Below are 56604 nucleotides of genomic sequence, written 5' to 3'. Positions count from 1 at the left end.
CGTGAGTAGGGTGCGTTATAACGCACCATTTGGGACAACAAGATTTGTCCATTTGAATGGTGCGGATGTTGTGGGTGGTGCGTTATAACGCACCCTACGAGGCCGTCGAATTGGAAGCGTATGCCTGGCCTCACTTATAATGTCAAAAACTTTGAAAGTACCCATGCAATTCCGCAAACTGCTCTTGCTCACTCTGTTCCTGCTACCCATCGCCAGCCATGCGCAGGCACCCAAAGAACTGCTACTCAATAAAGAGCAACTGGCCAAGTACGCACTGTCCTATAAAACCGATGAGGTTAAACACCTGCGCCGGTTTCTGAATACCTATGCGAATAAGCGTGATGATGTTTCACCCGTCGATGAAAGGGCCGCCCAGGTTCTTGATACCTTGAAGATAGACAAGAAAATTCTGAAAGGCAAATTCATGGTCTATCAGTATTCCGGCATCATAGGCGGCGGCAAAGGCGTGTCCATCGTCTCGCAAGATCATCCAGAAGTGATACTCGATTTCTGGGTTTATAAAACTGAAGGCAATGCTTGCGAGGTACGCGATTTGCTTCTACAAGAAGATAAACACGATCTGGACGAGTTTCAAATTGTTTACCGCAATTATTTGCACCATAAGACCCTGGCTATGTGATGAAGATTTGAAACCACAGCAGGCAGCCGCAGCGATGTTTGCCGTTGTAGGAGCGGCTTTAGCCGCGAACATCTGCCTGCGCAAGTGTGGTGAGGTGGGAGAGCAATGCGGATTGTTGTTTGCTGTTCGCGGCTGAAGCCGCTCCTACACAGGGCATGCTCAGACATCGTCAGGACGGGCTGATCTCTATGTTACCCCGGCATCCCCAAATACAACTCTTCCACCTTGGCCCGCGCCCATGGCGTCTTGCGCAAGAACTTCAGGCTGGATTTGATGCTGGGGTCGCTGGTGAAACAGTTGATGTCTATCATCTTGCCCATGGCATCCCAGCCATAATGGGCCACCAGTTGTTCCAGGATGGCTTCCAGGGTGATGCCGTTGAGGCTGCGTGGTGGCTGTGCTTGGTTCATGTCTTCCTCGTTTGTTATCCTTGCAGATGCGCATCATATCAGCTTGTGATGATGGTGCGATGGTGCGACTCAGGGTCACTACACATCCCAGCGCGCCACGATGTGCACCGGCCAATCGACGCTGGCGCGCTTGCCTTGCATGAGCAAGTTATATTCTTCATCGGTGATAAGGCAGGGCAGGCGTTCAGTGCGGCGGCCATAGCTGACTTCAGTCTCCATCACCGGGCGCTCAAGATAAGCTTGCAGGCGTGCTGCATCCTCAGCGGGCAAGTAAGTGCTTAGCCTGCGGATATCGGCCAGCAGGCATGACCGGGCTTTATCCGTGCCGGATAAGTCATCCACCAGGTGACTGATATCCGTCATCGCCGTGACCAGCCTGGAATACATAAAATCAGCAAATGAAAATGCCTCTATCGTATGCCGGTCTGAGTCATGCCAGATATACACCACCACACACTCGCCTTCATGCGCTGTCAGGCAAAAGACATCACCTGCGCCAGACTGTGCAAAAGGGAAGAAGCTGCGGCCGTTCTGACTTTCAGGCTTGAGCCAGCCGTTGATGGTTTGCGCAATCGCCTCCGCATCCAGCCATTCAAAATCATAGCTGCTGATCAGCGCAGGCGGCGCTTCCTGCATATAGTGTTCCCAGTTGGCTTGCCAGTCTGCCCGGTCTTTGCCGTAGCTGCTCAAGCCATCGCGGTAGAGTGCCTGCAACAGCGCTGGCAATTCGATTTGGGCAGCCATGGCAAGGGTGGAGGCTTCTTTCAATATATTGTTCATGCGCTTGTCGCTCTAAAAAATATGGCTGACAGGAAAATATGTCAGCGTGAACAGGATAAGTTTTTTGGTGAGGGATGTTTTTTCTTTGGTCACTCTATTTTTTTTCCAAGGCAATAGCTTCGTCTTCCCTATTCGTCTTGCGGTACAGGTCAGCAAGTTTTTTACGGTCTATGACTACTGCGTGATGATCTGGATCATGTACTTTCAGCCAAATTTCAAGTGCCCGCTTGTATAAGGCCTCTGCCTCAGCGTATTTGTTTTTCTCCACATAAAATGAGGCAAGATTGTCCATACATTCTGCTACATATGGATGATCAGGGCCGAGGGCCTTTTCTCGAATTGCCAGCGCGCGTTTGTAGAGTGCTTCAACGTCAGCAGAGTCTCCTTGCTCATTATGGATCAAGGCAAGATTATTGAGTACGCTTGCGACTTGGGGATGATATGGGCCGAGCGCATCTTCAAAGATAGCAAGGGCACGTAGTATTAAGCGCTCTGCGTTTGCGAGTTTGCGTTGTTTTCTGTAAAGCATTCCAAGGTTAACCAGCGCTGCTGCCACATCGGGATGCCTTGGACCCAGGGCTTTCTCCAAGTTGGCCAAGCTACTTGCTTGCAAGGTTTCAGCTTCTGCATATTTCCCTTGATGCACAAGTAACTCTGCAAGATTAATGAGAACGGTGGACTTCAGAGTTACAGGCGGATCACTCGATTTTTCAAGGATGAGCAGTGCTCCCCGGTAGAGAGATTCGGCTTCAGTGTATTTTTCTTGCGCGCTCAAGGTGCGCGCGAGATTACCCATAGTTAACGCCAGATTTGGATCATTTGGATGAAGTGCCTTTTCATCGTTCGCCAATGCACGTCTGAATAAAGCCTCGGCTTCAAAGTATTTTCCCTGATCTTCGAATATTGCGGCAAGGTTGTTCAGGCTGACTGAGACTGCAGTAGCATCTGACCCATAGGCTTTTACCCGGATCGTCAATGCACGCATATTCAAGGATTCAGCCTCTGCATACCTGGCTTGTGCATGGTAGTTTTGAGCGAGATTGTTCAGCAACGTCGCTACTAAAGGATGATTTTTTCCCAGCAGCTTTTCCCTGATCGCCAGTGCGCGTCGGTACAGTCGTTCAGCGGCTGTGTAATTGCCTTGCCGTTCATCAATCAGGGCGAGTTTGTTGAGCACATTTGCCATATCAAGATGATATTCTCCACGTTTCCTGGCAAGTTCCAGCAATTTTTTCGCAGTGATGGCGGCATCTGTATAGTTTTCTTGATCGTAAAGCAGGAAAAACTTTTCGTTCAAGGCTTTCACTTCTTTGGTTTGCGCATGCACAGGTAAACCGGTCGCCATGAAAAGAAAAAACAGCACTGTGCTTAAGTATTTTTTCATAGGTATAGTGGAAAATTTGTCCAGATGAATTTGCACATGCTCACGCACAATCCGTATTTAATGCAGTAGGGTGCGCCGTGTGCACCTCTTTTTCTGGACACATGGTCATGGTGCCTTACAACGCACCCTGCAAATTTTTTATGCACACGGTGATGGTGCGCATGGCGCACCCTACTGTCTATAACCTGGGGTAATGGCACTATGCTCACTCAGCATTGAGGCGCTTCAAGCGTTGCCCCAATATCCCCCAGATGCAATCCTCGCCATCGACAGTGCCGCACATGGCCCAGCCTGTGCCTATCTTTTGCACGGTGACCTCACAGTCGAGTTCTGCGGCGAGTTTTTTCGCCCAGTTTTCTGCAGCGCTCTTGCCTTTGAAAAGTTCCTTGCCTTCAAAAATCACGGTAGTGTCAAATACGGGGGCGGCGAATACGGTGTTCATGCGGGTTCCTGGATGTGGTCGTGGGTGTGGTGTGCAAGCGGCATTGTAACTTAGCGCTCGCTAGACAGTAATAAATGCCATCTTAGCGTATGGTCGTTCAGAACTTTCATCTGAGATTTTTTTAGCGCGGTTTGGGATCCAGCAATTCTGCCAATGTTTGAAATCGTAAATCAGATATTGGTTGATCGCATGACATGGACGTGGTCCGCTTATTTTTTACGATACGAACCCCTTCAAAATAACCATCGGCTTCTGGCGACGATGAGCTTTCTATGATGTATGTTGTTCCCGATTTTTGTACACGGTAGGGTGCGTTATAACGCACCGCCTTTCACCTTGCATCATCCATCATTCGCATCGGAACTTGATGAACATGGCGCACCCTGCTTTTTTTTTGCGGCGATGGCGCAACACCCTTCATCAAAATACTTTCTTTTTTCAAGCAGCTATTGCTACAATCCGTTCATCGTCACACTACCGCACATGCACTTTATGTGATCAATACCCACGTCGAGTAACGCTGGGTAAGTTTGCCAGATCAAAAACAAGAAGTAAAAAAACTGGCATAACATCGAATGCTCAGCGCGATGCCGCATGTCTGGAACGATAGTACATGGGCAGACTTGGCCAGCTTGCACTGTCTATGGATCAATTCCGGCTTTAGTACGGCATCAGTACACGATACGCATTTGTTCATCAACAGGCGCCAGGGCTTAGCCACTGTCGCTGCTGCGAGTTTGCGTCTACAGAAAAAATTAAAAAAATAAGAAAATAAAACATGAAAAAAATAAAAAACTACCTCGTCATCGACTTTGAAGCCACCTGCTGTGATCAGGGCAGCGTGCCGCGTGAGCATATGGAAATCATAGAGTTTGGTTGTGTCATGGTGGATGCGAGCGACTTTGTTATCGTCAGTGAATTCCAGAGTTTTGTGCGGCCTGCCAGACATGCACAACTGACGGCCTTTTGTCGCAGCCTGACCTCTATCTCACAACAGGAAGTAGATGCAGCGCCCGGCTTCAAGGAAGTGGTGACGCAATTCAAGCATTGGCTGTATCAATACCAGGATTTTGTATTTTGTTCCTGGGGGGATTATGACCGCAAGCAATTGCAGCAGGATTGTGGATTTCACCGCGTCCCCAATCCCATAGGTGCAGCACATATCAACCTTAAACCATTGATGTCAGAACGATTTAATCTGAATAAAAAACTGGGCCTGGGGCAGGCCATACGTCATGCCGGACTGGAGTTTTCTGGCACAGCCCACCGTGGCATAGACGATGCGCGCAATATTGCACGTTTGCTGCCGTTTTTGTTTGAGGCCAGTGCTGGGCAATGATGAAAAGCAAGGGCAAAAAAATATCCCCCGTCAGCGACAGGGGATATCATAAACGACTAGCTAGAAATCAGTATATTACTTGCTGACTTCTACTACGCGGCCATTCAGAGGCTGCACTGGACGTGCATTCATCTTGTACATTTTTTTGAATGCAGCCAACTGGGCTTTGGACAATTCTACAGGTTGTTTCAAGACTTGCCAGCGCACGCCATCGCTGCAAGGTGGGGTCGTCAAAGAGCCCATGAAGCGGTAATAGGCACGTTCTGCCGGCAAGACTGCAGCTGGATCAAAGCTGGCTAAAGGATTAGGTTTGCCTTCTGCTGGCAGGGCAGCGAAAACGGGTGCCAGGGCTGCGTTTTCTTTACCGGTTTTGAACAGTACGGCGACGACGAACAATTTACCATCAGCGCTTTTGTGGACAAAGTGCGCTACCAGGGGGAAGTTGGCACCGTTGATTTTTTCTTCGCTGGGTGTGTGGAAGTGGAATTGCAGCAAAGCTGCTTCATCACTGCCTACCTTCAGTGTACTACCGGCTGGCAGGTTCACTTGTATGGTGTGGCCATTGTTGATCACTTCAGCACTACCGGCTTTGTAGCCAAAATCCAGGGCTGGCAAGTCGGCTTTTTTAGCGTCTTTAGAGACGATATCGATAGGTGATTGTTCTTTGCTGATTTTGCAAGCCTGGTTGGCAGCATCCAGCTCTGCCCACTTGGCAGGGGCACCTTTGCCTTCATAGCCCCAATGTGCGGGGCCCGCTTTGTCATCGGCGTGGGCAGTGGCAAAAGACAGGGCAAAAAGGCTGCCCAAGATGGAAGCGAGTAACTTGTTCTTCATTCTATTTTCTCCGTTGTAAAAGATCTTGCGGTTGGCACTACTGACTACGTGGGCTGGCGATACTTGATGAAAGAGGCTGGCAAATCTTTAAAGACGGCGACCTGCCCTATGCGGTAGCACAGGCTGCGCATGTTCATGTATTGCTATTCCTGCAAGATGGGCGCATTTTACTGGAAATGTTTCCAAAAATGAAGCATGTCCTTCATTATTTTTAAATCAACAATGCCTGAGGTTTATGTAAAGCAATTTCTTTAAAAAAAATGCATTCTAGACATGCATCTACCATGGCACTATAGAACAGCCAGACGTGAAATCAAGCGATTGTGGTGAAAAAATAACAATTACTTTTTGGCTGCAGTAAACGTACGATGAAGGCACGAAGTTGGGGAAATCTGGTGGAATAAGGCGCTGGCAGAGACTGACTCTATGAATAGCTGGAAGCAGCCATTCTTGATGCTTGTCTGCAATTTTTAAAGTGGTTTGAATTGTGCAACACGCACACTATCACCCTGGAACATGCCATCTTCATATTGTGATGAGAGGAAAATTTTCTCTTCCCCTGTGCTGAGCAAGAGTATCTGATGCTGTGCATCTTCGAATTGCCAATGAATAAAGTGACTGATGAATCTCGCCCAGTAAGGATGTTTGTCCATGCTCACCATATGCAGTAGTTCCTGATGGAAGAATGTAGTTTCTCTTACTTCCATGCTGTATTGTAGTGGCCCCTGGCCCCAAGAAATGTAGAGGGCCGTACCAGCCTCCATGCTCAATTTGATTTGTCCATCAAGCTGGTGCCACTGGCTGACATCTTCGCTAAAGTCTTGTGCTGACTCATGGGCGAAGACGTGGTAATCAACATGCTCGAGTCGCATAGATGTCATGCCAATATGGTTTTCAATTGTGTATCAAGCATGAAAGTTCTTGGTTTGCCCAGTCAGGGCTACGTCATAATTTACAAAGAATAGCACTGCATTATAAAATCGCCGGTTACACACGCAGTTAAAAATGAAGGAATCGTTTGCATGCTGACACGCATATTCTGGAGATGTTTTGTTGTTTTAGGCCTGGTTTATGCCCTACATGAAGCCGTGACGGGTTATATAGAAAACCGCGCATTCAAAGCGCATGGTCTGGTGGCAGAGACAGATCAGATTTACAAATACGATCAAACCGTACATACCCGCAAGCAGCGTGGACATAGTCCTGACGTCTCGATCACCAATGAAGCCGCAATCAGTTTCATGACAGCAGAAAATGCCAAGATCACTGTCAAAAAAAGGCTGCCAGATGATGTGCTGGAAAAGTATAAAAGATATGAGCAAGTCAATATTGAATACCTCAGCAATGAACCAAATACTACCCGCTGGCGCGGTGAGAAAAGGGATGTGCGCGGCTCTATCATGTTCAGCCTGTTCATGCTGGTATTGACGATTATTATGATAGTCACCTGGCGTAGTGAAACTGAGTGAGCCTGGCTGTGCTGGCGACATCCAGGTTCTGGCCATCATTTCAGTAGGGTACGTTGTAACGCACCATGCCAAAGCCACATATTCTTTTCATATTGCATGATCCACGAAACGGTGCGTTATAACGCACCCTACTCTGTAGGGTTTCTTTCGTCATGAGAATACGATTCCTCCGGGCCTCTGTGGCGAGATTTTTGGTCTTGACTTCAATCTTGTCGAGTGCGATGAATGGAATTAAGTTGGTACTCAAGCTGGCAAGACTCTCAATACGTCCCCTGTATCTGATACGGTGCGACCAGCCATTCATAGCCCCCTGCTGGGCTATTGCCTATGTGACCCAGACCAGGGAAGGACATATGGGCGCTGCCAACCAGGTAACCCTTGCCTGCGGCCAGCTGCAATAAATATTCACGCGACTTGATGGCTGCTGCTGCATCAGAATCATAGGCGATGGTGATGCTGGGGTCTTTGAATTGCGCATTGCCTACATGGATCACATCACCCCATAACAGCAAGTTTTTGCCCTGGCTGGCGATGACATAAGCCGTGTGACCTGGTGTATGACCATAAGAAGGCAGACTGCTGATGCCCGGGAAAATCTCTTGCGCACCATTGAAGGTTTTCAAATGACCGGCATCTGCATACGGGTTCACCGTGGCGCGCGACTGGGTGAAGGTCAAACGCCTGGCGGCAGGGGCTGCATCGGCCTGTGTCTGGCTCAGCCAGTAGTCAGCATCTTTTTTATCGACATACACATCAGCATTCGGGAATACCCGTTTGCCAGCAATGCTCAAGCCACCAGAATGGTCACCGTGTATATGCGTCAGCAAGACCGCATCGACTTGCTCAGGCTGGTAACCGGCGGCACGCAGGTTGCTGACCAGGCGGCCACTGCTGCTGTCTTTGCCACTGCCAAACAATTCACCCGCCCCAGTATCCACCAGCACCAGTTTGCTGCCAGTGTTGATGAGGTAAGTATTGATGGACAACTCGGCCGGTAAGTCTTCATGGTGATGGGCAAAGGCGGCGCGCACTTGCTCAGGTTTGCTCATGATCTCATCGACATGGCGGGTGGCCGTGCCATCAGACAGCACCGTCACTTCAAAACTGCCCAGCATCATGCGATAAAAACCGGGGGCCTGGAATTTTGCCATGGGCACGCCTGCTGTTTTTGCGGATTCTGCATGGGCCTGGCTTGGGGCACTGATGGAGAGGGCGATGGTCGCCGCGACTGCACCTGCCAGCAGTGTGATGGCCCTGGCGATGTGATTCATTGGCAGTTTGATGGTGGTTTTCATGATTAAGCCCTTATACCTGTGATGTTATGCGTTTTTTTTTGCGCTTTTGCGCTGAACAGGGCTTCAGTATAAAGAGGAATTGTGTTTCAATAATGCACTATTTATTCAATATATTGTGTAGTCAGGCTAACTAATGCGCGCCAGCGAATTTGCAGAATTCAGAGCCTTCGTGGCCATTGCAGAGCGACAAAGCTTTGTCAGGGCCGCTGCTTTTCTGGAAGTCACTCCATCGGCCCTGAGCCAGTCCATGCGCCAGCTGGAAACCCGTCTGGATGTGCGGCTCTTGCACCGCACCACACGCAGCGTGTCGCTGACCCAGGCTGGCCAGCAATTGCTGGATCACTTGCGCCCCGTGCTGGAAGGGCTGGAGCACGCTGCCGATGTCGTCAATGATTTTCGCGAAACACCTACAGGGACGGTGCGCCTGACCGCACCAAGGGTGGCCACAGAATTGCTGCTGGCACCCAGGCTGGCAGAATTTCGCCAGACATACCCCCACATCGTGCTCGACATTTCGGTAGAAGATAAAACCATAGACCTGGTCAAGGGCCGCTTTGATGCAGGCATACGCCAGGGCGAATTGCTGGCACAGGACATGATCGCCACCAGCATAGGCCCGCAGCGCCGCTTTGTCTGCGTCGCCTCGAAAGCATATATCGCCAGACACGGCATGCCGCATACCCCGCTTGATTTGCAAACACATGAATGCTTACGCATCAAACGCCCCAGCACCGAACTCAAACTGCCCTGGGCCTTCATGGACAAAGGCCAGCCACTCGACATCACCGTCGAAGGACACCTGATCGTCAATGACGCCGGCCTGGCCCTGGCCGCCGCCCTCAACGGCGCAGGCATCGCCGCCCTGGCAGAAGACTATGTCCGCCCTTACCTGCAAAGCGGCCGCCTGCAAGAAGTGCTGCCAGACTTTGCCAGCACGCGCGCGGGGTTTTATTTGTATTATTCCAGCAGACGACATATGACGGCTGCCCTGCAGGCATTGATTGCCTTTTTGCGAGTGGGGTGAAGGGGGGTCATGTGATTTTTTGAGCATGCAGATGGCAGTGAAAGACCAAAAGACTCACCACAGAGATGACACAGAGATGGTGCAGAGTTTATTGGAGGAATATCGCGTGATCTATTGCTGATTTTTTTAAGAGGAAACGGTGCGCATGGCGCACCCTACCAGCTTATTCAAACGCCGCTTAGTAGGAGCGGCTTTAGCCGCGAATGCCTTGCCGTGCCCATCAATTCGCGGCTAAAGCCGCTCCTGGAAATGCTGGACCAAGATGTGACGCAAGCTAGTAGGGTGCGTTGTAACGCACCGTTTTGCAAGTGAGGGCAGGCATGTCAGAGTGGTGCGTTATAACGCACCCTACCGGGCTAATTATTTATGAGCTCTAACGTGGAAGTAACTGGTGTTGCGCCGCATTATCGCGCAACGTCCGGTTGACTATAGGGCTGGGCGTCATTTCGCGGCCACCTCGTCCGCGGTCAATGGAGCGCTACCGCCCATTTCAAAATCCAAGTATCTGTGAAGGATGACCGAATGACCATCAGTGAAATGAATTTCAGCAGAGCATAATGTCGGGCCATATGCGCACAGGCGTACCGGAAATCCCGCATACCGGTTGGTAGACGTGAAAATGGTGTTTTTCCAGAAACGGCCGAAAAAGTAATCGACTTTACTGATAGCGGCCAGTGTTCCTTTGTCCTCGTGGGGAATTACATAAACGAGAATGTCAAATTCTTGCCCTTCGGTCCTGGATTTCGCAATTCGATGAACGAGTAGTACGTTCCTACAGTTTTGATAATAGCCGTCTCGGTCTGTCATTCGGCGACCGTCGTCTTTTCGCGACTCTGAGCTTGGGTTTGCAAGATCAATGTGATTGATGTTTACTGCTCCGACCTCGAATGCGCCCATTTTTACCGCAGCGCCAGACCTTAGGCGGTCACTTAGCGTTCGGAGGAGTACCCGAAGCTCCCTTCGAATTAGGAACAAGAGAAAGAGCGCGAATAAAGGCCATGCCACCGCACCAAGTATGTCTGCCACCACTGAGTGCGGTTGCTCCTTGGTATCTTTGACGGTAAGTGCAGTATTCGTGGAAGTATCAGCCATTTAGAATTCTCCTTGACGCTCAACTTCAAATAGGTTGAAAAAATATCCAGCCTAACCTGGCGGTCCGTCCGCCTTTCCTGGCGAGGCAATTCCTTTATTACCGTAGATCTGTGAAGCATTCCGAAATATACCGTATTTGGCCAGTAGGGTGCGTTGCAACGCGCCGTTTTGCAAGTGAGAATTGGCATTGCAGAGTGGTGCGTTATAACGCACCCTACCGGGCTGCTTGCGAAATGCGCTTGGCAAGCCGTTGTATCAAAGGTAGTGACTTGTAACGCACCTACCAGACTTATCCAAACGCTGGTTTCGTAGGAGCGGCTTTAGCCGCGAATGCCTTGCCGTGTCTGCCAATTCGCGGCTGAAGTCGCTCCAACCAATGTTGAATCAAGATGGAAAGTAGGGTGCGTCGTAACGCACCGTTTTACAAGTGAGAATGGACATTTCAGAGTGGTGCATTGGAAAGTACGCTACGCACCCTACCAGTGTGACAGGCAAGTGCAGAGCGGTCCTGAGCTTGGCAAAACATGCCGACTAACACCACTTGACATCATATCCACCATATTGGATAATAAATCCAGTATGAAAGAAATTACATCTACCCATCAGCAGCCAGATATCAACCAGCGTCTTGCCAACAGGATTACCTCCCTGCGTGCTGAGCGTGGTTTGTCGCTGGATGCACTGGCCAGGAAATGTGATGTCAGTCGTTCCATGATTTCACTGATTGAGCGTTGTGAGACCAGCCCCACCGCCGTGGTGCTGGACAAGCTGGCATTTGGCCTGGGTGTCACGCTGGCGTCCTTGTTTGAGGAGCCACGCGCTGACGCCAGTCCCTTGGTAAGGCGGGCAGAGCAGTTGCAGTGGACTGATCCGCAGTCTGGTTACACGCGGCGCAATATTTCGCTGCCACATTTTCGCTCGACGTTGCAGATAGTTCAGATCGATTTTCCAGCAGGGGCAATAGTGAGCTATGCGGCGGGGTTGCGCGAGTTTGGCATTCACCAGCAAGTCTGGATTCTGGAAGGCAGCATGGAAATTATTAATGATGGCAAGCACCATGTCTTGCAAGTGGGCGATTGTCTGGCCATGCAAGAAAATCAGAGCATTGTTTTTCAGAACACCAGCAAGCGCCCTGCGCGCTATGTCGTGGTTGTCAATACCGGATCACTCACTACCTGAAGGTGCAGTATGCAAATTTCTTTTGAATCACCCAGTCAGGCCGATGCCATTGCCCTGATCACCGAGCTTGATGCCTATCAAGGCGCGCTCTATCCTCCAGAAAGTCATCATGCGCTGGACCTGTCCTCGGTCGATGAGCAAGGGCTGCTGTTTGTGATAGCGCGGGACGAGGCCGGGCAAGCCGTCGCCTGTGGTGCCGTGGTCTTGTCTGCCGGATACGGCGAACTTAAACGCATGTATGTGCGCCCCCAGCAACGTGGTCGTGGGCTGGCGAAAAAAATATTGCAAACGCTGGAGGCGGCCACCATGGCATCGGGGTGCATGGAGTTGAAACTGGAAAGCGGCCCTTACCAGCCAGAAGCACTGGCCCTGTATGCGCGTTGCGGCTATGAACCTTGCGAGCGTTTCGGTGGATATGCCGATGATCCTCTCAGCGTGTTCATGCAGAAAAAACTCACGGCGCCTCAGGATTGAGAATTGGAAATTTGACTTATTGATGTAAACATCAGCACCAAATATGGCTAAACTTGGCGTTGCTACACTTCATGAAAATCGTCTACAAGGAGAAAGACCATGCAGCATCTGCCCGAACTGCTTGGGATAGCCACAGCGATGATCATAGGGGCGGCTAGCCCAGGGCCCAGCTTTGTGATGGTCGCTGCGTACCGCAGCAAGCGTGGGGCGATTCAATGGCCTGTTGGCTGCCCTTGGTATCAAGCTGGTGACTTCTTACGATAGTGTTTGAGTGCCAGCGATATAGGCTAAGGCCATATTCGCTATTTCACATCCGCCTATTCATCCATCTATTTGATGGTGGCAGTGAGATTGCTTCGATCACCCCATTTTTTAATGAGGGCGGCAAATGTGACGACGCTGCTGGTCACGCCCCGGCCATTTGGCACGATATCGGTAATTTCTTTGCCTACAGCGACGCAACCCTGCACCTGGAAAGGCCAGTTGGCATTGTGGATTTCGCACAGGCTGCGGCCTTGCTTGCCAGCCGGTATCATCGCTGGCGTGCCATAGATGTTCAACTGGGGATTATGGAAGACGACAGTATGACCATGGGCAGGTGAGTCGTAGGGCAGGAGTTGATATTCGCCCACAGGGATGCAGGACTTGTTTGCCGTATTATTGTTCCATGGTTGTTCGCAGGTGAAGCAAAAAGACTTGCCATCAATGAAGAGTTCGCCAAAAGTGCCATTCTGCCCCGACAGTGCTGCGTTGCGTGCAATGAGTATGTGCATCTTTGTCTCCTTAAAATAGTTGATGTGTCAAATGTATGTTGAACTTGTTCAGTTGAATCATGCTGGTTCTGCAACAGTTTTCTGTTCAGGATATTTTTTAGCTTCCTCCGTTATGACAGTCTCTGCAGGGTGATCATTTGCAATTTTTTCCTTGTCTGGCTGATTTTCGTTTTTTTTCGAAACAAATACGCCATCTAATTTCAGAGTGGAGGAAATCCAGGATGCGAGAGGGTAGGAAAAAAGGCCTATTACTATTCCACCGCTGAAATCTGTCACGGTCAGGGAAATGGGGGAACCTGTGCTCTGGGTGGTTTTTCCGATGATAAGCGCAATCATTGCCATGATCCCGCCACGTAATCCCAACAGGACGGTGAATAGGAAACTTTTTATCCATTCTTGTCGTGTGAGCGGTTGCTTGATCATTGTTTCTACCCACACGAATATCGCCAGTAAAAGTGCGCCTATGAGGCCACCAACGAAGATACTGGACTCAGGTGCCTTTATGTTGATGGATGGATAGTAATTGAGATCCTCTTGAGTTTTGGTATTCACAGTAACAGCGAAGCGGATATCTGCGGATAGTAAGGTATTTTGCCAAGAACTCAGGTTCCAGGAAATATTGTTGTCCTTCATTTCAAAGCGGCAGCTTAATTCAATTGAGCGGCCATTGCGAATGGTAATATCACCAGTCTGCTGGGGAATGCAGGCGCGGATATTTTTAAATTTTTCTGCGGATGCGAGATCAATTGTTGTCGTCAGATTGTCGAAAGAAATATCTTCGTTCGACACGTTTTTTAAATTGATGACGACAAAAAGAGGGTGCCCCACTCGATTCATGGGGTCACTATTTGCGGTAACGATCAAAGGATCTGATGCAGTCTTGGTCGTATCAATTTTTGTTTCAGAAGTTTTCGCTGGCGATGTATTTTCTGAATGAGCTGTAGCACTGCAAAAGAGCAGAAGGATGAATAAGTGTATGTACAGGCGCAATGAGCGTTTTCGTGTCACTTCAAGCACCCCTGGCTTGAAGTGAGCTGCCTGAGTTCATCAATGTTCCTTTTTGTCCCAGGTGGAAAAATGAGATTTTTCATCTGCTCTACTGAACTCAAGAAAATTTTGACTTTTTCTTTACAGATTTCCTGATTGTTACGTTCGCACAGATTCGTCTTATTTCCATCAAACTTCACGCAAGACCATACTGCTTGCAACCATACCTTAAAAGCTTCAGGGTGTATGGATTTTGGTTCTTTGTCTCCCAGAGTTTCATCTACGACCTCATACTTTTTCCGTAAAGCCAATGCACTGACCAAGTAGTTTAAATGTATCTGTATCTCTGTGTCTTTGTTGGCTCTTGGCGTATCACGCTCTGGATTGTTTTCTATTCCCTCCAGGATTTGTTTACGGAGACTTATTTCGTTATCCATATATCTATCGCCATCTTTTGCATATTGTGGATCGGCATAACGCTTTTCTGCTGCTCGCCTTTGTACATCGCTTGCTATGCGAAAGAAGTTAAGCACTTCATTGTCCAATTTGGAAGATTCGATGGAATAGTTACTTAACCACCTGTATGCGCAGTCGGCACCAAAAGGTGCTCGGTCATTTTTTTGAAGGTCGCTTATCGCATCACTGACACTTTTCAGGGGGGAACCTGGTGGTGGACACTGCTGAGCAGAGGCAAATGCAGCATAAAACCAAAGAAGAAAAAGCACCAGGCAAGGACTGAGCGTAATAGGTGCTTGGAATGAAAGGCGATTCTTCATGGATCCCTCCGAATGATTCGAGTAGACAGCTACCAAGAGCTACTCAGTCTTGTATATGCTGCCAGGCAGCATCACGGTGTTGTAGCATTGCCAGAAATTATTGAGTCTGTTATTGCGATGATCGTGGCCTGACTGGAATCAGTCAGATGCCCATTTGCAACGTCAATGATGAGTGTTCTCATAGCCTGAGCAGTAGCGGGAAGCCGTTTGAGTCCATCCAAAAATGAAGATGTTCCCCGGCAATTTTCTGATCTGCGATTTCATTTATCCACTTAAGGCAGCTGGACAGAGTGGATTATGTCGGGAAAACGTAACAATTTGTAAATGACAATTTACCATGCTTATTTGATAATTGGCGAATTAAATCAATGTCACTTGAGTTTATGTGTTTTTTACAACAATTCTTTGGGCTGATATTGAAATTAAAGTTTGACGGGCAATGAAAATAAATCGAGTTAGTGCTAGTGGTGCACTGCGCAGTCAACCTTGCCCTGTTCAAAATACGACATACTCGCTTAGTGCAAGCAAGACAGGCCAGTATCGAGATGCTTTTTTTTGGGGGGATGGCACGATGGGGCTGTAACGCATACTCTAGGCATTGTTTTTGGACGCAAATTAAGGCCGTAACCATAGCTTGCGAAAATCCATCCATCCGCAGCGGGCCAGGGTGACGCCGCCGAGTTGCGGGCCATAGTCTATGCCGTGGCGGGTGTGGCGCATGGGCAATTTTGTAGGGTGCGTTATAACGCACCATGCGCGTGATGATAAATAATTTTGCGTCATTCTACGAAGATTATGTACACTTGTGCACAAGCTGTTGTTGAAGTTTCCGGTGTATTTGAACATGCGTCGTGGTGCGTTATAACGCACCCTACAGTTTGTTTTTAAGATGCACATCAAGGCCGCAACCATAGCTTGCGAAAATCCATCCAGCCGCAGCGGGCCAGGGTGACGCCGCCGAGTTGTGGGCCATAGTCTATGCCGTGGCGGGTGTGGCGCATGGGCAGTATCCAGGCTTGCTCTACGATGCGGGCGAAACAGGCTTCGATGAGCGGCGCACGGCATGCGGCATCGGCTTGTGCCGCGATTTCTGTACTGGCTTGCACCAGCCATGTACGCGCCGCTTTGTCCATCATCTGGTTAATCAGTGACTCTCCTGCCAGCCAGCTATACAGACCAAATTCCATGTCGTTGTCGAGTACATCTCCGGCGATGACGACATCGGCCCAGTGCCGCCAGTGGTAGGGCCCAAATTCCGGGAAGGGCAGGATGTGGATGCTGACATCTGCTCCGGCCTCGCGCAGTCTGCCTGCCACGCAATGGGTCAGGGCGATGTGGCTGTCGAGTTCATAAGTCACGACGTCGAGGTGGGCTGGCAGGGTGGGTGCTGCTGTTGTCGTCTGTTCAGGCAGGTGCTGCCATTGCGGCAGCATGCCAAAGGCCATGGGGCGGGTTTCTTTGGCGGCCAATTCCGCCGCTGCAGGGCGCAGCCATGTGCCGATTGCCAGACGTGCGGTTGCGCTAGAAAATTCTGCGCGTGCCGGGTTCAGCATGACCAGGTCACAGCCTTGTTCCAGCGCCCGTATCTGCGACCAGCTATTATCGCGTGCAGGCACTTGATCAGGCGAGGCATGGGCCAGGTGCAGGTCAACTTCAGGCAGGGGGCTGCCATGCGGCACCACCCATAAATCAATCTCATCAAGCAGGGCACGTTCACGGAAATAGCCATCAAACGCTGCCAGCGTGGCCCGGTGTTCATTATTGCGCAGCAGCCGGAAAGGCCCGGCACCTATGGGTAGCGTGGCAAAATCTGTGCGCCTGGCATCATCCACCGGCACGATGACGGCGGCATGGTGGGCCAGCAGATGCAGCAGCAGATGATCGGGCTTGCTGAGTTGCAGCCTCACGCTGCGCTCTGTGCCGCTGATGCTGGTGAGGTGGGCAAACATGGCGCGGTAAGGGCCATCTGCATCACGGGCACGTTGCAGGGTATAGACCACGTCCTCGGCGCGCACCGGGCGACCATCATGGAATTGCAGGCCGGGTCGCAAGACAAATTCCCAGTGGCTGCCATCTGCACTGGCATCCCATCTATGCGCCAGTGCCGGGATAATCTGTTCGCTGGCGCGGTCGTATTCTGTCAACCCTGCGCAAATCTGCATGATGATGTGCTGCTCGGTGCGACGGTTGATGTGGATAGGGTCCAGCGCATGCAGGGGGCGGTAGAAGGGCATGCGCAAGCTACCGGCGCGGCCACCGCCCAGGTAACCGGGCAGCGATTGCTTCAGGCGTTCACGCCCGGCACTGGGCAAGCCATCAAAGGCGGCTTCGAGTTTGCCATCTGCCAGCAGGTGATGCAGTCTTTGCAGGCGCAGGCTTTCATGGTCTTGAAGCAGACTGAGTTGTGAGCGATGACCGCGGCCATTGCCTGGCTGCCAGTCTATCCAGCCTTGCTGCTGCATGCGCTTGAGCAGCAGGCGCGCATTGCGTTCGCTACAGCACAAGGCGGTAGCGATCTGGGCCAGGTCAGGCGCATGGGTGCTGGGATACCATTCGGCCAGGTGCTGGAAGTGATCTAGCAGTCGCATCTTTAGGTATTAATAAAGGAGGAAAGAAATACCAGATTCTATCCGTTTTTGTCTTTCCGCCTTTGATATACGCTAGTGGCATTGTTCAACCCTGCTTGCATATCCATGACCACTCACTCGCTTTGGCAAAACGCCAGCTTTCGCCGCCTGTATGCATCGACCATCAGCTTTTCGTTAGGCACGCAAATCTACCAGCTCGCCATGCCGCTGATACTCTATCAGTTGACACAATCAGCCGGGGTCATGACAGGCATGCGGGCGGTTGAATTGCTGCCCAATCTGCTGCTGGCAATGTTTATCGGTGTCTGGGTAGACCGCATAGATCGTGGCCGCTGGGCGCGCTTTGCCATCGTTGGCATCGTCGTGCTGACCGGCATGCAGGCCGTGTTGCTGGAGAATGGTGCGCGGGCTTTGTCGTTTTTCTTTATCACGGCCTTCCTGTTGATGACTCTGCATTACCTGTATGCGATTTGCCGCATGGGCATGTTGAAGGAAATGCTGCCAGAACAATTGCTGCTGCCCGCCACCGGGCATCTGACGGTGCTAAGCCAGGTCTTCAGCATACTCGGCCCGGCGCTGGCTGGTGCCGTGATTTCCATACGCATGGACCTGGGCCTGTGGCTGCCCATGCTGGCCATGCTGCTGGCCGCCTGGCTGCTCAGGGATTTGCAACTGCCGGTGCGCAAGCCGGATGCCGATGGCTACTGGAATGAATGGCGCGATGGCTGGCGCGTGTTGATCGCCAACAAACCCCTGTGGCACCTGGCCTGGCTGGTGGTCATCATCAATGGCAGCGCGGGCGTGGTGGATGTATTGTTTTTGTTCCGTGCCCGTGATCAGTTGCAACTGGGCGCAGCCGAAGTCGGCCTGATGTATGGCGTCGCAGGCATAGGCGGCGTCATCGGCGGCCTGGTCGCCAGCCGCCTGCGCCAGCGCTTTGGCCTGGGCCGCCTGCTGGCGCTGGAGCTGGGCGTCGAAGCCTGTTCCATGCTCTTGCTGGCCTGGGGCAGCAGCATCCCCTTGCTGCTGCTGGCACTGGCCATCAACAGCTTTTGCACCGTCATCGGCAATGTCTGCATCTGGGGCTACCGCCAGGAAAGCACAGACAGCCGCTACATAGGTCGCATATCCGGCCTCACAGGTTCGCTGTTCAAACTGCTGATGCCGGTGAGCCTGGTATTGTCTGGTGCGCTGGTGGGCGACCTGCCGCTGGCCTGGATATTGAGTGCCTGTGCGCTCACGCATTTTTTGCTGGTGGTGGGGACGCGGGTGTCGGCGGTGTATGGGGTGGAGTAGGGGGTTTGCATATCCGTTTCATGAAGTGCTGATGAAACTTGCTTTCATGTACCGTTGTAGGAGCGGCTTCAGCCGCGAATAATTGCGAAGACTGTTCGCGGCTAAAGCCGCTCCTACAGGCAAGGACGTAGGTACGATTAGTGCAACGTAATCGTACGCATGGTTGACTGTAACTCTTTATGCTACATGATAATCATGGGAGCTTTATGTGACCCCATCAAGCATGCATTTTACTCACGCTGAGATGAATAAGTGACAGCCACGGAACTTGCCATAAGCTTTCGTTATTTACGGCGTGGCATGCGTACGATTACGTTGCACTAATCGTACCTACACGTTCTACACGCTGGACAGGATAACAGGGGCGCAGCAGTACCCAGCACTCATTTTAAAAACGGCCCAAACTTCCCCCCAGCTTGAAATGTAAAACCAGAAATCCTAAGTTTTTTTACCAAATCACGAAATGGTTTCAAGGCAAGATCACAGTCTATATCATACTTCCATTGAGGAACACGGAATAAATAAGTGGAATCAATTTTATTTAGATGAAATACTGCACGAAATGGTCTTTTTCTTTCAGGTGAAAGTTCATCTTCACCAAGTCGCGAACGTTCCTCATCAACCGCGTCACAAATATGATGAACCCACATAATGTAATACCGTTGCGGAACACCTGCAATTTCAACAGGGACAAATGTACATTCGTTCTTGAGGTAAGGAAGTAATTTATCTCTTGCGAACTCTGATACTAGATATTCAAATCCCAACAAAATTCCACCATTTGGAGTAAATGGGTTTACTGCAATTACATCAAGAAATTTCGCCTTTATACAATGATCGTCCAGTTGCCTACTCTGGAATTTCAGGGTATTGATTGCAGATGGAACGATTTTGCGGGCATCCAATGCTTTAATACGTCTATCTACAGAAATGGGATAACCAAGTTTGTGTTCGTTGTGAGCGAAAACTAAATTTATTTCCATGTAATTTGAATCGCCTATCACCCTGGCGGCAGCCGGGTCAAAACCAGCTTCTAACGCTTCTTGGTCACTACAAATTTCCATGAAAATATCCTTTTGAACTGCAAAAATAATCTATAAATGCATGACTAAACTGGGTAAGCCTCTTCCCGAATTAATTCAAAACATATGCAATCAATAGCAGAAAAATCTAAATAAGGATGGAACTTTTGAAGAGTCAGGCAGACTTAAAATTGCATTTTTCCGGCCAAGGGCCAGTCAAGTCTATATCCATACCGGTTGAACGCGCGCCGGAGTTTGATCAAGGTTTTTCTTGGCATGTTGGAGCCAAGATTTATTTGTGCTCTACAGGACGCCATATCTGGGATAACGCCAATTCCCAATAGCAGGTAGATCATGTCCACATGCCCCAGGCTGCATGCTTCTGTTAATGCATAATCAGATACCATGCCACCGCAAGAGCTGAGTAGTTCAACAATTTCGATATCGTTTTCTACGACAAACCAGTGCATGACCGTTTCGCCTGAATAATTCTTGCAGTTTAATACGTCTGGTTCGCTGTTAATCATTTGCTGCACCAGATGTGGGGTATAGCGTACTGCTTCCATCAGGCGGTCGTAGCCATGATCTTTTCCTGAGTGTCCTGTCATATGGTTTTAGGTCATGATTGGATTCATGCTTGCTGGTTTGTGATTTTTCTTTTTGGCAAAAAAGTGCGTAGGGTGCTTTAAAACGCAGCCTATGTGCATAGCTGGAAATTAGTCTAGCTCTGCTATTTCTTCTGGCCTTGTTTTCGGATAGTCAATGACAATGATTTTTTCACGCTCTGCTCTTTTGAGAAACGTGTGAGCTGCTTTCCAACTAACAGGGTTCCATGCATCGTAAATACACTCACCATTACTATCGACAGTCAGTGCAACAGGGTACTGCTTATCTTTTTGTGGATGGGCATCTTCACATACTTTAGCAAATTGACTTAACAATGTGAATCTTTCTGAGGTTTTTACAGAAAAAGAAAACATGAAAGTTGCTCGGCTAGAATACATAGCGTTCCTTTTTTTACAATTATCATTCAAGGCCACGCCTGCGCACTATGTAAAACCCTAAGTATGCTAATGGCGTCGCCCTCAATCGCATACACCATGATGTAGTTAGGATGAACGACAGCTTCACGGGTTTTCTTGACACGGCCAGGCTTGTACATGCGTGGGTTAAACAAAAGTTGATCTGCCATGTGCTCGAACGATTCATCAAGATCAATCGCAGCTTGTGGTTTGTCTTCTGCGATGTAGTCCATGATGCGTTCGCGATCTGCCAGCGCGAGTGGTTTCCAGATTAGCTTCAAGCTTTGTTACCCACGATGCGCTGCTTCAATGCTGCGCGCTTGGCGGCAAACTTTTGTTTGACATCTTCATTTGCGATGCCAGGGGCAGGGTCATCCAGCGAAGCTTGCACCTGCTCGCGAAACCACTTATCGTGAGCGGCTGCAGCATGTGCCTTGCGCATGCGTTCTGAGGTGTCTGTGCGAACGGTGGTTTTATCTGATACGTCGCTGTGTTTGCTGGCATCGAGCAAATCGACGCGGGTGATATGCAGTTCGGTTTTCAGATAATCCATGCAGCGGTCAAGTGAGCGCCACACGCGTGGCTGGTCAGTTCTTTGCGCACCCAGCGGTTTTTCCGTGACACCGAATTTCAGCATCACACCCCAGCCACCTGGCTGTCCTATGATGGACGCACCCTGTATGGCAGAGGCATCAACCATACGTTTGGCCATGGCTGTGTCTATAGTATTGTTGCTCATTAAATACTCTCTGTCCCATTGCATTCGATGGTTCAATTATGCATTTTATCTAATAAATGTGCAATCGGTAGTAGATGAATGTGCGTAAATGATAATTTCCATCAAATTCCCTTCGCACCAGAACTTTTTACTACCCATTGGGCAAACTTCCAAAACAGGATGTAGGTACGATTAGTGCAACGTAATCGTACGCATGGTTGGCTGCAATTCTTTATGCTACTTGATAATCATGAGAGCTTTTTGTGACCTCATCAAGCATGCATCTCATTCACGCTGAAATGCATAAGTGAAGGCCAAGGGCTTGCCACGACCTTTCGTCATTTGCGGCGTGGCATGCGTACGATTACGTTGCACTAATCGTACCTACACGGGCTGAACTTCGCGCTCCCCATCTGTAGCGCATCGTGATGATTGATAGTTTATATCAGATCGATTAAATTTTATTATCGGTATGTTGATCAAGCTAGAAATGCAGGGGATTTACCTATGAGGGTGGCATTTCTGCACCTGCATTTCTTGTAATGTGATCAGTACAGACTCATTTGACAAGCGATAAAAACAGGATTATTCTATAAAGATGAAAACACTGAGCATACTCTTTTTTACCTCCGCCCTCCCGGCATGTCGGATGACATCCCGGGGCCGCTGATGTGTGCCCGTTGAAACTCTGATAAATTAAATCAGAAAAAAACAAAGGCCCACAGGGGCCTTTTTTGTTTTCTGCGTTGGAACAATTGTATAAGCTACTGCACGGCGCGATTTTGAGCCTGCGATGCTCACCGTACTTTAGTACGGTTGCGCTTCTTAACTCAAACTAGCACCGCTCGCTGCGCTTATCCAAATGTTCCAAATGTATTGGACTTGATATCCAAAAACTCAGCACCACTTTAGTAAGCACTTTTAATCGTACCTGGTAGCAAACACTCTCTTATTGAGGAGCCATATAACATGAAGTCAGCAGATGTAGAACGCGCGCGGGTCCACTGAAATAAGGGTGGTCGCATGGCCCCGCGGCGCTGTCACCAAGACAACCCCACGACCGCTCGCTATGTAGAAAGACCCATCATGACGAACACCACAACCCGTGCCAACACACGTCCTACTGCTGCTCACTCTGCGCGCAACAACTGGCGCAACTTTGGCATCATCGCGCACATAGACGCTGGCAAGACCACGCTGTCTGAACGCATCCTGTTTAAAACCGGCGAAATCCACCGCACTGGCGAAGTCCATGAAGGCAATGCTGCCATGGACCATATGGACCTGGAAAAAGAACGCGGCATCACCATCGGTGCAGCGGCAACCCGCTGTGTCTGGAACGGCCATGAATTCACGCTGATCGATACACCAGGCCATATCGACTTTGCGATAGAAGTTGAACGTTCGCTGCGCGTGCTTGATGGTGCTATCACTGTCTTGTCCGGCGTCGCTGGCGTGCAACCACAGACCGAGACTGTCTGGCATCAGGCCGAGAAACATGGCGTGCCCATGATCATCTTTGTCAATAAGATGGACCAGACCGGTGCTGACTTTGCACGCGTCACAGAACAGGTGCGCAAGCAGCTCGGTGCGCGCCCAGTGCCTCTGGCGATACCTGTCGGTGCGGCGGATGAGTTTGGTGGCGTCATCGATGTCTTGCAACAGCGTTTGCTGCAATGGGATGCCAAGGGCAATATGACGGTGCTGGCTTTGCCTGCAGAATTACAGGCGCAAGCCCAGGCGGCCTATGCTTATGCAGCCTCGGTTGCGGCAGAAGCGAGTGATGTGCTGACAGATGCTTATCTGGCGAACGACACGCTGACCCAAGCAGAAATCCTGCAAGGTTTGCGTACCCTGACGCTGGCCAGAAAAGCCACGCCCATGCTGGCCGGTTCTGCGTATAAAAACGCAGGCATAGAACCGCTGCTTGATGCCGTGATAGCCTGGCTGCCAGCGCCTGATGACCGCGCTGCTCCCGTTGCTGCATTGAACGGTGACAGCGTGACCGTGGCAACTGGTGATGCTGATGCTTTGGCTGCGCTAGTGTTCAAGGTCGTGCATGACGAGCATGGTTCGCTGGCTTTTGTGCGTATCTATGGTGGTAGTTTGCATGAAGGCGAAACCATCTGGAATGCGACACTGGAAGCACCCGTGCGTATAGGCCGTCTGTATGTCGTGCATGCAGACAAGCGCACGCCGGTGGCTGAGGCAACAGCGGGCAGTATCATCGCCATCGCTAACCTGAAAGATGCGCTGACAGGCCAAACCCTGTCTGGCAAGTCACAGCCATGGACGCTGGAAACGATACACGCTGGCGAGCCTGTAGTGGCGCTGGCTGTTGAACCTGGTAGCGGCAGTGACCGCGCAAAAATGCTGGCCGCGCTGGATCGCTTCCGTCGTGAAGACCCGTCTTTGCGTCTGGAAAGCAATCCGGAAACGGGTGAGACCATTTTGTGGGGCATGGGTGAATTGCATCTGGATGTGGTGCTCGAGCGCGTCCGTCGTGAAGCTGCGGTGGACATACGTGTCGGTGCTCCGCATGTGGCTTACAAGGAAACCATGGGCCTGCCTATGGTCGAAGCAGAAGGCAAGCTCGACAAGCAAAACGGCGGCAAAGGCATGTATGCCCGTGTTGTCGTAAGGCTTGAGTTGCTTGATGCCAAAGACGGTGATTTTGCCTTTGCCAATATCGTCAAGGGCGGCGTGATACCAACGGCGTTTTTCCCGGCTGTTGAAAAAGGCGTACAGCAGGCCATGCAACAAGGCCCGCTGGGGCAAAAAGTGACAGGCGTCAAAGTCACTTTGCTTGATGGTGATTTCCATGCCGTTGACAGTAACGAAATGGCCTTCATCATCGCCGCCAAAGATGCTGTGCTGACAGGCTTGCGCAAGGCCAAACCGGTCTTGCTCGAACCCGTCATGAAAGTGACAGTCGATGCCCCCGCCATCAACACCGGCGACGTCATCGGCGACTTGCAAAAACGCAGCGGCCGGGTATTGGGCATCACCGAGAACACAGGCCGTGTTGAAGTGGTGGCCGATGTGCCTTTGACCAAGCTGTTCGGCCATACGACCGACCTGCGTTCTTTGTCACAGGGCAGGGCGTTTGCCAGTGCAATCTATGCACGCCATGCGGCTTGTGATGTGAATGAGGCATCGTTTGTGTGAGTTGTGTTGAATGTGGATGATGGGTGGACTGTAGCCGGGTTTGCCTGTTGTTTGCAAGCTAGGATGATAGAAGTAGGAGAGAAGCCAGGGCGGATGCTCTGGCTTTTTTTGAGTCAGGAGGCTTGGTGATGTTTGGGATGTGCTTGAATGAAGATCGTTGAAAACGCCATCATTTTCTAATTTTTTCTTTAAAATCGTTAATCCAGCGTAGACGAAAACTTCCATGTTGGAGTTTTCTATGCGTTCGTAGGATGCGAATGCTGTTCCTATGCACAAGGCTATCGTCTGCAACGAATGCCCCTGGGCTCCAGCCTGCGCTGGAGCGACGTTAATTTCGCGTAGGATGGCAAGGCGAGTTACCAGCCAGGTGGGGATGTTGGTATGCCAGACAGGTAGCTAGTCCTGGCAGCCTTAAATTCGTCATTCCTGCGCAATCTGTAGAATGTAAACTATCCAGACATGATGAGATGCTTGATAGGCTTCACCTTAGGCACCCCGGATTTCCTGGCTTGCGCCAAATCATATTGCATCTGCAACCTGAGCCAGGTCTCAGCATCACCATTAAGCCATTGCGCCAGGCGCAATGCCATGTCGGCGCTGATGGCGGAGCGGCCATTGATCATTCTTGACAGGGCAACGCGGGACACGCCGAGTTGCATTGCCGCATTGGTCACGGTCAGGCCCAGTTCGGGTAATACGTCTTCACGTATCGTCAGTCCTGGATGGGGGGGATTAAACATCTTCATCATCGTCCTTCATTGTTTTTAGCGATAGTCCTGATAATCGATAATTTCTGCATCTTCACCAACAAAGCGAAAAGTCAGCCGCCAGTTGCCGCTTACCCAGACCGACCAATGCCCAGATAAAGTGCCTGACAATGGATGCAGGCGCCAGCCCGGTATATCCATATCCTTGGGATTTTTGGCAATATGCAGCATGGCGAGTTGACGCCCTAGTTTGTTCGCATGGGTGGCATTGATGCCTGCCTTGCTACCAGAAGTAAAGAATTTTTCTAATCCTTTGTGGATAAAATTTTTTATCACTCTCTGTATCTTATAACGTTACACGATGCATTTCAATTGTTTAGATTCTGAATGTTCAATTTGTTTGTTGCTAATATTTTAATGCAATGATCCGTGTTGTGCTTTTGTACTTGATTAAATATGGATTGCTACTTTTTTGCATGGCACATTTATTCGCCAAATAACACGCCATGATGCTGGTAAGTATTTGTTTTTAAATGAAATTGTTTAAATTTTTGACCCCAGAATGATTCGCCATGCCTGCATTGCTTTGCTTTGCAAGGCTGTACCTGACTCAGGTCTGTGTAACTATGGATTTGGAATCATTGATATCAAAAAATTTCCTGACCATGCTCAATGCCCATGCCGGTGATGAATATCCGGGTAATGTGCATGCGCATGCACCATAGGCAGGTGGCGGTGTGCATGTGCGTGGGGTTGTTTGCCATCCCATGCAAAATCATGTTCATGCTGGTGATGTTCGTCGTGCACATGCTCGTGCGCGTGTTCCATGGCTTCGTGCTCGTGTTCATGCTCGTGGTGCTCAGTCAGGTGCAACCATATACCTGTGCCCATCAGGATGGCGGCCAGGCAGAAGGTGATACCGGGTCTGTCGCCCAGCATCAGCAAGGAAATGGCCGCGCCAACAAAAGGGGCCGCCGAGAAATAGGCGCCCGTGCGGGCCGTACCCAGGTGTCTGAGTGCCAGCACGAACAAGACCAGGCTCAGTCCATAACCACAGAACCCCACGATGCCGGCCATCAATACTGTGGTGGCGTCAGGGAGGGTAGCTCCCATTATCATTGCAATCAGCAAATTAACGGTGCCAGCGACCAGCCCCTTTATTCCGGCGATTTGTACGGCATCACTGGCAGAGATTTTGCGTGTCAGGTTATTGTCTATGGCCCAGCACAGGCAGGCACCGATAATGGCCAAAGCGCCCCAAGGTACACCCAGGGCAGGGGTCTGCTCCCAGGACAGCAAGATGCCTGCCGCGACAATGAGCAACATGCCAATAAAGATGCGGCGATCAAAATTTTCCCTGAACACAAACCAGGCCAGCATGGCCGTCAGCACGCCTTCCATATTCAGCAAGAGCGCGGCAGATGAAGCGGCGGTCATGCTCAGCCCCAGCATCAACAAAACTGGCCCGGCAATGCCGCCTGCGACTACTGCACCACTTAGCCATGGCAGGTCTTGCCGCTTCAAGCCTGTTGTTTCTCCCTCTTCCTTGCGGCTCAGAGTGGCACGCAAGACATACCAGAGCAAGAGCCCCAGCCCGCTGCCCAGATACAGCAAGCCTGCTACGCTGACGGGGCTGGCCTTTGCCAGCAGCAGCTTGGCAAAGGGTGTACTGGCACCAAACAGGGTTGCTGCCATCAGTGCATAAAAGACGCCTTTGTGCATATGTTTTGTTCTGGTTTTCGTGAGTTTGATTGTTGCCCGCCTGAGACCCAGGCGGGCGTGCCCAGGTATTATTGCACGACAGGCGGCCTGTTGCGCGCGTCACTCTGGAAGTGCTGGCACTGGGGGGACTCACATTTTTTTACACTAATTGCTGTTTATTCTATTTATTTTACTATACTGGTCTGCAGCTGCCGACATCCAACGCAGCGTCTTCCCTGACACCAAATTTTATTCACAGGAAAGCTCTACTTAATCACCAACTACATCAGCATCGACAGTTCACACAATCACCTAATTTAATTCGGAGACCGTATGAATGCTATCAAACTTATTTTGATGTTCGTTGCAATTTCGGTGTTTCAAATCAATGTGGCCAATGCGGGGAATATTTCGCTGCGTATCGCTTATAGTGACGGCCGGCAGGGCACCAGCTTCACGCCTGTGCGCGCAGAGCTTGGCGAGTTTGGCCTGACACCTGGTATGGCCAATGGTGGCCAGGGCGAGAAATGGCGCGTCGTCGCCAAAAATGCGCAAGGGCTGGTCATCCATGAAGTGTTGGTCAGGAATGCGCAGCAGCGTCATGTTGAAGTGTTTGACCCAAAAACCGGGGCCATCGACGTGTCGCAGCAAGTCAGGCAAGCCGACGGTGTTTTTGAAGTGTCCCTGCCTTTTGATGAGCGGATCGCCAGTATAGAAATCCAGCAGCAGTCAGCGGGCAATGCGGGCCTGGCAATGCCGCCGCCACAGCTGGCCGTGTTCGACCGCGCTGCATTGGAGAAAGTCGTGCGCAGCAGCAAGATGGCACGCGTCCAGGGCCCGCCGCCAGCAGCCACTGCCACCACCATCATTGATAACGGCCCGGCCAATGCGCGTATGGATATTGTCTTTGTCGGTGATGGCTATACCGCTGCCGAGATGGATAAATGGCATGCCGATGCGCAGAAGGTCATCGATGGTTTCATGACCGACCCCTTGTTTGCTGCCAACCGCGCCAGCATCAATGTACGTCGCGTCGATATCGCCAGCAATCAGTCAGGTGCGGACGAACCGGACAAGGGCATCTACCGTGACACCGCCATGGATGGCAGCTTCTATTGCTATAACATTGATCGCCTGTTATGCGTCAACTCAAGCAAGGTGTATGACGTTGTCGGTTCAGTGCTGGCACCTGACCAGCGCGACATCATCGTGGTGGTCTCCAACTCCACCCGCTATGGTGGCTCTGGTGGTGAAATCGCCACCTTGTCCATGCATGCCCAGTCTGTGGAAATTGCCTTGCATGAGATAGGTCACACCGCCTTTGCCCTGGCCGATGAATACGACTATGGCACTTGCAGCCTGAGTGCCGAGCCGACTTCTGGGGACGTATCATTGAACGGCACGCGCAATGTCAAATGGGGGAGTTTGATCGCAGCCACAACTGCCGTGCCGACTGGTTTGGGACAGTATGCCAATGGTACGGTTGGTACTTTTCAGGGCGCACAATATTGCAAGACCGGGAAATACCGGCCCACAGAAAACTCACGTATGCGCACCCTGGGTTATCCATGGCATGCCGTCAATGAAGGCCTGGCCAGGGCCGTGTTTGCTTCCTACACACCAACGCCAGGTGGCGGCGTCACCCAGACCGGCAACCTGACCAACGGTGCCACTGCCAACGCGCCCAGCGCATCACCTGGCTATATCCAGGCAGGCAGCGGCACTTTCAGCCTGCAATTGAGCGGGCCAGCAGGCACGGACTTTGATCTTTACCTGTATAAATATTCCGGCAGCGCCTGGACCAAGGTCGCCAGCAGTGAGGGCAGCTCTTCGAGCGAGTCTATCAACTATGCAGGTACGGCAGGCTATTACTATGCGCAAGTCAAATCGTATTCGGGAAGTGGGAATTACACGCTGACTTATAGCTTTCCGCCGAAGTAAGGTGTTTGCGCGGAAGTGGTGAGTAGGGGGCGCTGTAACGCACTGTTTTCTTGATGAAAGCAAGACTAAAAATCTCACCACAGAGGCACGGAGACACAGAGGAGCACAGAGGGAGAAAAGACGGCTTCAAAGCAGTCTTTGCTGCGTCGGCGTGCGGCAGTAAATAGGGTGTGTTGTAACGCACCGTTTTTTATTGAGCACGATGGTGCGTTGCAGCGCACCCTACAGGGATATTTGTTTCATTGATGCCTTCGCAAACCGTGTCGTTTTTTTTACCTGGATATCTTCTCAGTCGTCATTCCTGCGCAGGCAGGAATCCATGGTATTTATGCCGTGAGCTTTGATTTTCCGTAGTTTTTTAGATGCATCCAAATTTGCGAAATTTTTTCGTTGATTTGCAAACGCCACTAGGCTCCAGCCTGCGCTGGAGCGACGTTGCAGAGGGGGGGCGTGAGTAGGGTGCGTTGTTACGCACCGTTTGTTGTTACGCCGATGGTGCGTTGTAACGCACCCTACAGGTGTATTCGTTTCATTGATGCCAGTGCAAACCGGGTCTTTCTTTATTTGGATATCTTCCCTGATGCGGCCTAGCCTAACGAGGTCCGTTCCGATCTACGATACTTTGTTTGAAAGTATGTCAACACGTCCTGGTCAGAGGCGTTTTTTCGACACCAGCTTTGTGTCATAAGCGGCTCCGCCGTCTTTTATTATTTGTCTGAGGTGCTGAACCATACGCATATCCAGTTTCAGGCGTATCTCATAGATATGGTTCTCACTATTCTTCGCTTGAAAGCAGATCTCTGGAGGCCCACGGTGCACGCAAAAATATTCTATTTTTTTTGGCTCAATGATTTGCATTGATTCTTCGCTAGCCCAGTTGATGGCAGCAGCTAGCAAGCTTAATTTGTACTTAACTATCGATAGATAGATGAGCAAAAAAAATATCAGGAGGAACATGGTTTCATGGGTCCAAGCTTACTTTGACCTGGTAATGTGTTCACAATCTTTTTTCTGATAAAGATGAGTTTGTATCTTACATGATACAGTAATTTTGTATTGATTACCGGGGCATAGTACCTGGATATCTGCAGCGTGCAATTCAGGTCGGACCTAGCGAGGCCCGATCTGGCGAGGCCCGACCTGGCGAGGCCCGACCTAGCGAGGCCCGACCAACCCGCAATACTGATTTGCAAAATCTACGCGAGAATCAAGGAACGCTGCTGGGCTCCAGCCTGCGCTGGAGCGACGTTGCAGAGAGTGATGGTTGTTTTCCGTGAGTAGGGTGCGTTGTAACGCACCGTTTTTTGTTGTGCTGATGGTGCGTTATAACGCACCCTACAGGGATATTTGTTTCATTGATGCCTTCGCAAACAGTGTCTTTTTTTACCTGGATGTCTTCTCAGTCGTCATTCCTGCGCAGGCAGGAATCCATGGTATTTGTACCGTGCGCTTAGGGATATGGCAAAATTTTCAGCCAGGGGTCCTTTTTGTTTGGCTTTTGTTATCAGCCATTCGCAGCTGAAGCCGCTCCTGCGTGAAAATCTGCCCTGGTCTGATGGCAGCCTTGAGATCATTCCAGCGGCTTCCAGGCATTCACATCAGCCTCGATTTGTTTTCTCTGCTTTGCTGTCAGCATTTTTTTCAATGATGGCAGGCTACGTTGCGCATGTCGGTTGCCCTGGGCTGCGGACAATAATAGCCAGAAATAGGCAGCCTGCTTATCCTTCATCGGTTCTTGTCGATATAGGTAGGCGTGGCCCAGTTGCAACTGGGCATCTGCCCTCCCTTGCTCTGCCGCCTGACGATACCAGTGCATAGCCTCTGGCACATCCACGTCCATGCCCTCCAGGCCATAAAGGTAGAGCTCTGCCAATTCGACTTGCGCAGCGGCATAGCCTTGCTCTGCTGCCTTGCGATACCAAAAGGCAGCTTGAAGTACATTCCTGGGTACACCGTCACCGACATAATACCGCCAGCCCAGCAAGTGCTGCTCTGGCGCATTACCTGCTTCTGCCATTTCGATTTCCATTTCCAGCGCTGTCTTGGCAGCCTCAGTGCCAGCGGGCAGATTGTAGGCTGGCACCGTGGCATAGGCATCCTGGCTCAGGAATAAAACAGCAGTGATGATGGCCAGGGCAAGGCGGCTTGAAGCTGTGTTGTGCAGAGTGATCATAATGAAGTATCCCGTATCAAAGTCAGCATAGCGCATGTTTGTACATGTGGGTGAAAGTACTTGCGCGAAATTATTGCATGCCCGTATCCCCGGCGCTTCATTGTCGATCATAAGGTATAAACCACCGGATTTGAGCCGGTCAGCTTTAGCTGCGAAAATATGTCGTAAGGAGGTGCGAGATGGATTACAGATACGGAAGCCATACGGTATATCAAATTGATAGGACTTACGCAAAACCGCCCCAGCTGCGTTGCAGCACCTGCATTTAGCAAATCAGGTACTAAAGTACTGTCTTCGTCGCTACGGTGTTTTGGGGTTTTGGACAATATGTTGTCCGCCAACGTAACGAACATCCCTTACATGTTAAGAGAGTGGTGCGGGATTGATGTGCCGAGTGTTGGGCTGATGAGGCGTAGCCCAACCTACGTACTAGGCTCCAGTCTGCGCTGGAGCGACGTTGCCTAAGGTTGCTGGTGATGGCGTAGAGTGCGTTGTAACGCGCCATTTGTTATGGCCCACGACGGTGCGTTACAATGCACCCTACAGGTGTATTCGTTGTATTGATACCAGCGCAAACATCGTCGTTTTTTACTTGGATATCTTCTCCATCGTCATTCCTGCGCAGGCAGGAATCCATGGTGTTAATGCCGTGAGATTTGATTGACCGTATTTTTAGATGCGGCCAAATTTGCGAAGTCTCTTCGTTGATCCGCAAACGCCGCTGGGCTCCAGCCTGCGCTGGAGCGACGTTAACAAGGGTTTGTGGATTTAAGCTATTTCAGCCAGGCATAGCTGGTCGTAAGGCGTCATTCCCGTATCTATCCTGTCAAATACGCTCACTCCGCCACCTGCGGCCAGCTAAACCTGAACACCGCCCCGCGCGGCTGGTTGGCTGTCAGGCTGATGCTGCCGCCTAGTGATTCTATGGTTTTTCTGATGACGGCCAGGCCCATGCCGCTGCCTTCTACTTCGTCGCGGGGGCGCAGGGTCTGGAACATGGCGAAGACGCGTTCGCGGTGTTCTGGCGGGATGCCGGCACCGTCGTCAGCGACTTCGAAGATGTACTGCTCTTCATCGGGTATGGAACGCACGATGATATGGCCGCTGCGTTTGTCGTGGTGTTTGATGGCATTGCTGATGAGGTTGCGCATGACCAGTTCCAGGGCCACCTTATGGGCCGGGGCCTTGGGGAAGCTGCCCTGCAATTCCAGGTCGAAAGAGGCGTCGTTGCAGCAGAGTTCAAAGACATCGCGCGCCAGTTCAGCAAAGTCGGTGTTGATGATATTGCCACCGAGCTGGTCGGCGCGGAAGTAGAGCAGCAAGTCTTCCAGCAGTTTTTCCATGCGGGTGATGCGCACGCGCATGAGGTGCAGGTGTTCGCGGGTTTCTTCGTTGATCTGGTCTTCCAGGTCTTCGGTGATCCAGGTCGCCAGCTGGCTGACGCCACGCAAGGGGGCCTTTAAGTCGTGTGAGGCGACATAGGCAAAGTCTTTTAGTTCTTGATTACGGCGCGATAATTCGTCGATGAAGTGCTGGCGCTCAGAGACATCGACAATCGCCGAGAGTGTCTTGACACCGTCTGCCGTGTCTATGGGGTTGTGGCTGACCTCGACCGGGAATTCGCTGCCATCCTTGCGCAGGGCATAGCTTGTGGTGGCGGTTTTTTCGGTTTGCTGGCCGCGAAAACGTTCAGGGATCAGGATGTCGAAAGCCTGGCCTATCAGTTCTGCGCGCAGGTAGCCAAAGAGTTTTTCTGTACTGTCATTAACCATTTCTATCAAGCCACTCTGGCCTGCCAGCACCATGGCATTCGGTGCAGCATTGACGACCTGGCGGAAATGTCTTTCACTCTGTGCCAGGCGGGCGGCAAGTTTGTAGCCATTACTGAAGTCGCGCGCCGAGAGAGACAGGCCGAAAATAGTGTCCCTGGCATCGCGGATAGCCGAGATACTCAGGGATACCGGTAGCTCACTACCATCGGCGCGGCGGCCCATGGTTTCAAACTGGCCTATGCTGCTGCTTTGTTCCAGCAGCTGTATCAGGGTCAGATGGTCGGGCAATTGACCATCCGGGAAAAGCAGGGAAAAAGCCTGGCCCAGGACAGTGTCATGGGCATGGCCAAACAGCAGGCTGGCGGCGTGGTTCCAACTGATGATGTGGCCGTCGAGGTCGCTGCCTATGATGGCATCTTCGGACGAATTGACAATGGCGGCCAATAATTCCAACGAAGCCATGGATGGGGTCTGCTCTGGCTTTGCCATTAGAGTACCTCGGCAATATTGCGCGGCCAGGTGAACCTGAACACGGACCCGCGTGGCTGGTTGGTGCTGAGCTGTATATTGCCACCCAGGGATTCTATGGTCTTCTTGATGATGGCCAGGCCCATGCCACTGCCTTCGACTTCATCACGCGGGCGCAAGGTCTGGAACATGCCAAACACGCGTTCGCAGTGTTCTGGTGCGATGCCGGGGCCGTCGTCGCAGATGGCAAATTCCAGCCACTGTTCGTTGGGAATGGCTTGCACGACGATGCAGCCTTGCTTGGTATCGTGATGCTTGATGGCATTGCTGATGAGGTTGCGGAACACCAGTTCCAGCGGCACCTTGTGAGTTTGGCAGCGCGGGAATTCACCCTGCAGTTCCAGCCTGAAAGAGCGGTCGGAGCAACAGAGTTCAAAAACGTCGCGTACCAGCTCGGCAAAGTCAGTATGTTGCACCGTGCCACCGAGCTGGCCCGCGCGGAAATAGAGCAGCAAATCATCGAGCAGCCTTTCCATGCGCTTGATGCGTATGCGCATCAGGCGCAGGTGTTCATTGGTATCATCATCAATCTTGCCTGCCAGGTCTTCGCTGAGCCAGGTGGCGAGCTGGTCAACGCCACGCAAAGGGGACTTGAGATCATGCGATGCGACATAGGCAAAATTATTCAATTCCTGGTTGCGCCGCGACAATTCATCGGTGAAGCGTTTGCGTTCAGAAATATCGACAATCGCCGACAAGACTTTGAGACCGTCTGCTGTTTGTATGGGGTTGAGGCCTATCTCGATCTGGAATTCACTGCCATCCTTGCGCAAGCCAAACAGGTCGCGGCCTGTGCCCATGGCACGGGTGCTGGGGTTGGCAAAATAACTGCCGCGCAAGCCAGGATGTTGTGGTCGAAAGCGTGCCGGGATGAGGATTTCCATGGGCTGCCCCAGCAACTCGACGCGCTGGTAGCCAAACAAATGCTCGGTCTGGGCATTCACCATTTCTATCATGCCCTGGCTGTCTATCATGACCATGGCATTCGGTGCAGCTTCGACGACGAGGCGGAAACGTTCTTCCTGGCGCTTGCGTTCGCTGATATCAACAATGGCTGACAAGACCTTGATGCCATCGCTGGTTTCTATGGGGTTGAGACCTATCTCCACCGGGAACTCGCTACCGTCCTTGCGTAAGCCAAACAGGTCACGGCCAGAACCCATGCTGCGACTGCTGGGCTGGGTGAAAAAATTATTGCGCAAACCTGGATGATGGGCACGAAAGCGCGCTGGTATCAAGACTTCCATGGGCTGGCCCAGCAATTCTTCGCGCTCATAGCCAAAGATTTGCTCGGTCTGGGTATTTACCATTTCTATCTTGCCATTGCTGTCTATCATGACCATGGCATTCGGCGCGGCTTCGACGACGAGGCGGAAACGTTCTTCCTGGCGCTTGCGTTCGGTGATATCGACGATGGCTGACAAGACCTTGATGCCGTCTGCTGTTTCTATGGGATTCAAGCCTATCTCTACCGGGAACTCGGTACCATCCTTGCGCAAGCCATATAGCTCGCGCCCCTGGCCCATGGTGCGACTGATGGGGCTGGCGAAGTAAGCAGTGCGCAAGCCAGGGTGGTGGCGCTGGAAGCGTGAGGGGATGAGGATTTCCAGCGGTTTTCCCAGTAGTTCTGAACGGGTATAACCAAAGATGGTTTCAGCCTGGGAGTTAACCATTTCTATCAGGCCGCGCCGGTCTATCATGACCATGGCATTCGGTGCTGCATCCACCACCTGGCGGAAATGCCGTTCGCTTTGTGTCAGGCGGGCAGCGATGCGGTAACCAACGCTGAAGTCGCGCGCAATCAACGACAAGCCTATGATGTTGTCACCCTCGTCGCGTATGGCCGAGATGGTCAGGGCCACAGGCAGCTCCGTGCCATCCTGGCAGCGCCGCATGGTCTCAAAATGGCCTATCGAGGCGCCTTGCTGCAAGAGCTTGATCAGCGAGAGGTGGTCCGGCAATTGCCCGGCCGGAAAGAGCATGGAAAAAGGGCGCTGGTATATCGCCATGGCGCTATAGCCAAACAGGATTTCTGCGGCATGGTTCCAGCTGATGATATTGCCGCTGAGGTCGCTGCCTATGATGGCATCATCGGCCGAGGCGACAATAGCCGCCAGCAAGGCATGCTGTTCATTGACGTGATCGCTTTTGTGACTGTTACCTGGCTCATTCTTCAGATTGTGGTCCAATTGGCTCATGGCGGAAGTTTCCGGTCAGGTAGCGATCTTCAAATTCATTCGATGGAATGGGGCGGGAATACAAATAACCCTGCAAAAGTTCACAACCACGCTGGGCGCAGAAATTCGCCTGTCGCTCGGTTTCTATGCCTTCTGCCACCAGGGATAATTCCATGGTCTGGGCAAAGGCAATCATGGCGGCCAGCAGCCGTTCTGGCGAATCCCCCTTGCCCACACCAGCGACAAAGCTCTGGTCTATTTTCAGCACATGGATGGGGAAGAGTTTCAAATGCCCGAAGGACGAATAACCGGTGCCAAAATCATCCAGTGACAGCTTGACGCCACGTCCGACCAGTTTGTGCAGGATGGCTGCGACATGATGGGGGTCACGGATCAGGGCATTTTCAGTGATTTCCAGTTCCAGGAAACGCGGGTCCAGGCCACTGCTGAGCAGGGCTTCATCGACGGTATAGATGAGGTTGTCGCCCTGTAATTGTATGGCCGAGACATTCACGGCAACGGTCAGGTCCAGTGCATGCAGGAATGGCAGTGAGCGCCATTCCTGCAACTGGGCACAGGCCGTGCGCATGACCCACTGGTCTATTTCAAACATCAGGCCCAGTTCTTCTGCCATGGGCAAGAACACGCCGGGTGTCAGCACGCCTTCCACCGGATGGTGCCAGCGCAGCAGGGCTTCCATGCCGCCGATCTGGCCGTTAAAGGGGTTGATCTTGGCCTGGTAATACACTTGCAATTGCTCATTGCGCAGGGCATGGCGCAAATCACGTTCCAGATACATGCGGTGACGCACGGCCTGGTGCAACTGGTCGGAATAAAAATGACTCTGGTTGCGGCCTTCCTGTTTGGCGCGGTACATGGCAATGTCGGCACATTTCATGAGTTCGGTCGCATCATTGGCGCAAGAGCCAAACACGGCGATGCCTATGCTCATGGTGACATGCCATTCCATGCCATCGAGGACGATGGGTTTCTTGAAGGCTTCGACGATACGGCTGGCCAGCAGGATAGCCTGGTCGACTCTTTCCATATCCTGCACCAGCACCACGAATTCATCCCCGCCCAGGCGCGCCAGCAAGTCGCTGCCGCGGGTGGTGGTGCCCAGACGGCGTGCCACCTTGATGAGCAACTGATCGCCTATCGCATGGCCATAGGTGTCATTGACGTTCTTGAAACGGTCCAGGTCCAGCAGCAGCACGGCCATCTTGCCATGCAGGTTTTCGCGCTTGGCGCGGCTGACGGCAAAGGCCAGCGCCCGCTCGAAATCATAGCGGTTGGCCAGACCAGTCAGGGCATCATGCTCGGCCAGTTCGCGCAACTGGTTATAGCTGCGGCTGAGCTCGGCTTCGAGCTTGTGGCGGTGGCGCGCCTGGTGCAGGGCGCGCATCAGGCGGCGCGCATTGACTTCTTCTTTCAGCAAAAAGTCTTGTGCCCCGGCTTCTATGGCTTGTTCAGCCAGGCTGACATCTTCCTGATGGGTCAGCATGATGATGGCCGTATGATGGGTTTTGTCGAGGCGCAGGCTTTTCAAGACTTCTATGCCATCGCGGTCTGGCAGGCGGTAGTCGAGCAAGATGACATCAAACAGGGTTTCCTTGGCTTTTAATAAGCCATCCAGGGCATTATTGGCTTCGATGATGTTGACGCTGACCGAGACTTGTTTCAGTGCACGGATGACATTGCGCCTGTCGACTTCATCATCATCGATGATGAGGATATCAAGTGTGGACGTTTGTGGGGGAGCAGTCAGCATCATGATTACACCTCAGGCAACGGGTAGTTCTACTACCCGCCAGTAATGATCCAGCATTTCAGTGACACGCATGAAACCATCGCCAACATGCTGCTTGACGATATAACCAGCTACATGTTTGGAATAGGCCATGAGCTTGTCCTGGTCATCTTGCGAAGTGGTCAGCACAAACACCACGGCGGATGTCAGGTTTTTATCCAGGCGCAATTCAGCCAGCATTTCCTGGCCGTTCATTCGTGGCATATTAATGTCCAGCAAGATCAGATAGGGCTTGGGCAAGCCCTCGGGCGAGCGCAGGATTTCCAGCGCTTCTACCCCATCATGGGCGCGCACGATGGGATTGGCGATCTTGAGTTTTTTCAGAGCGCGCTCTATGCCCAGCACATCAACATCGTCGTCATCGACGACCAGGATGGTGACCGGTCTGGTTTGCGGAATGCTGTCATTCATTAGACATCCTTTCGCCTGCGCATATCTGTAAATAATACTCCAAGGCAATTTTGTTGCAATGTGGAATTTGTAACAGTCCCTACATAGCTACAATGGCAATTGCCTGGCCTTTGTCTGGCTAAACGAGCTGCTTAAAATGAAATAAAAGCATGATTACTAAATTTACATTCATATTATGCAATTGTCTATCTGTTGCCAATATTGATATGACTAATTTGCACTTTTTTACGCTTTTGTCGCAAGATGAGCAACTGCCCTCAATAAATCATGCGCTGCGCCAAGACGTTTGTCTGTAGGAGGGTGCCGCGTCTGGCGCTTGAGGCAGAGTCAGGGACAGTGATTCAGGAGCAGAGTGTTGGCGCCATCCTTGTTCTGGCCGGTGCGGAGCAGGCATATTTACTACAGTCGAGCATGGACGGATAAATGCGTGCGTTCTACTTGTAGCAAACAGACCTGGATGCTGCAATTGATACGTGTTTGATTGGCCGAAAATCAATGGGTCCTGGAGTAAGATTTGTTGAATTAAGCATATGTGCTTATAAAAATACGCTCAAATATAGTTATTTAAAATAATAGAATAATTTACATTATGTCTAGAAAAAAAGGATACAGTTAACCTCAGGAAGCGAGCTTAAGCTAACACTCTGTCCCAACAAATATGGCAATGGCAAACGGAGCAAACCATGGCTGCTGACCTTTCTTTGATAGACCCTAATCTCAGGGGATTACTCACTCAACTCTTGGAAGTTATTGGGCAGTTCAATGTGGGTACCATGTACTCTACTGGCGAGGGAGTGCCCAAGGATGATGTACAAGCGGTGAGCTGGTATCGTAAAGCTGCCGAGCAGGGGCATGCACAGGCGCAATCAAATCTGGGACTGATGTACGCCAATGGTCGTGGTGTGCAGCAAGATCAAGAGCTTGCCTATTTCTGGCATTTGCTGGCCAGGGCCGGTGGTAACGAAGATGCACAAAAAAATATAGATATGCTTGAAAAGAAACTGACTGCTCAGCAAGTTAGTAAGATACAGACTGACGTCAGCGCCAGGAAGGTGCTTAAATAGAGCGCAGATCTTCTGCCCCTCACTTTTTCGCGGAAAAGGCTCGTGCGGTTTTACAGGGGCAATTAACGCTACGTAATCGCCCAGATACCACCCATATGCTACTCACTATACTAAGCAGCCAATTGCCTGGCCGTATCCCATGCACCGTTGTAAACCCGCCACCAGGCAGGCTGGTATACTTTCAGCCCATCCTCATCAGACGCCTGCAAAAAAAATGAATTTCGAAAAAAAAATGATCCTTGGCTTGCTCACTGCGTATGGCCTGGGCACCAACGCCTGTGCGCAAACTGCTCAGATAGCACAAACAGCACAAACAGCACAAACAGCACAAAGCATCAACTGTAGCGGCACGCTCGCTAAGTCGGCGGCTATCAGTAAAATCGCGGCTTTTTCCAATATGCGCTACTCCGGCGAGCATGTCAGCGGCTACACCATCATGCTATGGCGCGCTGATACCCGCCTGCTGGGCATCATGCTGGCCGCTGACGGCCTGGCTGGCGATACTCCTACTGGTGAATTGCACGAGCTATGCTACGATGAAAAAAGTGGTGCCATTCGCTTTACTGCCAAGCTAAGCACCGGTACGGTGTTTTCACCTCTGACAAAAAAAGAAGAGGCTGCCCGTGACCTGTTTACATTCCAGGGCAAGCTCAGCAAGACACAATTGTCTGGCTTGTTGACGTTAACCACCCTCAACGACCCCCAATCCAAGCCGCAGCAAACCCGGCTAAACTTGCGCGCCTCACGGCAAGAGGCTGGATTCATGGGCGATGAAAAGACTTATGGTGCCTGGCGCAGTAACTGGGATGAGATCTTGAAATTCCGCGGGCCGAAATGGTAGTGCGGGTGAGGAGATGCTTGATTCCTAAGCTTGGTGACACCACACTTCGCCCTGGGCATCCTGTGTCAGGATTCAGTAAGCCTGACCGGAAGGCCGTGCTGTATGGCTGACTCATGGACCTGTCTGGCTAACTCATCGTCTTCTATCAGCAAGCAAGAATTTCTGACTTCATTGACGAGTAAATAGCCAGAAGTGCCTATCACTTTTTGCGTCAGGTTCAAGCCCTCTTTATGACAAGCTGCGATGACATTGTGTGTCTCTCGTCCATTGTGTCGTCCCAGGAAATAGTCGGGCTTGCCGCGTAATCGGGCTGCTATCTGATTAAGGGGGTGAGACGTGAATTCTGATACGGCGCGCCTCAGCGCCATCAGTTCCCGGTTCGATGGGCCAGGGCGGCTTTACCCCATGCAGCTTCAAGCACTCAAGCGCTGCAAAGCGGCCTGCAAGTCAGCCATGAGGTCATCCGCATCTTCCAGGCCTATATGCAGGCGCACCATGCGCCCCTCATCCGGCAAGACATCCAGGCTGCGCAGATGATGGGGAATGGCGGGCATGACCAGGCTCTCGTAGCCGCCCCAGCTGGTGCCCAGGCCAAACAATTGCAGGCCATCGATAAAGCGGGCAAAGTCAGCTTCGCTGCATTCCTGCAAGACCAGGCTGAAGGGACCGGCCGCCCCGCTGAACTGGCTTTGCCAGATGGCATGGCCAGCGTCACCCGGCAATGCCGGGAACAGCACCTGCTCGACCTGGCTTTGCTGTTGCAGCCAAGTAGCGATGTGCAAGGCGCTGGCCTGGTGTTTTTCCAGGCGCACAGCCAGGGTGCGTAAGCCGCGCAAGGCCAGCCAGCAGGCATCAGCGGCGGCATGGCTGCCCTGTATATCACACCAGCGCCGCACGGCAGCCAACTTGGCATAGGAACCTGTCAGCAAGCCCAGCATGACATCAGAATGGCCATTGATGAACTTGGTGGCAGCATGGATGGCAATATCGACCCCCAACCCGTGCGCATCAAAAAACAGCGGCGTGCCCCAGGTGGCATCACAGGCCACCATGGCACCCTGGGCGTGGGCCAGGCGGCAAATGGCAGCGACGTCCGGCAATTCCATGCTCAGCGAGGCCGGGGTTTCCACGAATACCAGGCTGGTGTCTGCATTGAGCTGGCTGGCCAGCTCATGGTGGTCGGCAAAATACCGTAGCTTCACGCCCATGGCTTGCAGGTATTGCTCACAGATTTGCCGTGTCGGCCCATACACCCCCTGATAGACCAGGATTTGCCGCCCCGGCTGGGCATGTGCCATCAGCACGGCACTGATGGCTGAAAGGCCGCTGCCAGTGGCGATGCAGGTTTCTGCACCACTGAGTTCGGCCATGGCTGCCTGCAATTCAAAATTGGTGAGTGTGCCCGAACGGCCATAGCGTGGCGTCTCGAAGACCTTGCCACGATAAGATTCCTTGAAGGCTGCCAGGTTCTCAAACAGCATGGTCGAGGCGCGCACCAGTGGCGGGTTGACGGCATGGACAGCAGCCGCACTGCGGCGGCCCAGATGTATCAGTGAGGTAGCGGTTTTCATGGTGATCTGATGGTCAGGATAAGAGAAAAGCTGCATACTATGCTGGCTGATTAACTATTAAATGCCAATTTATATCGTTGAGCAGCCAACATTGATCAGACCATATAGCCAACACCATGCCCTTGCCACCGCAAGCCTCACAGCCAGACTGGCGCGTACTGGCTCGTAGCCACCAGCAAGGGCATAGCCTGCCTGTGCACAGTCATCAGAGCGGCCAACTGGTGTTTGCCCTTTGCGGCAGCATGCAGGTCGATACCGGCTTCAAGCAATGGACCATACCGCCCCAGCGCGCCCTGTGGCTGCCACCGCAACAAGAACATGGCATACAGATGCTCTCGGACGTGGCCTTGCGCACGGTGTATTTTTCACCTGCCAAGCTGGCAGCCTGTCCGCAATTTGCCCGCCAGGGCGAGACTCATGTACTGGTGGCTTCCAGCCTGGTGCGTGAACTGGTGCAGGGTTTGTTCGTGGCCGGGCGCAGCCTGGCCATGCAAAACATGATGGCTGGCTTGCTTTTGCATGCTCTCAGTGAAACCGCCTGCCTGCCCAGTGACTTGCCCTGGCCAGCGCCCGGCCCACTCAGGCTGGCCTTGCAGGACATGCTGCGAGCAGGGCAGTGGCAGCGCCCCATGGATGAGCTGGCGGCCCAGCTGGCCATGTCGGGCCGGAGTTTCAGCCGCCACTTCAGCGCCCAGACCGACATGTCATTTCGTCACTGGCGGCAACGCGCCCGCCTGATTGCCTCGCTCGACCTGCTGGCCAGCACGGCGTCCATCAAGTCCATCGCCCACCGCCTGCAATTTGCCAGCAGTGCCGCCTATGTGTCTGCCTTCAAAGAACTGATGGGAACCAGCCCCCAGGTTTTCAGGCAGGCTTTGCTCGCGTCCTGAGCGGAGAAGGGCCGGGGCAGGGCAGGAATAGCTTAAATTGTAACTTTTGATTACACTTTTACCTGGCTGATGGCACCTGTTTCGGGGGAACTCAGATTTATAATAGCCTGTAAATACTTTCCGTAATGATAAGGTAATCCCGATGTTCAAAAGCATCTTTCATTTCATCACCATCCCACTCATCAGAAACATCCTGATTGCCTGGTTTCTGTTTTTTCTTATTGGTAGCAACTTCAGCGCCCAGTACATGCGCAACATCCTGGGCTTGCCTGTCATTATCTGGTTTATCTATGCCTTCTTTGCTGGCCTGACTCTGGAAGCGCGCAGACATAGCAAGCTGGTGACACAAATCCAGCAATTTTCAGGTGTTGACAGCGCAAAATGCGCCGATGTCTGTGACCATGACGGGCTGGCCGTCAACTACGACACCAAGTCCATCTATATCATCGATGAGGGCAAGTCCAAATCCTTTGCCTGTGCCGATGTGCTGTTTTATGAAATCGCAGACAGTTCTTATCGCACCATGGCTGATCCTAAAATCGCTGGTGGTGGCAATGGCATCTTCGCTACCTTCAGGCGCTGGATGCGTGGCTCTGACGCCATAGGCAGGGTCAAGTTCTGGGTCAATGATGCAGAACGTAGCGTCATCATCATCTCAGTCTCCAAGAAAAATATCATTGATCAGCTGCACCATTTTGCGCTGACCAATGGCATGAAACTGAAGACAATTTAACTCTTATCAGATAGCTGATAGCTGACACCTGGCCACCATGTTGCATACCTACACCATCAAGACCAGGCGTTTGGCCCTGGCATTCAGTATTGTTGCCGCTTGCCTGGCAGGTACTGCACAGGCCCAGATGTGGACTGCCATTCCCGCCCTGGACAAAAAGGCTGACGTCATCACTCAGCGTGCCGACGACCCCATCTATAGCCGCATGGCGACCGATAAAAAGTACCGGGAATTTGCCCAATATGCCATCAATATCAAAGGTGAGCAGCTGGGTTATGAATTGTTGCTGGAATCGCGCGCAGCTTTGTTTGAGCAAAAAAACTTGCGCCAGGTGTATGCCACCAAGGCAGGCAATTACTATGTCAGCTACTGGATCAAAGAAACGCCTAACTACCGCAGCATGCCTTTCAAGCGCAATGCCGCCCTGGCCCTGATCGTGGTCGACACTGTACCTACCAAACAGGATGATGCACAGTTCAAGGCCGTTGCCAGCAAATTGCCCTATGTGGTCTACCAGATCAAGTGGGAACAGCCTAACAGCAACCATGTCGCCACCATACGCATAGACGACAGTGGCTCTGCCGTCAAATGGGATTGCAAGACCAAGGAAGGCCAGGCCATGCCCACCATGCTGCAACCTGTGATCATTCACAAGCCGCAAAACAAGGATGAGCAAGAGTACTATCGCACCGGCTATTACATCGCCGATGATGGCAGCCTCAAAAACAATGGCGCAGGCCGCCGGAATATCTGCAATAAACGCAGCGTAGGGCCGGATGATGAAGTATCGAAACTGGAGCGGTTTTTTAGTTGAGCCTGAAGTGAAGCAAGCTCAAGAGTACAAGGGCCACATGACGTATTCGAACAATGCTGCGCACGGCGCGCCCTGGTAATTACCGCAGCTTATGGAGTGCATCGCCTCTCACCGTACTTGATGAGAGGCGTGCTGATAAAACTAACAGGCTTTACACAAACAGCCTGGCATTGGTGTTACCTTGTACTGTCGTTTCCACCTTGACGATGAAGGTATTGTCCTGGTCTGGTAATGCCAGCTTGTGCAGCGCCAGTATCAGCCCCAGGAAGCGCCAGCTGACTTTCATCGGTTGCTGCAAGTCCGGCACATTGAATTCAAAGGCAGTGGCAAAGCCCTGGCTGATGTTTTTGGACAGCCTGGACAGTTTGTCAAATACCCCCGTAGCAGCGTCTGGCGTACCATTTCTGAGTTCGGCCAGCAATGCCGCTTCAGCCACGACGGCGGCCCATGCCGCACCTGCGCCATTGGCAATACGACGCACTTCCCATAGCCTGCGCAAGGAGGTGCGGATAGTGCGAGGTTCAAGTGGGTCGCTGGTGGAGACCGGATCAAAACCAAATTGTGGCTCGACCGAAAATAATGCATCTGTCCAGCTACTGGCACTGCTGCTGGCAGCCACACTGGACCACAATTGTTGCTCAGACCAACCTGTATAACCACGGCACCATGCAACCCAGTCCGCCGGTGTGCCATCCATGCCACCCCGCTCGGCGCCAACATTGACGGCAGCAGTCAGGCTGGCGAAACAACTTGCCTGCACTGCTGCACTCAATTTATCAGCGGGGGTTTGCAATAGGCGCAACCAGGCATCCAGATCAAGTATGCAAGTGCCATTGATATTGGCCTGGCTCACCAGTGCATCGGTACCTGCCGTACCAGCAAATAAAAAATCACTGACGCGTGCGCCGCAGCCTGTGGACACGGCATTGAGTTTTTCCAGCAGGGCAAAAAAATCTTTCAGATGAGTCTTCTTGATGGCGTCGCCACTGCCTTTGAATTCTGCATCGAAAGGCGGTGCACTGTCCTTGAGCGCCAGCATCTCCAGATTCAGTGCCAGGCTGGATTGGCTGATCAAACCATTCAGGCTCACGGTGCTGCTCAGTGCGACGGCATCTTTGGCGACAATGATCTTGCCATTGCGGTCAGCATTGACGGTGATACTGTCTAGCACACTGGTGGTGCTCTGGGCATTGATAAAATCAAAGACGCTCAATGACAGACCGGTACTGATCTGGCGTTGCTGTGTTTGTCCAAACAGGCTTTGTTCTTCTATGGCACTGGCTTCGTTTTCACACAGTTTGATCTGTGCTGCATAATTGTCCAGCTGGCCAGTCCACAGCGACTTGTACAAAGCTTGTGCGGCCGGCGTATCGCGCAAAAAGCGTACTTTGATCAGGGTCGTGGTACTTTGCTTTTTTTGGTAGGCATAAGCGACTTCCAGAGCCAGTTTATTACTCTCAATCTGGGCGATGGCCTTGGCGATGCGTTCCCTGGCGGCTTCATACGACTTCAGCCAGTTACTCAGGCGTGCTGTTGCTGCATTCGTTTTGGTTTGCAAGTCGCTGATAAACTGTTGCAGGCCTGTTGTCGCCAAGCCCAGGGATTGTGCTATTTGCGTCGCTGCCGTGACTGGTACGGTGTTGAGCCTGTTAGCCAGAGTCGTGATTTCTGCATCGATTTTTTGAGCCACCTCATTCAAGGCACCGGTGATTTTTGCGCTCAGTGCGGCAGTATTGATGGGCAGGCCAGTTAATAGCGTGCTGATCTCAGTTTGTAGGGTATTTTGCGCTGTGGCGACAGCCGCTATCCCTTGATCCAGATAATCCTTGGTGAAACTGCTGACGATATTACCAAGGCTGCTGCCCAGCACCTGCGTGGCCTGGGTGTTGGCACCGCCCGTGGCTACACCCAGCAAGGCCTGGGCTGCATGTGTCCAGTCGTCATCTGCTGTCAAACCCAGTTCTTGGTTCAAGGCTGTGAGTGCCAGACCGCGCAAATCAGAAAAACTGCCCAGCTTGCTGATCAGCGGTTCGGCTGAAGGCAAGATCTTGCTCATGACCGGGTCCAGCGCAGCCTGTATACCTTCGATGCCGATTTTTGCCGAGATATCGACCGATGCTCCTGTGCTGCGGCTGACACCTCTGGCCAGCTTGACTAGCGGCTGGTTCTTATCTTGTATGACGGTCAGGTGCTGGTCGCCATCGAGTGCCCAGCTTGCTGCAAATGCTGCCGAAAGCCCCGCAGTGACATCGACAGGTTTGCCCAAAGCCACAGGACTCCATGAAGGCGTGGCACCGGCACTGGCCAGCGTCTGGACCAAGGTTGTACTGGCTTTGATACTCCCGCTCAAGCTTGCCGTGCCTGAGATATCCAGGCTGCTGATGGCAAAGTCATGCCCCTTGCAAGCGGCCAGCATGCCAGTCAACTCACCAGGTATGGGCAATTGTGCCAGGCTGTCTGATAAGGCCTGAGCAACATAACGACTGGGCGGATAATTGAAGCACAGATCCAGATGTGCACTGGCCCTGGCACTGGCAGCCACGCCTATGCTACCCCAGACTGGCGTGGCGCTGGCATTCACACCAGCTGCAAGATTACCCAATAAACCTATGCGGAAAAAACTTTCAACATCCGGGTGCACATACCCGGCAGCAATTGCCCAGTCAGGCGCACTGGCCAGCACTTCAATCACGGCATTTGCCTGCGCCGAGGCTGACCCCGAGGTTTGAAAGGATAAGGCTCCTGCGGCAGCATTGCCAGCCACTTGATTGCTGGTCGCGACCAGAGGGTAACTCAGGGTTCCCGGTGTGGTCGCTGGCGCTATGGTGGCTGCGCTTAATTCTGACAATTTATAATCCAGTGGCTTTAAGGTGGCAGGTAACTGATTGCCTAGTGCGGTACGCAAAGCCGACCATTCTGCCGTCAAGGCATTCCAGTCAGCTTGCAGCAGGCTGGCTGGTTTTTGATTTTTTTCCAGTGCACTGAGTAAGGCGCTCAAGGCTTCAAACCATTCCGGGGTTTGCGCCGTAGCATCGCTACGCAGGGTTTTCATGGCACTCAGCAAGGCAGACAACAAGGACAAATTCTGCCCCTGATTTTGTAAGCCATTACTTAGCCACGAGAGATTGTATGCACACATGTTTTAACTCCGCTATGAAAAATAAAGGAAGAACAACAAGCTACAAGCATGCCCGTGCGCCATCGCCGTGATGAGCAGCACAGGTATTGATTGAAAAAGATGAAGAGACTATCGAGGCTGGCTAAACCCTGCAATGTTGGTCTTGCATTGAGCATGGGGGAATCATGCAGCCGGAGTAGGGCAATTGATTATTCATTAATTATGAATTAATCAACTACCTAGCATATTAGACATTTGTTTCAAATGATGATGATTAATCTATTTGAAACATTATTTAACAATTAGTGTATTTTCTAAAACCTTGCTGCCTGGCATGCATTTATCTATTTCTAGCTCCATGGCGCGCGTGCTAATTTTCACAAGTGGGCGCTAAGGCATCCTAAGTTTCTCATCGACGGTCACATTTTTCTCTTCGCAAATGCTGTCACGCCATTTTTTTGAAGTGGCAGAGTTGGCTTTGACAGGTCCCCAAAACAGCTGCTCATCCTCCCTGAATTCCATCATTTCTGTCTTACAGTCATAGACGGTGGTGAAGGGGGATTTCATTAATTCACCCGGTGTTTTATCGCCACGAACTTGATGCATGGGGAAAGAGCGCACGCTGCCATTCATGCGCATTTCTGACAACTTGTAACAAGCAGAGAAATCATTCGCGACCTCGGGTTTGGTACAACGCATATCCTCGGCGCTTGCTGACATACAGAATGCCAGAGCAGCAAAACTGCTCAAATAGGGGAGATGACGATACATGTTTGACTCTGGAAGACGAAAGCAGAGATTAAATCATGGTGGAACTGAGTTCTGCTGAGCTATCGCGGGAGTTGGATTTTTCAATACCAGGCGTTGCATAACGTGCTACTTGTAAGCAGGGCAGCTTATAACGCAGCAATAGCCCAATAACAAACGGTGCGTTACAACGCACCCTACCCAATCTCAACAAGCACTACCCTGGGCAATATCGCTCCAGCGCAGGAATGATAATAGGGAAGATATCCAGATAAAAACCGACACGATCTGCACGAGCATCAATGAAACGACTATACCTGTAAGGTGCGTTATAACGCACCGTTTTTTTTGGGGGGGAGGAAGATGAAAAACTTCACGCAGACGGAATTGTATCAGCAAGAGCAGCACCAAATTTTTGATGGCAGTATACTGCCGGACGAGTTAAAGCATCGTGTCTGCCCGACAAGTTCCGGGCAGGCAGGTTAAAAAATAGAGACAGGACCAGTCATGAAAAATGCAGAATCCCCTTTCCCAAGACATGTGCAAGCAATCTACCCAAGGGAATATCGCTTGTCGCCAGGCTGGCGCTTGCTCGCCTTTTCGCTGGGCTTGCTCCTGATCGGAGGTGGGATAGCAGGCATATGGCTGATCGCCATGGCTGGCCAGGACATGGGCAATAAAGGCATCTTGTTGATGATTGCCTTGATACTCAGCGCCTTGGGCGTTTATTTAATCGTCGATATCCTCAAATACAAAGTGGTGTTGCAGCATGATGCGATTGAGGTGCATAAGACGTTTTCCAGCAGGCGCATGTTGTGCACGCAATTACAAGGCCGCAGGCTGGTGCGTCGCCACAATGCACCAGAAGAAATTTTCCTCATCCCGCGAGACTCGCAACAGAAAAAAATCCAGATCGCCAAGATGCTCAAGACCGATGCTGCATTCCAGAGCTGGATGGACAACATCGTAGACCTTGATGCGCAAGAGCAGCAAAAACAGCTCGATGAAATTGCCGCTGACAGCAATCTGGGCAGCAGCAAGGGTGAGCGTATGCAAAGACTGGAAACGGCCAAGCGCAATGCCAAGTTTGCCAATGGCGCGGCGGTGGTCGTGGCGATATGGCTGATCGTCTTTCCTGAGCCGTATACCTTGCTCATGCTGGCCGCACTGGCTTTGCCCTGGCTGGCCCTATTGATGATGAAGCAGGCCAATGGCGTGTATCAACTGGATGGAAAATCGACAGACGTCAAACCCAATCTGGCCCTGATGATCTTCATGCCTTGCATTGCCCTGATGTTACGGTCCATGGTGGACATTAATATGGTCCATTACAAAGCGGCAATGCTACCTGCACTTGTCTGTGGCCTGGCATTGCTGGTGCTGGGCTTAATGGTAGACCGCGCCCTGCATAGCAAGTTCCTCATGATCATTTTCCTTGCCTTCGTGTTTTCTGCCTATGGCTATGGTGCTGTCACCCTGATCAATGCGCGGCTGGATCATGCTGTTGCCCAGACCTACCAGGTCCAGGTATTGGGCAAGCGTGTTTCAAGCGGCAAGAGTACGTCTTATCATCTGCAACTTGCCGCCTGGGGGCCCATTCAACAGAGTGAAGAAGTCACCGTCGACAGCAGCGTCTACCGTCGCATTGCCATGGGCGACCTGGCCTGCGTCAATTTGCACAAGGGTGGCTTGCATATGCCATGGTATGTGGTGTACGCCTGTCAGTGAATAAGTATGGCCCTGATCCTGGTATGTCAAGGAGAAGCCAGGCTCAGTGATGCCACTGAAATGGAAAATAAATAAAGATATTAATTTCATTTGTGTGGCTGCGACTGTGCACAACAATACTTGATGAATTGCTCGCCAGAGCGGCAAGTTTGATTGACGAGACCCAGCTAACAGGCCTAACATACCTAACATGCAGGTAGAGCTTTGGTGTTGACCTATGCTGCAGGAAGAACTGCGTATGGATGTCAGGAAAAAACCGAAGCAATCAATAGAATCCGGCTGTGGAAATATCACAAAACTCTTGCATTGAAGCAGAAAAACATCTTTCCGAAGATGAAGTCACTTTTCCGCGTATATACCGATTGTCGCTGCCCTGGCGATTTTTATTCCAGCTACTGGCTGTGTTGATTGTCTTGGCTGGTGTGTCATGCGTCGTGCTAGCGAAGATACACTTGGCTGAGCAGGAAATCAGCCAGCTTTGGATACTGTATTTGCTATGCCTGCTGCTGAGTGCTTTTGGTTTGCATCTTTTTCTGAAAGTCAGCTGCTACAAACTTATCTTGTATCGTGATGCCATCGAAGTCCATACACTGCATGCGACAAAGCGCTTGTTGCATGCGCATATACAGGGACGCAGGGAACCCAGCATCTGGATTGATTCCAGACTCATGCGGTCATGGCATGCGCCAGGGAAAGATCATCGGCTTTATCTTCCTGCTATCCCTTTTGTGGACGCGGCTGAGATTTTATCGTTCGATGAAAACCGCTTAAAAATCTATGTCCACTCTCTGCTAAAAACGGATACTGTATTCCAGTCCTGGTTCAACACCATAGAAGACCTGGATGCTCAGGACAATCGACTAGCCTTCGATGAGATTGCGAACGACAGCAATTTTGGCAATAGCAAGACTGAGCGCATGCAAAAATTTGCTGCTGCAAAAAAAATGACTAAGCACTTAAAGTCATTTTCCATCGCTCTGGCCATCTTTGCGTTACTGTTTCCTCATTTTTCCGGCGTGCCTATATTAGCCCTGATGCTATTGCCGTGGGTAGCGATTGCGCTGATGGCATGGGCGCCAGGCCGCTATCAAATTATGGAGCGTCATGACGACATCAGGCCAGACCTGGCCTTGCTCTTCATCGTATCTAGTCTGGTGCTCAGGTTGCTGGCGGGCGGGGGTGGCATCATGCTGCTTCAAATGACTGATGCCCTGGTGTTCGCGACTATCAGTGCCATCGCCCTTACTGGCTTGATCTTTTATCTTGGTCGTTTTGCGCGACGCAGGTATTGGGTCTTGTTTTTCTTTTTATTGCTTAATGGCGGATATGGGTACAGTACTTTCGTCTTGGCTAACACCAAATTGGATCATTCTGTGCCGCAAATGTATCAAACGATGGTGACAAAAAAAACTGACCTTCACGATAAAACCTATAAATTGATGCTAGCTCCCTGGGGTGAACAAACGCAGATGCAAAGTGTATGGGTTTCACGTGCTGTCTATGATGGTGTTGCTACGGGCGGCAATGCCTGCATCCTTTTTCATCCTGGCGCATTACGCATGCCCTGGTATCAAGTCGTGCCATGTATAAATTGACGGTCAGTTTGAATTCTATTCTGGCGATTTGTTCGCATGGTCTTTGTTGTAGCGGTTGCGCCCCAGATATTGTATGAAGCCAGGCAGCAGCACAATTAGTAGAAAAATAGATTCACCTATCAATGCAATGCTCAATGACTGGTGGTCACCGCCAGCCGCGCTGGCGATGACGACAGCAGATGCGGCGCTGATGTAAACGGCGCTGTGGATACAAAAGAAAGTAGTTTTTCGAAAAGCGCCTTTCATGATAAAAGCGAGGCTGATGAAAAAACCCAATATCGCAACAGGGATAGAGCAAAAGACAAATATGGCTCCGCGCACGCCATTCCAGTTATCGGCCATCGCAATACCTGGTAAAGCTGTGCTCAAGAGAAATAGTAAAACCGCCGACAATCTCCTGCCAGTCCCGTCATGTGAGAAAGATAGGTGTGGCGACTTGCTCAGTTTAATGAGTTTCAACATGCCTCAATCCACAAAAACAATATCCCCCTTGCCCTGAGGCGGGATCTTGATGGCGATGGCCTTGACCGGGCCATTGCTGACGATGCTGCCGGCATGGGCTGTGCCTTTGGGGATGACGATCAGGCTGCCGGGTTTGAAATCCTTGCGCTCATTGCCCAGCCACATGCTGCCGCTACCTTCTATGATGTACTGCAATTCATCCGTTTGAGGATGGATGTGCTTGGCGATATTGCCAGACTGTATCCCGACTGTGGCGTGGTCGGTGGAGACCAGGGTGCGGGCATTGAGTTCCGGGTTGCTGGTCTTGGGCAAGTCATCATGCTTGATTGCCAATAAATCCAATATTGCAGGTGACAGCGCAGGCGCATCTGCACGGGCTTCGCTGACTGCATGTTGTATCACGGGGGATGCAATGATGCCTGCCAAAAATGCTGCAACAATGGCTGTGGTCTTGTTGATACGCATGATGTCTCCATTCTTTTTCTGAGCTGAACAGCAAGTGTACAATACAAAAACACCGGACACAGCATGTCTTGCAAGCAGTGTATCCTGCACCATTGAGTGCCTGCCAAACTGATTGGTCGGCGTTCTCTTCCTCGGTTGCCAGGCAAATATCTTTCACCTCTGTTGCAATTGTTACAGCCCTCTTTTGCCCATGCTGCAAGCCCTGCATTTTTGCTACAAATCATTACAAAACCCCGTCAACAGCAGTTTTACCATGAGCGTTAACGTCTGTATGTGCTTGCACCTGACAAACCGCTGGTTTGCCAACTGCAAGCTGTGGACTTGGAAACGGAGTAATAAAATGAAAACCTTGCCCTTATGTTTAAGCGCAATTGCTGTTGCCGCCATGATGACGGGTTGCGTGGTGGCACCACGCCCCTACTATCATGCGCAACCCCAGCCTGTGTATGTGCCCCAGCCTGTATATGCCCAGCCAAATGTGGTGGTTGTGGAAACAGCGCCACCTGCACCGTATGCTGAAGTGATAGGGGTGGCACCTGCCCCCGGTTATATCTGGATAGGTGGTGCCTGGTTCTGGGAAGGTGGGCGTCATATCTGGCACCGTGGCTACTGGTCTGCTCCACGCTCAGGCCATTTCTGGGTTGAGCATCGTTGGGAACAGGTAGGTCATGCCTGGCATTTCAGGGAAGGGCACTGGGAGCCGCACCGTCGTTGATGCCGGTTCGCAAATGATGGTGCATGCTATTGCACCATCTGGCATGAGCATGCTTTAATCGCGCTGTCAAAACCAGCATCTTAGCCGCCATGCAGCTTTCATCTGCCAATCGCCGCCGTCGTCAATTTTTGTCAAGTGCAAGCTTGCTGATGCTGGGCATGCCAATGGCTACCCCCCTGACCCATGCCCGTGATGCTTACCAAAAGAGGCAACTCGATGGCTGGACCGTGCTGCTGGATCAGGGCGTGCAGGCGGCAGATGAAAAATCCAAGGCTGCCTTCCTGTCTGTGCTGGCAGATCAGTTGAACAAGCTCAGGAAGTTGCCAGCCCATGCACAGCCTGGTTTGCAAAGCGTCAATATCTATGTCTCCAGCGGTACCTATCGTTCCTTTGGTGCGCAACATCATCCTTCTGCGCAGTGGCTCAGGGAACATGCTTACCCTGTAGAATTTGCCGGCAATATAGAAATCTGCAACTGGAAAGAATTCACCACTCTTGTCAATACCCAAGCCTATGGGCTGTTGCACGAGATGGCGCATGCCTATCATTTCATGCACCCAGAACTCGACGCCGCTATCTTGCGCGCCTACGACCTTGCCAAGGCCGCCGGTCTCTACCGCCAGGTCACCCGCGACCACCAGCCCGCACTACAAACAGCCTACGCCCTCAGCAACCACCGTGAATATTTCGCCGAACTCAGCGAAGCCTATTTTGGTGAAAATGATTTTTATCCCTATAACAATGCTGAGCTCAAGCAATATGACAAGCAGGGGTATGCAATGATAGAGAGTGTGTGGAAACCCTGATGTACTTGCTTAAGAGCAGGAAAGAATCTCTACCAGGATAACATCAGCGATTGACATAGATAGCCGTGGCGATGGCGGCAATTACCCAGAATACGATACCGATCACGATCGTCATGTCGGCACCGATGACGATGCCCTTGCTGTCACGCCAAAAAGAAGATTTATTGTCAGGTGCTGATTCCCCCTTGAACGCTTCGCCGCGCATGGTGCCCAGCGACAGCACAGGGATGATTAATCTGCCCGTGCCATAAGCGATGATTTGCAAGAAAATTTCAAGGATGAAATCGAACATGCGTATGAGCAGAGCCAGTGTGGGGTAGGGATCAAACTTCCTGGGCTCAGTGTAGCAAGAATTACGCGCTCCTTGCACATTATTTCTAAGGGGCTATTGATGCCTGGTGCAAGGGCCCATCCATGACACACTTTAATCCTCGTCCTTCCCTGTAGAGCGCATCGCGCGCACCATGTCCCGGGATGCGAAGGGTTTCTGTTGGTCAAGAAAAGCGGTGCGCATGGCGCATACCTGCAGAAGTTGCAAGCTGATTCATCGTCAATTTTTCTGCCTGAGCCCAGAGAATTTTTCTATGGTTTTACACTCACCAAGCGTACGATTACGTCGCGCTAATCGCACCTGCGGGTTACGGACTGATTTTTCCAAACGATGCCAACCCTAACGCTGAAATAGCGAGATATTCTCTCACTCGTCATTCCTGCGCAGGCAGGAATCCATGGTATTTGTATCGTGATTTTTGATCTGCTCTCACCAATTTTCCGGGATGAGCAGGGTGCGTTATCAAGCACCCCATGTGGCCAGCTAATTTGCGGCCAGCAGTTTTTGTTTGGCAGGTGATGTCTTCTGCAAGTTCACTCTCTGCAATTCCACTTGATCCAGGCGCACGAAGACGAAACCTTGTTTTTGTGTTTCTGCCAGTGCCACGGCCAGGCCTTCGGCCGAATCAGAAGCAGGTTTGTTCATGTGGGCGATGATGACATCACCTGCCTGCAGGCGTTTGAATTGCTGGATGATGGCTTGCTTGCGCAGCGTTGCGCCCTGGTCTGCATTCAAGGAAAAACCGGCGATTTTATAACCGAGTCGGTTGATCTCTGACATGGCAATCGGGTCATATCTGGCGCTGGCACCACGATACCATTGCGGAGTGGTGCCCATGGCGCTGGTGATGGCTTTGGCACCTTCGGTGACTTCACGCTGTAGCGCGGCGATGTCGGGTTCACCTGTCAGGCCATACACTTTCCTGCCGGGGCCGATGATGGCGGGAATATGTTTTTCACCGTGGTCTTCGACATCAAACAAATCCAGATGGGCCTTGATGATGGCGACGCCTTGCGGGTTTTTATCCAGCCATTTCTTGGTGACGAAGATGGTGGCGGGGATGCGCTTGCGTATCAAAAAGTCGAGCAGGTCTGCATCAAACTTGCCGGAGCAGGCATCCAGCGTCAAGGCGATTTTCTTGTCTGCCATGGCAGGCGCAGCGATGCGGGTATGCACTTCCACAGGCATGGCTTGCACTAGTGAGAGGCAAGACATGCAGCTCAAGATCAATAAAAATGGTAGACGCTTGTTACTCGACATCATGCTTCACTATAGTACCTGGACGAGCAGGAGTATACGTAAAGGCTGGCAGATCGCACTTGAAATTACAATTGGTAAAACTTCATGTCGGGCTTCACACGATGACGTGAAAAATTATCTATTTGACAAATCTATTTCATTGACATAATGTATTTGTTTTCCATTTTCCTTAAAATAGAAAGTCACTCATATGAAATGCACTACCATCTTGTTCAGCATGCTGCTTTCGCTTTCTGCGTCCAGTGTGGTCTATGCTACACCCGCAGGTGCGAATGCCAATGGCGGCAGCAGTATGAGCATCAAAAAGGAAGGTGATGCTGCCATTTCTACCATCACCGGCGTGGCTGGCATAGTCACAGAAAATGGCAATGTGCTGGAATTAAAGGATGGCGAGTTGCGCTATAACGGCGCGGTCATCTATAAAAAAAAGGGCGTACTCAATATAGAACTGGTACACAAGGGCACAGCTTTGAGTTTGAAAGTTGACGGCAAGGACGTGCCGATGCCAGAACAAAAGAAAAAATAGGCACCGAGTAGCCTTGCCAGACAGTGCGCCTTTCATGTGTGCACTGTTATGTGCGTACTGTTTTTGCCTTGTTTTCACCAATGCAGTGCCACTTTTATTTTTCCTTGGCCGGGCAAGTCTCAGGCATTTTGCGCTTCTTCAGCAAGGCGATCAAAGGCTTGTTGGCGGATGAGATGGCATTTGCATACAGCGGATAGTCACGCTCATACTCATCCACTTCAGGGCAAATAAAGGCAGCCAGTTGCGTGTCACTGAGTTTGTTGAGCACTGCCAGCAACTCTGGTGACATGGGCGTGTTGCCAAAGATCAGGCTGCCACCCCGGTTGAGTTTGCGTATGGAGGCACCGCTGTTGACCAGGTAAGCCAGCAGGTCTGCACCGCCATTGGCCAGCATGTCCAGATTGACTTTCTTGTGCAATTTGCCTGCCATGGCTTCTGCCTGAGCTGGCGTCATGTCCCCCAGGCGCGCTTGTATGCTATTGCGCTCTGCAATGCTGTAGGATGCACCATATTGGCTGGAAAATCTTTGTAATACCCAGATCTCTGCTGGTGACAGCGTATCCCATTGATACAGCGGATCATTCGGGTTCATACCAAGATCGAGGGCAAATTGGATAGCTGCAGCATTGCTGTCTTCCACTGCCAGCAACAGCAGGGAGTGCCCGGCAACAATGCGTTTCAAATCCACATCATGGGCTTGCAGATAGCGTAGTGCTGGTAGTAAACGGCCTGCTGGTGGGTGGGGCTTGCGGGCAAACACATCCCACCAGGATGGCGGCCGATGCTCTGCTGTATAGTCAAATTGTTCACTGGGGTATGCCTGCGACTTGCAGGTCAGCGATAAATGCTGTTCGACAAAGACTTCCATCAGGCTGGTATCAAGACTGATGAGTACCGGGTTCAGATAAGCGCAATAGGCAGCTTCATCCTGGTTATTAGATTGCAAGTCAGCCAGCAAGAGACGCAGGTCAGCAACACTGGCCTTGGGGATGATGCATTCTTCCAG

At 51.5% G+C, this 56604-nt stretch carries 56 protein-coding genes (2 of these 56 running past the window's edge); 21 read left to right on the top strand and 35 right to left on the bottom strand.

The window, feature by feature from the left end:
- Both ACO0LC_RS11255 and ACO0LC_RS11250 read left to right on the top strand, forming a co-directional pair.
- Positions 1 to 9, top strand: the final stretch of a protein-coding gene (locus tag ACO0LC_RS11255; protein WP_423002993.1) for an REP-associated tyrosine transposase. The gene continues 522 nt to the left of window position 1, outside the view; 9 of the gene's 531 nt are visible here — the last part of the coding sequence; its start codon lies beyond the left edge, outside the window; it ends in the stop codon at positions 7 to 9.
- Positions 10 to 163: 154 nt separating this feature from the next.
- Positions 164 to 640, top strand: coding sequence for a hypothetical protein (locus ACO0LC_RS11250; protein ID WP_423002991.1), 477 nt, complete (start codon positions 164 to 166; stop codon positions 638 to 640).
- A gap of 191 nt (positions 641 to 831) precedes the next feature.
- On the opposite strand, the gene ACO0LC_RS11245 is transcribed toward ACO0LC_RS11250, so the two are convergent.
- From ACO0LC_RS11245 to ACO0LC_RS11230, 4 genes are all read right to left on the bottom strand, one after another.
- Positions 832 to 1050 carry a VF530 family DNA-binding protein gene (locus tag ACO0LC_RS11245; RefSeq protein WP_423002989.1) on the bottom strand — a complete coding sequence of 73 codons (219 nt, stop codon included), beginning with the start codon at positions 1048 to 1050 and terminating at the stop codon, positions 832 to 834.
- A gap of 78 nt (positions 1051 to 1128) precedes the next feature.
- A complete protein-coding gene (locus ACO0LC_RS11240; RefSeq protein WP_423002987.1) occupies positions 1129 to 1830 on the bottom strand; it encodes an SMI1/KNR4 family protein in 702 nt (233 codons plus the stop codon).
- A 94-nt stretch (positions 1831 to 1924) separates the two neighbouring features.
- Positions 1925 to 3214 (bottom strand): tetratricopeptide repeat protein, encoded by a 1290-nt coding sequence (locus tag ACO0LC_RS11235; protein WP_423002985.1) that lies wholly within the window; start codon positions 3212 to 3214, stop codon positions 1925 to 1927.
- Between the two features lie 205 nt (positions 3215 to 3419).
- The gene (locus ACO0LC_RS11230; protein ID WP_423002983.1) at positions 3420 to 3656 is read right to left on the bottom strand and encodes a hypothetical protein; all 237 of its coding nucleotides are present in this window, start codon (positions 3654 to 3656) and stop codon (positions 3420 to 3422) included.
- A gap of 778 nt (positions 3657 to 4434) precedes the next feature.
- On the opposite strand from ACO0LC_RS11230, the gene ACO0LC_RS11225 reads away from it, so the two are divergent.
- Positions 4435 to 4995 (top strand): exonuclease domain-containing protein, encoded by a 561-nt coding sequence (locus ACO0LC_RS11225; protein ID WP_423002981.1) that lies wholly within the window; start codon positions 4435 to 4437, stop codon positions 4993 to 4995.
- 75 nt (positions 4996 to 5070) lie between these two features.
- On the opposite strand, the gene ACO0LC_RS11220 is transcribed toward ACO0LC_RS11225, so the two are convergent.
- On the bottom strand, positions 5071 to 5829 hold the full coding sequence (locus tag ACO0LC_RS11220; RefSeq protein WP_423002979.1) for a carbonic anhydrase: 759 nt from the start codon (positions 5827 to 5829) through the stop codon (positions 5071 to 5073).
- Between the two features lie 470 nt (positions 5830 to 6299).
- Complete coding sequence (locus ACO0LC_RS11215; RefSeq protein WP_423002977.1) at positions 6300 to 6710, bottom strand: hypothetical protein; 411 nt, start codon at positions 6708 to 6710, stop codon at positions 6300 to 6302.
- Between the two features lie 141 nt (positions 6711 to 6851).
- Between ACO0LC_RS11215 and ACO0LC_RS11210 the strand changes: the two genes are divergently transcribed.
- Positions 6852 to 7298, top strand: coding sequence for a hypothetical protein (locus tag ACO0LC_RS11210; RefSeq protein ID WP_423002975.1), 447 nt, complete (start codon positions 6852 to 6854; stop codon positions 7296 to 7298).
- Positions 7299 to 7558: 260 nt separating this feature from the next.
- On the opposite strand, the gene ACO0LC_RS11205 is transcribed toward ACO0LC_RS11210, so the two are convergent.
- The gene (locus tag ACO0LC_RS11205) at positions 7559 to 8593 is read right to left on the bottom strand and encodes an MBL fold metallo-hydrolase (protein WP_423002973.1); all 1035 of its coding nucleotides are present in this window, start codon (positions 8591 to 8593) and stop codon (positions 7559 to 7561) included.
- A gap of 133 nt (positions 8594 to 8726) precedes the next feature.
- On the opposite strand from ACO0LC_RS11205, the gene ACO0LC_RS11200 reads away from it, so the two are divergent.
- Positions 8727 to 9617 (top strand): LysR family transcriptional regulator, encoded by an 891-nt coding sequence (locus tag ACO0LC_RS11200; protein ID WP_423002971.1) that lies wholly within the window; start codon positions 8727 to 8729, stop codon positions 9615 to 9617.
- 441 nt (positions 9618 to 10058) lie between these two features.
- Here the strand turns inward: ACO0LC_RS11200 and ACO0LC_RS11195 are convergent, their stop codons facing one another.
- Entirely contained in the window at positions 10059 to 10709 is a 651-nt protein-coding gene (locus tag ACO0LC_RS11195) for a pYEATS domain-containing protein (RefSeq protein ID WP_423002969.1), read from the bottom strand.
- A gap of 579 nt (positions 10710 to 11288) precedes the next feature.
- Between ACO0LC_RS11195 and ACO0LC_RS11190 the strand changes: the two genes are divergently transcribed.
- The 3 genes from ACO0LC_RS11190 to ACO0LC_RS11180 all read left to right on the top strand — a co-directional run bounded on the left by ACO0LC_RS11190 (position 11289) and on the right by ACO0LC_RS11180 (position 12626).
- Positions 11289 to 11888, top strand: coding sequence for a helix-turn-helix domain-containing protein (locus ACO0LC_RS11190; protein WP_423002967.1), 600 nt, complete (start codon positions 11289 to 11291; stop codon positions 11886 to 11888).
- A gap of 9 nt (positions 11889 to 11897) precedes the next feature.
- Positions 11898 to 12362, top strand: a complete 465-nt coding sequence (locus ACO0LC_RS11185) for a GNAT family N-acetyltransferase (RefSeq protein ID WP_423002965.1) — start codon at positions 11898 to 11900, stop codon at positions 12360 to 12362.
- Positions 12363 to 12461: 99 nt separating this feature from the next.
- A complete protein-coding gene (locus tag ACO0LC_RS11180; protein WP_423002963.1) occupies positions 12462 to 12626 on the top strand; it encodes a hypothetical protein in 165 nt (54 codons plus the stop codon).
- 65 nt (positions 12627 to 12691) lie between these two features.
- Here the strand turns inward: ACO0LC_RS11180 and ACO0LC_RS11175 are convergent, their stop codons facing one another.
- The 4 genes from ACO0LC_RS11175 to ACO0LC_RS11160 form a co-directional block, all read right to left on the bottom strand.
- Complete coding sequence (locus tag ACO0LC_RS11175; RefSeq protein WP_423002961.1) at positions 12692 to 13135, bottom strand: DUF5675 family protein; 444 nt, start codon at positions 13133 to 13135, stop codon at positions 12692 to 12694.
- Between the two features lie 57 nt (positions 13136 to 13192).
- Positions 13193 to 14143 (bottom strand): hypothetical protein, encoded by a 951-nt coding sequence (locus ACO0LC_RS11170; RefSeq protein ID WP_423002959.1) that lies wholly within the window; start codon positions 14141 to 14143, stop codon positions 13193 to 13195.
- The gene (locus tag ACO0LC_RS11165) at positions 14140 to 14898 is read right to left on the bottom strand and encodes a hypothetical protein (RefSeq protein ID WP_423002957.1); all 759 of its coding nucleotides are present in this window, start codon (positions 14896 to 14898) and stop codon (positions 14140 to 14142) included. The genes ACO0LC_RS11170 and ACO0LC_RS11165 overlap by 4 nt, the downstream gene beginning before the upstream one ends.
- Positions 14899 to 15794: 896 nt before the next feature.
- A complete protein-coding gene (locus tag ACO0LC_RS11160) occupies positions 15795 to 17486 on the bottom strand; it encodes an ABC transporter substrate-binding protein (RefSeq protein ID WP_423002955.1) in 1692 nt (563 codons plus the stop codon).
- Positions 17487 to 17591: 105 nt separating this feature from the next.
- Here ACO0LC_RS11160 and ACO0LC_RS11155 point away from each other — a divergent pair, with 105 nt between their 5' ends.
- Positions 17592 to 18782, top strand: coding sequence for an MFS transporter (locus ACO0LC_RS11155; RefSeq protein WP_423002953.1), 1191 nt, complete (start codon positions 17592 to 17594; stop codon positions 18780 to 18782).
- A 383-nt stretch (positions 18783 to 19165) separates the two neighbouring features.
- On the opposite strand, the gene ACO0LC_RS11150 is transcribed toward ACO0LC_RS11155, so the two are convergent.
- From ACO0LC_RS11150 to ACO0LC_RS11130, 5 genes are all read right to left on the bottom strand, one after another.
- A complete protein-coding gene (locus ACO0LC_RS11150; protein ID WP_423002951.1) occupies positions 19166 to 19846 on the bottom strand; it encodes a hypothetical protein in 681 nt (226 codons plus the stop codon).
- A 143-nt stretch (positions 19847 to 19989) separates the two neighbouring features.
- Positions 19990 to 20412, bottom strand: coding sequence for an ankyrin repeat domain-containing protein (locus ACO0LC_RS11145; RefSeq protein ID WP_423002949.1), 423 nt, complete (start codon positions 20410 to 20412; stop codon positions 19990 to 19992).
- Positions 20413 to 20520: 108 nt separating this feature from the next.
- Positions 20521 to 20784 carry a hypothetical protein gene (locus ACO0LC_RS11140; RefSeq protein WP_423002947.1) on the bottom strand — a complete coding sequence of 88 codons (264 nt, stop codon included), beginning with the start codon at positions 20782 to 20784 and terminating at the stop codon, positions 20521 to 20523.
- Between the two features lie 50 nt (positions 20785 to 20834).
- Positions 20835 to 21107 carry a type II toxin-antitoxin system RelE/ParE family toxin gene (locus tag ACO0LC_RS11135; RefSeq protein ID WP_423002945.1) on the bottom strand — a complete coding sequence of 91 codons (273 nt, stop codon included), beginning with the start codon at positions 21105 to 21107 and terminating at the stop codon, positions 20835 to 20837.
- Positions 21104 to 21565: a hypothetical protein gene (locus tag ACO0LC_RS11130; protein WP_423002943.1), complete on the bottom strand. Its 462-nt coding sequence runs from the start codon at positions 21563 to 21565 to the stop codon at positions 21104 to 21106. The genes ACO0LC_RS11135 and ACO0LC_RS11130 overlap by 4 nt, the downstream gene beginning before the upstream one ends.
- Positions 21566 to 22630: 1065 nt before the next feature.
- Here ACO0LC_RS11130 and fusA point away from each other — a divergent pair.
- A complete protein-coding gene (gene fusA / locus ACO0LC_RS11125) occupies positions 22631 to 24712 on the top strand; it encodes an elongation factor G (protein ID WP_423002941.1) in 2082 nt (693 codons plus the stop codon).
- Between the two features lie 449 nt (positions 24713 to 25161).
- Here fusA and ACO0LC_RS11120 read toward each other — a convergent pair whose 3' ends face one another.
- From ACO0LC_RS11120 to ACO0LC_RS11110, 3 genes are all read right to left on the bottom strand, one after another.
- A complete protein-coding gene (locus ACO0LC_RS11120) occupies positions 25162 to 25461 on the bottom strand; it encodes a HigA family addiction module antitoxin (RefSeq protein WP_423002939.1) in 300 nt (99 codons plus the stop codon).
- A gap of 15 nt (positions 25462 to 25476) precedes the next feature.
- Positions 25477 to 25755: a type II toxin-antitoxin system RelE/ParE family toxin gene (locus ACO0LC_RS11115; RefSeq protein WP_423002937.1), complete on the bottom strand. Its 279-nt coding sequence runs from the start codon at positions 25753 to 25755 to the stop codon at positions 25477 to 25479.
- Positions 25756 to 26088: 333 nt separating this feature from the next.
- Positions 26089 to 27141, bottom strand: a complete 1053-nt coding sequence (locus tag ACO0LC_RS11110) for a DMT family transporter (protein WP_423002935.1) — start codon at positions 27139 to 27141, stop codon at positions 26089 to 26091.
- Positions 27142 to 27453: 312 nt separating this feature from the next.
- Between ACO0LC_RS11110 and ACO0LC_RS11105 the strand changes: the two genes are divergently transcribed.
- Positions 27454 to 29061 carry a M64 family metallopeptidase gene (locus tag ACO0LC_RS11105; protein WP_423002933.1) on the top strand — a complete coding sequence of 536 codons (1608 nt, stop codon included), beginning with the start codon at positions 27454 to 27456 and terminating at the stop codon, positions 29059 to 29061.
- 651 nt (positions 29062 to 29712) lie between these two features.
- Here ACO0LC_RS11105 and ACO0LC_RS11100 read toward each other — a convergent pair.
- From ACO0LC_RS11100 to ACO0LC_RS11075, 6 genes are all read right to left on the bottom strand, one after another.
- Entirely contained in the window at positions 29713 to 30018 is a 306-nt protein-coding gene (locus ACO0LC_RS11100) for a hypothetical protein (RefSeq protein ID WP_423002931.1), read from the bottom strand.
- A 613-nt stretch (positions 30019 to 30631) separates the two neighbouring features.
- Positions 30632 to 31234 (bottom strand): tetratricopeptide repeat protein, encoded by a 603-nt coding sequence (locus ACO0LC_RS11095; RefSeq protein ID WP_423002929.1) that lies wholly within the window; start codon positions 31232 to 31234, stop codon positions 30632 to 30634.
- A gap of 836 nt (positions 31235 to 32070) precedes the next feature.
- Complete coding sequence (locus tag ACO0LC_RS11090) at positions 32071 to 33495, bottom strand: sensor histidine kinase (protein WP_423002927.1); 1425 nt, start codon at positions 33493 to 33495, stop codon at positions 32071 to 32073.
- Positions 33495 to 35732 carry a PAS domain-containing sensor histidine kinase gene (locus ACO0LC_RS11085; protein WP_423002924.1) on the bottom strand — a complete coding sequence of 746 codons (2238 nt, stop codon included), beginning with the start codon at positions 35730 to 35732 and terminating at the stop codon, positions 33495 to 33497. Before ACO0LC_RS11085 ends, ACO0LC_RS11090 begins: the two co-directional genes overlap by 1 nt.
- Positions 35701 to 37485, bottom strand: coding sequence for a putative bifunctional diguanylate cyclase/phosphodiesterase (locus tag ACO0LC_RS11080; protein WP_423002922.1), 1785 nt, complete (start codon positions 37483 to 37485; stop codon positions 35701 to 35703). The genes ACO0LC_RS11085 and ACO0LC_RS11080 overlap by 32 nt, the downstream gene beginning before the upstream one ends.
- A 9-nt stretch (positions 37486 to 37494) precedes the next feature.
- The gene (locus ACO0LC_RS11075) at positions 37495 to 37932 is read right to left on the bottom strand and encodes a response regulator (RefSeq protein WP_423002920.1); all 438 of its coding nucleotides are present in this window, start codon (positions 37930 to 37932) and stop codon (positions 37495 to 37497) included.
- A gap of 683 nt (positions 37933 to 38615) precedes the next feature.
- Between ACO0LC_RS11075 and ACO0LC_RS11070 the strand changes: the two genes are divergently transcribed.
- Together ACO0LC_RS11070 and ACO0LC_RS11065 are read left to right on the top strand one after the other, a co-directional pair.
- Positions 38616 to 38996, top strand: coding sequence for a tetratricopeptide repeat protein (locus ACO0LC_RS11070; RefSeq protein ID WP_423002918.1), 381 nt, complete (start codon positions 38616 to 38618; stop codon positions 38994 to 38996).
- A gap of 214 nt (positions 38997 to 39210) precedes the next feature.
- The gene (locus ACO0LC_RS11065) at positions 39211 to 39837 is read left to right on the top strand and encodes a hypothetical protein (protein ID WP_423002916.1); all 627 of its coding nucleotides are present in this window, start codon (positions 39211 to 39213) and stop codon (positions 39835 to 39837) included.
- Positions 39838 to 39902: 65 nt separating this feature from the next.
- On the opposite strand, the gene ACO0LC_RS11060 is transcribed toward ACO0LC_RS11065, so the two are convergent.
- Entirely contained in the window at positions 39903 to 40205 is a 303-nt protein-coding gene (locus ACO0LC_RS11060; protein ID WP_423002914.1) for a hypothetical protein, read from the bottom strand.
- Between the two features lie 45 nt (positions 40206 to 40250).
- Positions 40251 to 41408 (bottom strand): cystathionine beta-lyase, encoded by a 1158-nt coding sequence (metC, locus tag ACO0LC_RS11055; protein WP_423002912.1) that lies wholly within the window; start codon positions 41406 to 41408, stop codon positions 40251 to 40253.
- Positions 41409 to 41524: 116 nt separating this feature from the next.
- Here metC and ACO0LC_RS11050 point away from each other — a divergent pair, with 116 nt between their 5' ends.
- The 3 genes from ACO0LC_RS11050 to ACO0LC_RS11040 all read left to right on the top strand — a co-directional run bounded on the left by ACO0LC_RS11050 (position 41525) and on the right by ACO0LC_RS11040 (position 43845).
- Positions 41525 to 42298 carry an AraC family transcriptional regulator gene (locus tag ACO0LC_RS11050; RefSeq protein WP_423002910.1) on the top strand — a complete coding sequence of 258 codons (774 nt, stop codon included), beginning with the start codon at positions 41525 to 41527 and terminating at the stop codon, positions 42296 to 42298.
- Positions 42299 to 42440: 142 nt separating this feature from the next.
- Positions 42441 to 43031, top strand: coding sequence for a hypothetical protein (locus tag ACO0LC_RS11045; RefSeq protein ID WP_423002908.1), 591 nt, complete (start codon positions 42441 to 42443; stop codon positions 43029 to 43031).
- Positions 43032 to 43068: 37 nt separating this feature from the next.
- Entirely contained in the window at positions 43069 to 43845 is a 777-nt protein-coding gene (locus ACO0LC_RS11040) for a hypothetical protein (RefSeq protein ID WP_423002906.1), read from the top strand.
- Between the two features lie 151 nt (positions 43846 to 43996).
- Here the strand turns inward: ACO0LC_RS11040 and ACO0LC_RS11035 are convergent, their stop codons facing one another.
- Together ACO0LC_RS11035 and ACO0LC_RS11030 are read right to left on the bottom strand one after the other, a co-directional pair.
- Entirely contained in the window at positions 43997 to 46984 is a 2988-nt protein-coding gene (locus ACO0LC_RS11035) for a hypothetical protein (protein ID WP_423002904.1), read from the bottom strand.
- Between the two features lie 369 nt (positions 46985 to 47353).
- A complete protein-coding gene (locus ACO0LC_RS11030) occupies positions 47354 to 47734 on the bottom strand; it encodes a hypothetical protein (protein WP_423002902.1) in 381 nt (126 codons plus the stop codon).
- 483 nt (positions 47735 to 48217) lie between these two features.
- On the opposite strand from ACO0LC_RS11030, the gene ACO0LC_RS11025 reads away from it, so the two are divergent.
- Both ACO0LC_RS11025 and ACO0LC_RS11020 read left to right on the top strand, forming a co-directional pair.
- Positions 48218 to 49438, top strand: coding sequence for a hypothetical protein (locus ACO0LC_RS11025; protein ID WP_423002900.1), 1221 nt, complete (start codon positions 48218 to 48220; stop codon positions 49436 to 49438).
- A gap of 917 nt (positions 49439 to 50355) precedes the next feature.
- The gene (locus ACO0LC_RS11020; protein WP_423002898.1) at positions 50356 to 51033 is read left to right on the top strand and encodes a hypothetical protein; all 678 of its coding nucleotides are present in this window, start codon (positions 50356 to 50358) and stop codon (positions 51031 to 51033) included.
- A 15-nt stretch (positions 51034 to 51048) separates the two neighbouring features.
- Here the strand turns inward: ACO0LC_RS11020 and ACO0LC_RS11015 are convergent, their stop codons facing one another.
- Complete coding sequence (locus tag ACO0LC_RS11015; protein WP_423002896.1) at positions 51049 to 51495, bottom strand: hypothetical protein; 447 nt, start codon at positions 51493 to 51495, stop codon at positions 51049 to 51051.
- A gap of 3 nt (positions 51496 to 51498) precedes the next feature.
- Complete coding sequence (locus ACO0LC_RS11010; RefSeq protein ID WP_423002894.1) at positions 51499 to 51960, bottom strand: cupin domain-containing protein; 462 nt, start codon at positions 51958 to 51960, stop codon at positions 51499 to 51501.
- A gap of 340 nt (positions 51961 to 52300) precedes the next feature.
- Here ACO0LC_RS11010 and ACO0LC_RS11005 point away from each other — a divergent pair, with 340 nt between their 5' ends.
- Complete coding sequence (locus ACO0LC_RS11005) at positions 52301 to 52675, top strand: hypothetical protein (protein ID WP_423002892.1); 375 nt, start codon at positions 52301 to 52303, stop codon at positions 52673 to 52675.
- Between the two features lie 89 nt (positions 52676 to 52764).
- On the top strand, positions 52765 to 53481 hold the full coding sequence (locus tag ACO0LC_RS11000; protein WP_423002890.1) for a hypothetical protein: 717 nt from the start codon (positions 52765 to 52767) through the stop codon (positions 53479 to 53481).
- Between the two features lie 43 nt (positions 53482 to 53524).
- Here the strand turns inward: ACO0LC_RS11000 and ACO0LC_RS10995 are convergent, their stop codons facing one another.
- Together ACO0LC_RS10995 and ACO0LC_RS10990 are read right to left on the bottom strand one after the other, a co-directional pair.
- A complete protein-coding gene (locus ACO0LC_RS10995) occupies positions 53525 to 53851 on the bottom strand; it encodes a hypothetical protein (RefSeq protein ID WP_423002888.1) in 327 nt (108 codons plus the stop codon).
- A 444-nt stretch (positions 53852 to 54295) separates the two neighbouring features.
- On the bottom strand, positions 54296 to 55027 hold the full coding sequence (locus ACO0LC_RS10990) for a polysaccharide deacetylase family protein (RefSeq protein ID WP_423002886.1): 732 nt from the start codon (positions 55025 to 55027) through the stop codon (positions 54296 to 54298).
- 235 nt (positions 55028 to 55262) lie between these two features.
- On the opposite strand from ACO0LC_RS10990, the gene ACO0LC_RS10985 reads away from it, so the two are divergent.
- Positions 55263 to 55598: a hypothetical protein gene (locus tag ACO0LC_RS10985; RefSeq protein ID WP_423002884.1), complete on the top strand. Its 336-nt coding sequence runs from the start codon at positions 55263 to 55265 to the stop codon at positions 55596 to 55598.
- 94 nt (positions 55599 to 55692) lie between these two features.
- On the opposite strand, the gene ACO0LC_RS10980 is transcribed toward ACO0LC_RS10985, so the two are convergent.
- Positions 55693 to 56604: the 3' portion of a hypothetical protein gene (locus ACO0LC_RS10980; RefSeq protein ID WP_423002882.1), read on the bottom strand. Its footprint extends 501 nt past the window's final position; the window shows 912 of its 1413 coding nt (coding positions 502-1413); its start codon lies beyond the right edge, outside the window — the gene reads right to left on this strand; it ends in the stop codon at positions 55693 to 55695.

Origin of the sequence: Undibacterium sp. JH2W, assembly GCF_049340425.1 — a bacterium.
Taxonomy (GTDB): Bacteria; Pseudomonadota; Gammaproteobacteria; order Burkholderiales; family Burkholderiaceae_D; genus Undibacterium.
Note: the sequence above shows the minus strand (reverse complement) of the source record. Positions and strands in the feature narration are given on the sequence as shown.

Bases quoted from the DNA above. Each gene is read 5' to 3' on its own strand.
- ACO0LC_RS11250 (WP_423002991.1), top strand. From the start codon at position 164: ATGCAATTCCGCAAACTGCTCTTGCTCACTCTGTTCCTGCTACCCATC.
- ACO0LC_RS11245 (WP_423002989.1), bottom strand. From the start codon at position 1,050: ATGAACCAAGCACAGCCACCACGCAGCCTCAACGGCATCACCCTGGAA.
- ACO0LC_RS11240 (WP_423002987.1), bottom strand. From the start codon at position 1,830: ATGAACAATATATTGAAAGAAGCCTCCACCCTTGCCATGGCTGCCCAA.
- ACO0LC_RS11235 (WP_423002985.1), bottom strand. From the start codon at position 3,214: ATGAAAAAATACTTAAGCACAGTGCTGTTTTTTCTTTTCATGGCGACC.
- ACO0LC_RS11230 (WP_423002983.1), bottom strand. From the start codon at position 3,656: ATGAACACCGTATTCGCCGCCCCCGTATTTGACACTACCGTGATTTTT.
- ACO0LC_RS11225 (WP_423002981.1), top strand. From the start codon at position 4,435: ATGAAAAAAATAAAAAACTACCTCGTCATCGACTTTGAAGCCACCTGC.
- ACO0LC_RS11220 (WP_423002979.1), bottom strand. From the start codon at position 5,829: ATGAAGAACAAGTTACTCGCTTCCATCTTGGGCAGCCTTTTTGCCCTG.
- ACO0LC_RS11215 (WP_423002977.1), bottom strand. From the start codon at position 6,710: ATGACATCTATGCGACTCGAGCATGTTGATTACCACGTCTTCGCCCAT.
- ACO0LC_RS11210 (WP_423002975.1), top strand. From the start codon at position 6,852: ATGCTGACACGCATATTCTGGAGATGTTTTGTTGTTTTAGGCCTGGTT.
- ACO0LC_RS11205 (WP_423002973.1), bottom strand. From the start codon at position 8,593: ATGAAAACCACCATCAAACTGCCAATGAATCACATCGCCAGGGCCATC.
- ACO0LC_RS11200 (WP_423002971.1), top strand. From the start codon at position 8,727: ATGCGCGCCAGCGAATTTGCAGAATTCAGAGCCTTCGTGGCCATTGCA.
- ACO0LC_RS11195 (WP_423002969.1), bottom strand. From the start codon at position 10,709: ATGGCTGATACTTCCACGAATACTGCACTTACCGTCAAAGATACCAAG.
- ACO0LC_RS11190 (WP_423002967.1), top strand. From the start codon at position 11,289: ATGAAAGAAATTACATCTACCCATCAGCAGCCAGATATCAACCAGCGT.
- ACO0LC_RS11185 (WP_423002965.1), top strand. From the start codon at position 11,898: ATGCAAATTTCTTTTGAATCACCCAGTCAGGCCGATGCCATTGCCCTG.
- ACO0LC_RS11180 (WP_423002963.1), top strand. From the start codon at position 12,462: ATGCAGCATCTGCCCGAACTGCTTGGGATAGCCACAGCGATGATCATA.
- ACO0LC_RS11175 (WP_423002961.1), bottom strand. From the start codon at position 13,135: ATGCACATACTCATTGCACGCAACGCAGCACTGTCGGGGCAGAATGGC.
- ACO0LC_RS11165 (WP_423002957.1), bottom strand. From the start codon at position 14,898: ATGAAGAATCGCCTTTCATTCCAAGCACCTATTACGCTCAGTCCTTGC.
- ACO0LC_RS11160 (WP_423002955.1), bottom strand. From the start codon at position 17,486: ATGCGACTGCTAGATCACTTCCAGCACCTGGCCGAATGGTATCCCAGC.
- ACO0LC_RS11155 (WP_423002953.1), top strand. From the start codon at position 17,592: ATGACCACTCACTCGCTTTGGCAAAACGCCAGCTTTCGCCGCCTGTAT.
- ACO0LC_RS11150 (WP_423002951.1), bottom strand. From the start codon at position 19,846: ATGGAAATTTGTAGTGACCAAGAAGCGTTAGAAGCTGGTTTTGACCCG.
- ACO0LC_RS11145 (WP_423002949.1), bottom strand. From the start codon at position 20,412: ATGACAGGACACTCAGGAAAAGATCATGGCTACGACCGCCTGATGGAA.
- ACO0LC_RS11140 (WP_423002947.1), bottom strand. From the start codon at position 20,784: ATGTTTTCTTTTTCTGTAAAAACCTCAGAAAGATTCACATTGTTAAGT.
- ACO0LC_RS11130 (WP_423002943.1), bottom strand. From the start codon at position 21,565: ATGAGCAACAATACTATAGACACAGCCATGGCCAAACGTATGGTTGAT.
- fusA (WP_423002941.1), top strand. From the start codon at position 22,631: ATGACGAACACCACAACCCGTGCCAACACACGTCCTACTGCTGCTCAC.
- ACO0LC_RS11120 (WP_423002939.1), bottom strand. From the start codon at position 25,461: ATGATGAAGATGTTTAATCCCCCCCATCCAGGACTGACGATACGTGAA.
- ACO0LC_RS11110 (WP_423002935.1), bottom strand. From the start codon at position 27,141: ATGCACAAAGGCGTCTTTTATGCACTGATGGCAGCAACCCTGTTTGGT.
- ACO0LC_RS11105 (WP_423002933.1), top strand. From the start codon at position 27,454: ATGAATGCTATCAAACTTATTTTGATGTTCGTTGCAATTTCGGTGTTT.
- ACO0LC_RS11100 (WP_423002931.1), bottom strand. From the start codon at position 30,018: ATGTTCCTCCTGATATTTTTTTTGCTCATCTATCTATCGATAGTTAAG.
- ACO0LC_RS11095 (WP_423002929.1), bottom strand. From the start codon at position 31,234: ATGATCACTCTGCACAACACAGCTTCAAGCCGCCTTGCCCTGGCCATC.
- ACO0LC_RS11090 (WP_423002927.1), bottom strand. From the start codon at position 33,495: ATGGCAAAGCCAGAGCAGACCCCATCCATGGCTTCGTTGGAATTATTG.
- ACO0LC_RS11085 (WP_423002924.1), bottom strand. From the start codon at position 35,732: ATGAGCCAATTGGACCACAATCTGAAGAATGAGCCAGGTAACAGTCAC.
- ACO0LC_RS11080 (WP_423002922.1), bottom strand. From the start codon at position 37,485: ATGATGCTGACTGCTCCCCCACAAACGTCCACACTTGATATCCTCATC.
- ACO0LC_RS11075 (WP_423002920.1), bottom strand. From the start codon at position 37,932: ATGAATGACAGCATTCCGCAAACCAGACCGGTCACCATCCTGGTCGTC.
- ACO0LC_RS11070 (WP_423002918.1), top strand. From the start codon at position 38,616: ATGGCTGCTGACCTTTCTTTGATAGACCCTAATCTCAGGGGATTACTC.
- ACO0LC_RS11065 (WP_423002916.1), top strand. From the start codon at position 39,211: ATGAATTTCGAAAAAAAAATGATCCTTGGCTTGCTCACTGCGTATGGC.
- ACO0LC_RS11060 (WP_423002914.1), bottom strand. From the start codon at position 40,205: ATGGCGCTGAGGCGCGCCGTATCAGAATTCACGTCTCACCCCCTTAAT.
- metC (WP_423002912.1), bottom strand. From the start codon at position 41,408: ATGAAAACCGCTACCTCACTGATACATCTGGGCCGCCGCAGTGCGGCT.
- ACO0LC_RS11050 (WP_423002910.1), top strand. From the start codon at position 41,525: ATGCCCTTGCCACCGCAAGCCTCACAGCCAGACTGGCGCGTACTGGCT.
- ACO0LC_RS11045 (WP_423002908.1), top strand. From the start codon at position 42,441: ATGTTCAAAAGCATCTTTCATTTCATCACCATCCCACTCATCAGAAAC.
- ACO0LC_RS11040 (WP_423002906.1), top strand. From the start codon at position 43,069: ATGTTGCATACCTACACCATCAAGACCAGGCGTTTGGCCCTGGCATTC.
- ACO0LC_RS11035 (WP_423002904.1), bottom strand. From the start codon at position 46,984: ATGTGTGCATACAATCTCTCGTGGCTAAGTAATGGCTTACAAAATCAG.
- ACO0LC_RS11030 (WP_423002902.1), bottom strand. From the start codon at position 47,734: ATGTATCGTCATCTCCCCTATTTGAGCAGTTTTGCTGCTCTGGCATTC.
- ACO0LC_RS11025 (WP_423002900.1), top strand. From the start codon at position 48,218: ATGAAAAATGCAGAATCCCCTTTCCCAAGACATGTGCAAGCAATCTAC.
- ACO0LC_RS11020 (WP_423002898.1), top strand. From the start codon at position 50,356: ATGCAAAAATTTGCTGCTGCAAAAAAAATGACTAAGCACTTAAAGTCA.
- ACO0LC_RS11015 (WP_423002896.1), bottom strand. From the start codon at position 51,495: ATGTTGAAACTCATTAAACTGAGCAAGTCGCCACACCTATCTTTCTCA.
- ACO0LC_RS11010 (WP_423002894.1), bottom strand. From the start codon at position 51,960: ATGCGTATCAACAAGACCACAGCCATTGTTGCAGCATTTTTGGCAGGC.
- ACO0LC_RS11005 (WP_423002892.1), top strand. From the start codon at position 52,301: ATGAAAACCTTGCCCTTATGTTTAAGCGCAATTGCTGTTGCCGCCATG.
- ACO0LC_RS11000 (WP_423002890.1), top strand. From the start codon at position 52,765: ATGCAGCTTTCATCTGCCAATCGCCGCCGTCGTCAATTTTTGTCAAGT.
- ACO0LC_RS10990 (WP_423002886.1), bottom strand. From the start codon at position 55,027: ATGTCTTGCCTCTCACTAGTGCAAGCCATGCCTGTGGAAGTGCATACC.
- ACO0LC_RS10985 (WP_423002884.1), top strand. From the start codon at position 55,263: ATGAAATGCACTACCATCTTGTTCAGCATGCTGCTTTCGCTTTCTGCG.